This is a genomic window from Rugamonas brunnea, assembly GCF_014042345.1.
Taxonomy (GTDB): Bacteria; Pseudomonadota; Gammaproteobacteria; order Burkholderiales; family Burkholderiaceae_D; genus Rugamonas; species Rugamonas brunnea.
The window spans coordinates 1-47,931 of sequence record NZ_JACEZT010000025.1 but is presented as its reverse complement, the minus strand read 5'-3'; the positions used below and the strand labels follow the sequence as shown (position 1 = coordinate 47,931).

General features: G+C 67.4%; 43 protein-coding genes. 18 read left to right on the top strand and 25 right to left on the bottom strand.

What is annotated here, in order from left to right:
• Together H3H37_RS24030 and H3H37_RS24025 are read right to left on the bottom strand one after the other, a co-directional pair.
• A partial coding sequence (locus tag H3H37_RS24030) for an Hpt domain-containing protein (protein ID WP_182167278.1) occupies window positions 1-528 on the bottom strand: 528 nt, incomplete at its 3' end.
• Complete coding sequence (locus tag H3H37_RS24025; RefSeq protein WP_182167276.1) at window positions 528-1,361, bottom strand: protein phosphatase CheZ; 834 nt, start codon at window positions 1,359-1,361, stop codon at window positions 528-530. The genes H3H37_RS24030 and H3H37_RS24025, both read right to left, overlap by 1 nt.
• 463 nt (window positions 1,362-1,824) lie before the next feature.
• Between H3H37_RS24025 and H3H37_RS24020 the strand changes: the two genes are divergently transcribed.
• The 5 genes from H3H37_RS24020 to H3H37_RS24000 all read left to right on the top strand — a co-directional run bounded on the left by H3H37_RS24020 (window position 1,825) and on the right by H3H37_RS24000 (window position 5,156).
• On the top strand, window positions 1,825-2,298 hold the full coding sequence (locus tag H3H37_RS24020) for a universal stress protein (RefSeq protein WP_182167274.1): 474 nt from the start codon (window positions 1,825-1,827) through the stop codon (window positions 2,296-2,298).
• Between the two features lie 173 nt (window positions 2,299-2,471).
• On the top strand, window positions 2,472-3,116 hold the full coding sequence (locus H3H37_RS24015; RefSeq protein WP_182167271.1) for a response regulator: 645 nt from the start codon (window positions 2,472-2,474) through the stop codon (window positions 3,114-3,116).
• A gap of 398 nt (window positions 3,117-3,514) precedes the next feature.
• A complete protein-coding gene (locus H3H37_RS24010) occupies window positions 3,515-4,315 on the top strand; it encodes a Crp/Fnr family transcriptional regulator (RefSeq protein WP_182167293.1) in 801 nt (266 codons plus the stop codon).
• A gap of 171 nt (window positions 4,316-4,486) precedes the next feature.
• On the top strand, window positions 4,487-4,870 hold the full coding sequence (locus H3H37_RS24005) for a type II toxin-antitoxin system RelE/ParE family toxin (RefSeq protein WP_182167286.1): 384 nt from the start codon (window positions 4,487-4,489) through the stop codon (window positions 4,868-4,870).
• Window positions 4,854-5,156: a helix-turn-helix domain-containing protein gene (locus tag H3H37_RS24000; RefSeq protein ID WP_182167269.1), complete on the top strand. Its 303-nt coding sequence runs from the start codon at window positions 4,854-4,856 to the stop codon at window positions 5,154-5,156. The genes H3H37_RS24005 and H3H37_RS24000 overlap by 17 nt, the downstream gene beginning before the upstream one ends.
• A 62-nt stretch (window positions 5,157-5,218) precedes the next feature.
• Here the strand turns inward: H3H37_RS24000 and H3H37_RS25670 are convergent, their stop codons facing one another.
• From H3H37_RS25670 to H3H37_RS23980, 4 genes are all read right to left on the bottom strand, one after another.
• Complete coding sequence (locus H3H37_RS25670; RefSeq protein WP_220456550.1) at window positions 5,219-8,416, bottom strand: patatin-like phospholipase family protein; 3,198 nt, start codon at window positions 8,414-8,416, stop codon at window positions 5,219-5,221.
• Between the two features lie 246 nt (window positions 8,417-8,662).
• The gene (locus tag H3H37_RS23990) at window positions 8,663-9,025 is read right to left on the bottom strand and encodes a KGG domain-containing protein (protein ID WP_182167267.1); all 363 of its coding nucleotides are present in this window, start codon (window positions 9,023-9,025) and stop codon (window positions 8,663-8,665) included.
• A 215-nt stretch (window positions 9,026-9,240) separates the two neighbouring features.
• Complete coding sequence (locus H3H37_RS23985; RefSeq protein WP_182167265.1) at window positions 9,241-10,026, bottom strand: helicase-related protein; 786 nt, start codon at window positions 10,024-10,026, stop codon at window positions 9,241-9,243.
• Between the two features lie 157 nt (window positions 10,027-10,183).
• Window positions 10,184-11,161, bottom strand: a complete 978-nt coding sequence (locus tag H3H37_RS23980; protein WP_182167263.1) for an aldo/keto reductase — start codon at window positions 11,159-11,161, stop codon at window positions 10,184-10,186.
• 111 nt (window positions 11,162-11,272) lie between these two features.
• Here H3H37_RS23980 and H3H37_RS23975 point away from each other — a divergent pair, with 111 nt between their 5' ends.
• Window positions 11,273-12,151 carry a LysR family transcriptional regulator gene (locus H3H37_RS23975; protein WP_182167261.1) on the top strand — a complete coding sequence of 293 codons (879 nt, stop codon included), beginning with the start codon at window positions 11,273-11,275 and terminating at the stop codon, window positions 12,149-12,151.
• 188 nt (window positions 12,152-12,339) lie between these two features.
• Here H3H37_RS23975 and H3H37_RS23970 read toward each other — a convergent pair whose 3' ends face one another.
• From H3H37_RS23970 to pal, 8 genes are all read right to left on the bottom strand, one after another.
• On the bottom strand, window positions 12,340-13,623 hold the full coding sequence (locus H3H37_RS23970; protein WP_182167259.1) for an RNA polymerase sigma factor: 1,284 nt from the start codon (window positions 13,621-13,623) through the stop codon (window positions 12,340-12,342).
• Window positions 13,623-14,354 carry a YciI family protein gene (locus tag H3H37_RS23965; RefSeq protein WP_182167257.1) on the bottom strand — a complete coding sequence of 244 codons (732 nt, stop codon included), beginning with the start codon at window positions 14,352-14,354 and terminating at the stop codon, window positions 13,623-13,625. Before H3H37_RS23965 ends, H3H37_RS23970 begins: the two co-directional genes overlap by 1 nt.
• A gap of 15 nt (window positions 14,355-14,369) precedes the next feature.
• On the bottom strand, window positions 14,370-14,792 hold the full coding sequence (locus H3H37_RS23960; protein WP_182167255.1) for a YciI family protein: 423 nt from the start codon (window positions 14,790-14,792) through the stop codon (window positions 14,370-14,372).
• A gap of 15 nt (window positions 14,793-14,807) precedes the next feature.
• Window positions 14,808-15,281: a VOC family protein gene (locus tag H3H37_RS23955; protein ID WP_182167253.1), complete on the bottom strand. Its 474-nt coding sequence runs from the start codon at window positions 15,279-15,281 to the stop codon at window positions 14,808-14,810.
• Window positions 15,282-15,470: 189 nt separating this feature from the next.
• Window positions 15,471-17,180, bottom strand: coding sequence for a ClcB-like voltage-gated chloride channel protein (locus tag H3H37_RS23950; protein WP_182167251.1), 1,710 nt, complete (start codon window positions 17,178-17,180; stop codon window positions 15,471-15,473).
• Complete coding sequence (locus H3H37_RS23945; RefSeq protein WP_182167249.1) at window positions 17,177-18,484, bottom strand: ATP-binding protein; 1,308 nt, start codon at window positions 18,482-18,484, stop codon at window positions 17,177-17,179. The genes H3H37_RS23950 and H3H37_RS23945 overlap by 4 nt, the downstream gene beginning before the upstream one ends.
• The gene (locus H3H37_RS23940) at window positions 18,481-19,143 is read right to left on the bottom strand and encodes a response regulator (protein WP_182167247.1); all 663 of its coding nucleotides are present in this window, start codon (window positions 19,141-19,143) and stop codon (window positions 18,481-18,483) included. Before H3H37_RS23940 ends, H3H37_RS23945 begins: the two co-directional genes overlap by 4 nt.
• 169 nt (window positions 19,144-19,312) lie before the next feature.
• Window positions 19,313-19,837 carry a peptidoglycan-associated lipoprotein Pal gene (gene pal, locus H3H37_RS23935; RefSeq protein WP_229219016.1) on the bottom strand — a complete coding sequence of 175 codons (525 nt, stop codon included), beginning with the start codon at window positions 19,835-19,837 and terminating at the stop codon, window positions 19,313-19,315.
• Window positions 19,838-20,125: 288 nt separating this feature from the next.
• On the opposite strand from pal, the gene pstS reads away from it, so the two are divergent.
• Complete coding sequence (pstS, locus tag H3H37_RS23930) at window positions 20,126-21,169, top strand: phosphate ABC transporter substrate-binding protein PstS (RefSeq protein WP_182167246.1); 1,044 nt, start codon at window positions 20,126-20,128, stop codon at window positions 21,167-21,169.
• A gap of 45 nt (window positions 21,170-21,214) precedes the next feature.
• On the opposite strand, the gene H3H37_RS23925 is transcribed toward pstS, so the two are convergent.
• Window positions 21,215-22,576, bottom strand: a complete 1,362-nt coding sequence (locus H3H37_RS23925; protein ID WP_220456553.1) for a sigma-54 interaction domain-containing protein — start codon at window positions 22,574-22,576, stop codon at window positions 21,215-21,217.
• A 306-nt stretch (window positions 22,577-22,882) separates the two neighbouring features.
• Between H3H37_RS23925 and H3H37_RS23920 the strand changes: the two genes are divergently transcribed.
• From H3H37_RS23920 to H3H37_RS23910, 3 genes are all read left to right on the top strand, one after another.
• Window positions 22,883-23,767 carry an MBL fold metallo-hydrolase gene (locus H3H37_RS23920; RefSeq protein ID WP_182167242.1) on the top strand — a complete coding sequence of 295 codons (885 nt, stop codon included), beginning with the start codon at window positions 22,883-22,885 and terminating at the stop codon, window positions 23,765-23,767.
• A 37-nt stretch (window positions 23,768-23,804) separates the two neighbouring features.
• The gene (locus H3H37_RS23915; protein ID WP_182167240.1) at window positions 23,805-25,475 is read left to right on the top strand and encodes a bifunctional protein tyrosine phosphatase family protein/NAD(P)/FAD-dependent oxidoreductase; all 1,671 of its coding nucleotides are present in this window, start codon (window positions 23,805-23,807) and stop codon (window positions 25,473-25,475) included.
• 112 nt (window positions 25,476-25,587) lie between these two features.
• Window positions 25,588-26,385: a sulfite exporter TauE/SafE family protein gene (locus tag H3H37_RS23910; RefSeq protein WP_182167238.1), complete on the top strand. Its 798-nt coding sequence runs from the start codon at window positions 25,588-25,590 to the stop codon at window positions 26,383-26,385.
• Window positions 26,386-26,398: 13 nt separating this feature from the next.
• Here the strand turns inward: H3H37_RS23910 and H3H37_RS23905 are convergent, their stop codons facing one another.
• The 9 genes from H3H37_RS23905 to speB all read right to left on the bottom strand — a co-directional run bounded on the left by H3H37_RS23905 (window position 26,399) and on the right by speB (window position 37,609).
• Window positions 26,399-27,409: an aldose epimerase family protein gene (locus H3H37_RS23905; RefSeq protein WP_182167236.1), complete on the bottom strand. Its 1,011-nt coding sequence runs from the start codon at window positions 27,407-27,409 to the stop codon at window positions 26,399-26,401.
• A gap of 9 nt (window positions 27,410-27,418) precedes the next feature.
• Window positions 27,419-28,636: a XylR family transcriptional regulator gene (locus H3H37_RS23900; protein WP_182167282.1), complete on the bottom strand. Its 1,218-nt coding sequence runs from the start codon at window positions 28,634-28,636 to the stop codon at window positions 27,419-27,421.
• A 32-nt stretch (window positions 28,637-28,668) separates the two neighbouring features.
• Window positions 28,669-29,811, bottom strand: coding sequence for a sugar ABC transporter permease (locus tag H3H37_RS23895; protein ID WP_182167234.1), 1,143 nt, complete (start codon window positions 29,809-29,811; stop codon window positions 28,669-28,671).
• Window positions 29,808-31,361: a D-xylose ABC transporter ATP-binding protein gene (gene xylG / locus H3H37_RS23890; protein ID WP_182167232.1), complete on the bottom strand. Its 1,554-nt coding sequence runs from the start codon at window positions 31,359-31,361 to the stop codon at window positions 29,808-29,810. The genes H3H37_RS23895 and xylG overlap by 4 nt, the downstream gene beginning before the upstream one ends.
• Window positions 31,362-31,437: 76 nt before the next feature.
• Complete coding sequence (gene xylF, locus H3H37_RS23885) at window positions 31,438-32,424, bottom strand: D-xylose ABC transporter substrate-binding protein (protein ID WP_375540030.1); 987 nt, start codon at window positions 32,422-32,424, stop codon at window positions 31,438-31,440.
• Window positions 32,425-32,553: 129 nt separating this feature from the next.
• Window positions 32,554-34,368: an IlvD/Edd family dehydratase gene (locus tag H3H37_RS23880; protein WP_182167280.1), complete on the bottom strand. Its 1,815-nt coding sequence runs from the start codon at window positions 34,366-34,368 to the stop codon at window positions 32,554-32,556.
• Between the two features lie 33 nt (window positions 34,369-34,401).
• Window positions 34,402-35,169, bottom strand: coding sequence for a D-xylose 1-dehydrogenase (xylB, locus tag H3H37_RS23875; RefSeq protein WP_182167228.1), 768 nt, complete (start codon window positions 35,167-35,169; stop codon window positions 34,402-34,404).
• Between the two features lie 89 nt (window positions 35,170-35,258).
• The gene (locus H3H37_RS23870; protein WP_182167227.1) at window positions 35,259-36,452 is read right to left on the bottom strand and encodes a fumarylacetoacetate hydrolase family protein; all 1,194 of its coding nucleotides are present in this window, start codon (window positions 36,450-36,452) and stop codon (window positions 35,259-35,261) included.
• 191 nt (window positions 36,453-36,643) lie between these two features.
• Entirely contained in the window at window positions 36,644-37,609 is a 966-nt protein-coding gene (gene speB / locus H3H37_RS23865) for an agmatinase (protein WP_182167226.1), read from the bottom strand.
• A gap of 127 nt (window positions 37,610-37,736) precedes the next feature.
• Between speB and H3H37_RS23860 the strand changes: the two genes are divergently transcribed.
• From H3H37_RS23860 to H3H37_RS23840, 5 genes are all read left to right on the top strand, one after another.
• A complete protein-coding gene (locus H3H37_RS23860) occupies window positions 37,737-38,618 on the top strand; it encodes a LysR substrate-binding domain-containing protein (protein WP_182167225.1) in 882 nt (293 codons plus the stop codon).
• Between the two features lie 108 nt (window positions 38,619-38,726).
• Complete coding sequence (locus tag H3H37_RS23855; RefSeq protein WP_182167224.1) at window positions 38,727-39,935, top strand: MFS transporter; 1,209 nt, start codon at window positions 38,727-38,729, stop codon at window positions 39,933-39,935.
• Between the two features lie 180 nt (window positions 39,936-40,115).
• Window positions 40,116-40,823, top strand: coding sequence for a DUF4386 domain-containing protein (locus H3H37_RS23850; RefSeq protein ID WP_182167223.1), 708 nt, complete (start codon window positions 40,116-40,118; stop codon window positions 40,821-40,823).
• A gap of 234 nt (window positions 40,824-41,057) precedes the next feature.
• Window positions 41,058-43,739 carry a DNA mismatch repair protein MutS gene (mutS, locus tag H3H37_RS23845; RefSeq protein ID WP_182167222.1) on the top strand — a complete coding sequence of 894 codons (2,682 nt, stop codon included), beginning with the start codon at window positions 41,058-41,060 and terminating at the stop codon, window positions 43,737-43,739.
• A gap of 44 nt (window positions 43,740-43,783) precedes the next feature.
• The gene (locus H3H37_RS23840; protein ID WP_182167220.1) at window positions 43,784-44,764 is read left to right on the top strand and encodes a hypothetical protein; all 981 of its coding nucleotides are present in this window, start codon (window positions 43,784-43,786) and stop codon (window positions 44,762-44,764) included.
• 53 nt (window positions 44,765-44,817) lie between these two features.
• Here the strand turns inward: H3H37_RS23840 and H3H37_RS23835 are convergent, their stop codons facing one another.
• The gene (locus H3H37_RS23835; RefSeq protein ID WP_182167218.1) at window positions 44,818-45,357 is read right to left on the bottom strand and encodes an FKBP-type peptidyl-prolyl cis-trans isomerase; all 540 of its coding nucleotides are present in this window, start codon (window positions 45,355-45,357) and stop codon (window positions 44,818-44,820) included.
• Window positions 45,358-45,470: 113 nt separating this feature from the next.
• Between H3H37_RS23835 and H3H37_RS23830 the strand changes: the two genes are divergently transcribed.
• From H3H37_RS23830 to H3H37_RS23820, 3 genes are all read left to right on the top strand, one after another.
• Window positions 45,471-46,592, top strand: a complete 1,122-nt coding sequence (locus tag H3H37_RS23830) for a cupin domain-containing protein (RefSeq protein ID WP_182167216.1) — start codon at window positions 45,471-45,473, stop codon at window positions 46,590-46,592.
• Window positions 46,593-46,616: 24 nt separating this feature from the next.
• Window positions 46,617-47,093 carry a DUF7931 domain-containing protein gene (locus H3H37_RS23825; RefSeq protein WP_182167214.1) on the top strand — a complete coding sequence of 159 codons (477 nt, stop codon included), beginning with the start codon at window positions 46,617-46,619 and terminating at the stop codon, window positions 47,091-47,093.
• Between the two features lie 299 nt (window positions 47,094-47,392).
• Complete coding sequence (locus H3H37_RS23820; protein ID WP_182167212.1) at window positions 47,393-47,641, top strand: hypothetical protein; 249 nt, start codon at window positions 47,393-47,395, stop codon at window positions 47,639-47,641.
• The last annotated feature ends 290 nt before the right edge of the window (window positions 47,642-47,931 follow it).

Below are 47,931 nucleotides of genomic sequence, written 5' to 3'. Positions count from 1 at the left end.
CGACATATACATGCCTTCCCAGTCCAGGCCATCGTCGGAGACGGCGGCCGGCGCGGCGGCCGGCGCTGCTACTGCGGCGGCGGGGGCTGCGGCGGCAGGCGCTGGCGCGGCGGCCGGCTTGGCGGCGGCCTTGGGCGCGTCGCCCTTGCCTTCGATGGCATCCTTGAGGATGGCTTCCAGGTCGCCCGGCATGGCCGGCAGCGTGTCCGGTTCGGCCCCGTTCGACAATTCGGCCAGCTGGTCGGCCACAAAGCCGGACGCCTGCAGCGCGGCCTCGATGGCCAGCGGCGTGACGGGCGCGGCGCCGGTGCGCAGCGCGTCAAACAGGTTTTCCGTCAGGTGGCAGGCCGCCACCAGCGCCGGCAGGTTCATGAAGCCGGCCCCACCCTTGATGGTGTGGAACGAGCGGAACACCGCGTTCAGGGTTTCCTTGTTTTCCGGGTCGCGTTCGAGGCGCAACAGATGTTCTTCCACATTGACAGCCAGATCCATCGCCTCGACGACGAAATCCTTGAGCATATCGTCCATTAGAATCCCAGGTCAGCAAGCAGGTCGTCGACACTATCCTGATTCAGCGCCACCGACGGAGCCGATGGGCCTTGCATCAGAGACACTTCTTTTTGCGCCAGTTTCTCGCGCACGTCGGCCGGCGCGTTGTCGCGCAGCAGCTGCGCCAACTCGTTCTCCACCGTTTTGGTGATGGTCACCACCTTCTTGATCAGCTGGCCCGTGATGTCCTGGAAGTCCTGGGCCATCATGATTTCCAGCAGGCGGGCTTTTTCCGCCTCGGTGGCTTCCGATACGGCTTGCGCGAAGGCCTTGGAGTCGCCGGCCAGCACCTTGAACTGGTCCAGGCTGAGCTTGCCCGCGAACAGATCGTTCCAGCGGTTCTCCATGTCCTTCGATTGCTTGGACAGCACGTCCTGGGCCGGCATGCCCTCGTCCAGCGTGTTGAGCACCTTGTTGGCGGCCTGCTCGGTCAGCGAGGCCACGTATTCGAGTCGGTCCTGGGCGTCGACGATCTGCGACGAGGCCTCCGTCAGCGCCTTGTCATAACCCAGTTCGCGCAACGAATCGTGCAGCAGGCGTACGATGCCGCCCAGGCGTTCGAACATGGCCGGCTTGTCGCCATCGGGAACCTCGGCCACCGCTGCCGCGGCAGCGGCCAGGGCCGGCGTCGGGGCTGGCGCTTCGGCCACCACATCGGGCGGACGGGCCGCCGCTACCTGCTCGAACAGGCTTTCCAGGTCATCTTCGGCCGCGGCCGGCGCTGGAGCGGGCGCTGGGGCAGGCGCCGCACTCTTGCTTTGGGCAGACACTTCATCAAATAGTGCGTCGAAATCATCAGCGGCGTTGGTCATAATCCCTGCTTCTCCATAATTTGTAAAATTGCTGCCCTTCACTTGCTTGTTCACCCCGCGCGCCGCCCCATCCGCAGGCAGGCTCGAGAGTGATGACGCCCGGCAATATAACGCGCTTACGCGAGTGTAGCAGGGCGACGCCGGATTATTCAATCTCCGGGGCCGGAAAGCCAGCCGGCTCACCCGCCGCGCACGGTCATCGGCCACGTTTACTGTTGTATTTGCAGATACTAACATTGGAAAGTTCGCCCCGGTATGGCGGCGACCATAAAACAAGTGCCCACGTGCAAAAAATGCCGGCTTCACCTTGCATTAACAGCAAGCACCAGTGTACTTATTGATACATATCAAGACTTTCCATGCTAACAATAATGTGAATCAGGACTACAATTAAACTGGCGCGCTGGGCAGTTGCAGTTTGCCAGTGGCGCGGCCGGCATTGCGCACCGAGAGGAGGACTGCCATGTACCGCAAGATCTTGATTACGACCGACGGTTCCACCGTGTCGAGTAAGACGGCCTGCGCCGGGGTCGATTTCGCCGAGCAGATGGGCGCCGACATCCTGGCCCTGTTCGTGGCGCCCGAATACCAGTATCCGATCTACGTGGAGATCATCCCCCCCAGCTATCCCAGCGAGGAGGAATACATGGCGGCCATGCAGCGCGCCGGCCAGCAGCACGTGCAGCCCATCGTCGACGCGGCCGCGCGGCGCGGCCTGCGCTGCCAGGGCCTGACCGTGTTCGCGGAAAGCCCGGCGCTGAAAATCGTCGAGGTGGCCGCGCGCGAGGGCTGCGACCTGATCTTCATGGGCTCGCACGGGCGCAGCGGCTGGGGCCAGTTACTGCTGGGCAGCGTCACCAACAAGGTGCTGTCGCACTCGCGCATCCCGGTGCTGGTGCACCGCCTGATCAAGGAACCGGCGCCCAGCACGGCCTGAACCGGCCCCGGCCACGGGGCGGCCACCTGGATGGCAACCGCGTGACAACATTAAGTAAAAAGCATGGCTGCCTGATTTGGGGTAGTATGACCGGCGCGCCGCAAGCGCCAGGGCATGCTTTTTCCCATTAAGAACAATAAACCCATGCCGACAGGCATCATCCAGACCGACCTATGATACGAATTGTCATTGCTGACGACCACACCATCATGCGCGAGGGTCTCAAGCGCATCCTCGACGGTGCGCCGGACATCGACATCGTGGGCGAGGCGATCGACGGCTTCGAAGTGCTCAACCACGTGCGCCAGGGCGGCTTCGATTTGCTGCTGCTGGATTTGTCCATGCCCGGTCGCAGTGGCGTGGACCTGATCCGCCAGATCCGCAGCGAAGCGCCCAAGGTGGCGATCCTGATCCTCACCATGCACGAGGAGGAGCAATACGCGGTGCGCGCCATCCGCGCCGGCGCCCAGGGCTACCTGACCAAGGAAAGCGCCGGCACCCAGCTGGTGGGCGCGATCCGCAAGGTGGCCTCGGGCCGGCCCTACATCAGCACCGAAGTGGCCGAGCAACTGGCGCTCAACATCATGATGCCCAGCGAGACGCTGCTGCACAAACAACTGTCGGACCGCGAATTCGAAGTGTTCTCGCTGCTGGTGGCCGGCAAATCGATCACGGAGATCGCCAACGGCCTGCACCTGAGCGTCAAGACCGTCAGCACCCACAAGACCCGCATCATGCAGAAGATGGGCATGAATTCGCTGTCGGAAATGGTGCAATATGCCGTGGCGCACCGCCTGTTATCGCCGTTCAAGACCTGACCGCTCACCTCGCCCCATCGCCCGGCGCCGCAGCGGCGACCGGGGCCATTAGGAAGACTCCTACATTCTCGCGCCGCCTCCTACGCGCATATTCAGCACTTACCGATATTCATCACCGTCCCCCGTTGGCATACTGAAACCATACGATTGTTTTGCTTCGCGGCCATTTCGGTTCTCCGGACACCACGGCGCGCCAGGCAGGACAAGCCAGAACAAGATCAGCCGGCTTCGGGCGCGCCTCATCCCTGCGCGCGTGGCAGACGGCCCGGAGCCGCGCCGTATGCGCGGCGCTTCCAGCGCCACCGAACCGCCTTTTCAGAAACCAGGAGATGAACATGCTGTCCACGCAAGCGTCCGTAACCCGTCCGGCCACCACCGCGACCGTCCCCTCCCCGTCCATGGAGGCAGGACGGCAACGCCAGGGGCGGCTCTGGTCGAACCTCAAGGAAGTATGCGACCTGCTCCATATTCCGGCTGCCTGCACCATCGCCACCGAGGAATTGCTGTTCCAGCACGTGCAGTTCAAGACTGGCCAGCGCATCCACACCATCGGCCAGCCCTTCGACACGCTCTACATCGTCAATTCCGGCTTCCTCAAGACGGTGCTGATCGACGAATTCGGCAATGAGCAAGTGCTGAGCTTCCCCATGAAGGGCGACATGCTGGGCGTGGACGGCATCCACACGCGCCACTACTCGTCCGAGGCAGTGGCCCTGTCCGACTGCGACCTGATCCTGCTGCCGTTCAAGAAGCTGACGGCGCTGGGCCGCATCCACCTGGAGCTGGAAAACATGATGTACGGCGTGATGAGCCGCGAACTGGTGCGCGAGCAAGCCATGATCGGCATGCTGGGCGCCCTGTCGGCCGAAGCGCGCGTGGCCCGCTTCCTCGTCTCGCTGGCCGAGCGCTTCGCCCAGATGGGCTATTCCAGCAAACTGTTCAACCTGCGCATGACGCGCCACGAGATCGGCAGCTACCTGGGCCTGACGCTGGAAACGGTAAGCCGCACCTTGTCGGCCTTCAACGAGATCGGCCTGATCAGCGTCGACCAGCGCACCATCGGCATCAAGGACGCGGAAGCGCTGAAGACCTTGCGCCGCCTGCCGCCGTCGCGCGCGCGGGCCCGCCAGCAGTCCACGGCCAAGAGCAAGGCCGGCGCCGAGCCAGCCGCCCCCGCGCAGCTGGTGGCGTCCGTCTGAACACTGCTTGCTGAGCACCCTTGCTGCACCCAGCTTGGCCCGGCCCGCGCCGGGCCTTTTTTGTTTTTGCCATGATGCCGACCCGGCAGTTCGCGGGACGGGGCCTAGATGCATGTGTCGGGCCAGGCACTGGCAAAACATACCCGTTTCGGGTATATTTTTAAAATCAGAATGACACGCGTCCTCAAGCGGGCGGGCTTCGCACGATGGCAGGCCGGCGAAAGGCTGGCCGATGCTGCCTTGTGCAAGGCGGTTCAAGAGATGGAAAGCGGTCTGATCGACGCGGACCTGGGCGGATTTCTCTACAAGAAGCGGGTTGCGCGCCCCGGCAGCGGCAAAAGCGGTGGTTACCGCACGCTGCTGGCGGCCCGGATTGGTCGCCGCTACGTGTTCCTGCATGGGTTCCCCAAGAGCCACAAGGCAAACATCACGCAGGACGAAAGAAAGGCGTTGCAATTCGCCGGGAAAGTGTTTCTGGAATTGTCCAGCGAGGATTTGTCGAAGGCGCTGCAATCGGGCGTGTTATTGGAGGTGCATTGTGAGCAAGATCATTGAATCCCTGCGCGGCGACCTGGCAGCACTCCGCGCAACAGGAGCGATCAGCAAGGTGACGATGCGCGAATTCGACACAATCTGCCCGCCGCCGGTGCGGGCGTTCAGCGCGGCCGACATCAAACGCCTGCGCGAAGCCTTGAAATTCAGCCAGCCAGTGTTCGCGCTGCATTTGCACACGTCGGCCTCGACCGTGCGCAAATGGGAGCAAGGCGACACCCAACCCACGGGGCCGGCACTCAAACTGTTAAACATCATCGCCGACAAAGGCCTGCAGGCCATCATTTGACGGGCTCGCCCCGGCTCCACAAGCCTCCTGGCTTAACTGCCGACATTTCCCATTCCCGACGCTCAATGCAGCACCGGCGGCGCAGGCTGTCGGCGCCGCACCCTTACCCCGGCCGCCGGCGGCATGCGCAAGCGCCGCACCATGGCCGGCAACGCCTGCGGCGCGCCACGGGCCGTGCCATGTTGCGAACGGCGCCGCTCGATGAACGGGCGGCGCGGCTGGTCCGGCTGCGACGGCGCCGGCGCGGCCGGCTTGCCCTGGCGCGACAGCAACAGCGCCAGCCGGCCGATCCGGTGCCCCAGCACGGCGCCATCGGCATCGCGCACGGCGGCGCCCTCGGCCGCTGCCGCCAGCGCGCCGCGCGCGATCTGGCAACCGAGCGTGCGGTAGCTTTCGAACTGGTCCTCGTCGAACCACTGGTCGGCCGTGGACTGGTGGGGAAACTCGGGATGGGTCTTGCTGTAGTTGAGCACATCCGCGTTCTCGGCGCCCGTGATGGCCGGCTTGATGTACAGGAGCACCCCATCCTGGCCCCGGCCATCGGCAGCCCGGTACTGGATGTGGCCCGTCACGAAGCTGGCGCCGCCCAGCGCCCCGCCGCCCGCCTGCGGCACGATGCGGCGCGCGTCGAGCACGATGGGCACGTGCAGGTCCGTGTAGCACTTGCGAATCGCGTTGCCCAGGTCCTCGAACACAAATTTCTCATCGCAGCTGGCGTCCACGGCCACCACCAGACGGCAGCGCCGCCGCACCAGCTCGTACAGCCCCAGGTTCTCGAAATGGCCGCCGTCGGACAGGTAGAGGAAATCGGCATTGGTGTCGGTCAGGCCGAACAGCTCGGCCAGGATGCTGAACAGGCCGATGCGCGGCGAGGCGCTTTGCCAGTGCTTTTCCTTGATGGGGTTGGGCGACCAGCGCCCCAGCCGCAGGTTGAACAGCGTCATCAGGAAGGTCAGCGGCGGCGACGAGTGATAGCCCATGTTGGGGCTGGCCGCCGCGCCCGACACGGCCACCGCCATACCCAGCTTGACGATGGCGTCGTCGTCGCGGAATAGCGACGGGCGCGCCGCATAGTCGGCGCTGGGCCGGTAGCAGCCCCGGTGCGCGCCCGGCGTGCGCCGGTCCGGCGAGGGCATGGCCGGCATGTCGTAGCCGCAATAGGCCGGCGACAGGCAGAACGCGGCCGCCTTGCGCGTCTGCCAGGCCAGCTCCTGGCCGTTGACCATGTTGAGCGCCGCGTTGATCAGGTGGTAGGGCCGTTGCAGCGGCGCCGGCGCGGCCGGGTCGGCCTTGCGCAACAAGGTGTGCAGCGGCGGATCGTCGGCCGGGTCGAAACCGGTGAACGGATGGGGACTGCGGCGCGGATTGCTGGCCCCGAAATAGGCGCGCACCAGCCGCATGCGGTACATCATGTACAGCGAAAACTTGTTGATATCGACCCGCCAGCCCAGCACCAACGCCACCACGGTGAAGGTGGCCAGCAGCGCCAGCACATGGCCTTCGTCGGCGCCTGTGGTGGCGGCGAAATAGGCGTTGTAATAAGCCCACAGCGGCGCGCTGGCGGCCCGCTGCACCTGGGCCGGCGCCACCAGGTATTGCAGCCACGTGGTCAGCACGCCCACGATCACCAGCGTGAACGCATACGGCGCCACCTTGGCCACCAGTTCCAGCCGGGTGGGCGCGCCGGGCTTGCCCGTGGCCCCGCCGCTGCTGGACTTGAGCCCGACCAGCGTGACCAGCGTGGTCAGCGCCGCGCCCGCGCTGCTGGTGCGCCAATACTGGGTGAAGCCCCAGTCCAGCAGCGGCGGCAGGTAGAACGCGAACAGGAACAGGGCCAGCCAGGCCAGGCAGAAGATGAAGGTCCACGCGCCCTGGCGTGCCCACCACTCGCGGCTGGGGTCGCGGTACATGCGGCCGATCAGGCCTATCATCAGCGTGATGGTCACGCCGAACAGGGCCAGCAGCAGCGGCAGGCCCAGGCTGGTCAGTTGCACGGCGTCCACCGGCAACGGCCCGGCCCGATGCGCCATCGACAGCGTCTTCAGCAGCAGCATGGTGGCCACGCCCAGCGCACCGATGGCGCACAGCAGGTGGCCCAGTCCTTCCAGCAGCACCTTGGCCACCGGTTCCGTCTCGCCGTAGGGTTCCAGCTGCGCGGCCCGGTAGTTCAGCCATTGGGCCGTGCCCCAGCCGGCCACCCACACCAGGAAATACACCACGCCGGGCAACAGCAGCCAGGTGTAAGGCGTATGCGCCAGCCCGGCCGGCAAGTCGTCCCAGAACGCGATCAGCCGCGCATGGTACTGCCACACGGCCAGGCTGCCCAGCAAGGCCGACACCATCAGTGGCAGGCAGATGCAGATCAGCACATCGCCCTGATTCTGCGGCAGCCAGCTGCCCGGCGGCGGCCGGCCCTTGCGCGAAATGCTGAGCGCCATGAAATACACGGCCAGCAGGAACAGGCCGACGGCGCACGGCGCCGTCGTGCGGCCCGGCGCCACCATCTCGTGCGCCACCACGGCCGTCAACAGGCGCGGCAGCAGGAACAGGGCCGCCAGCCACGCCGTCAGCAGACCCAGGTTGAGCAGCGTGTTGCGCGCGTAGGTGCAGATCAGGGTCCAGGTGTCGGCGCTGAACATGCCGCTGGACGGCGTCAGGTAGTGGCTGTACTGGCGCAGGAACTGCACCGGGATCGGTTCGCTGCGGGGTGCGCCGGGTGCGCCGGGCGCGCCCGGTGGTGCGCCGGCGACAGCGGCGCCGGACGGCGCCAGCGCCTCCTCCACGGCCGCCACGTTGCCGCCCAGCTCCTTGATCCAGCGCGACAGCCAGCCGCCGATGTAGCCGCCGCCGGAAACGGTGGACAGGTAATCAAAGTCGCGCAGCAACCGCAGCTCGGCCAGCGCCTGCAGCACGCCCAGGTTGAAGGTGGCGCTGCGGATGCCGCCGCCGGAAAAGGCCAACCCGGCCAGCTTGCGGCGCTGGGCGCGCCGGTAGACCTCGGACAGCCGGGCCGGACGCGCGCCGCCAAGGTCGCCGTCCCGCGCATCAAGCTCGAACTGGAACACTTCGCTGAACACGGTGCCGGCGCGCGCGTTCAGGCGCGGCCACGGATCGTCGGTCTGTTGCAGATGTTCATCGCGGCGAAAGCGCGCCATTGCCTGCGCGAAATCGTCGCTGGCGCCATAGCCGAGGCTATCGAGCTTGCGGATCAGGTTCTGCCGCAACTCGTCTGGCGGCGCGGCGGAGGCTACAGGCGGCATGGCATACTCCCTCGGCGCGGCGGCACGCGCGACCGGCCTGGCGGTGGAGGTGCCCCTCCTTGCACTATAGGCCGTGAGGCGGCAAGGAAATACACACAATCTCACTGGCGCCGCCGTCGCCGCGCCGAGCCCGCAAACAAGCAAGCGCACAAGCAGGCCGGCATGCAAAAAAGGAATCCACAAGCACGCTTGCGGATTCCTTTTTTTCACTAGGCCGGGTCAGCGTTCAGCCGGCCCGTGGACGGCTCAGGTCTTGCTGCCGGTGCTGCCGCCACTACGGCTGCCGCTACGCTCGTTGCGCTCGTTCTCGTCGCGCGAGCCCTGGTTGCTGCTGCCGCTGGTGCCGCTGCGCGAGCCGCTGCCGGTGGTGCTGCTTTGCTTGCTGCCCTGGTCATTCTTGTGGCTCATGCTGCCAGCCCGGCGTGCCTCTTCCGAGGTGAATTCGTGTGCCGTGCCTTTTTCATGGGCCGCCCGACCGCCTTCGCTGGCGATTTCGCGCTGCTGATCCGGGTCCATCGAGGCGAAACCACGCTTGCTGGTATCGCTTTGTTTGCTACCGCCCTGACTGCCTTGTTTGCTGCCTGGGTTATCCTGATTTGAGGTGGCCATAATCTTCTCCTGATGTCGTGCATCCTTTCAGATGAGTGGAAATCCAACCTCCCCACGGAGACCGGGCCTGCGCTGTGACTGGCTGGCCCGGCGGCCGGTGAGAGGAGCATTCATGGTAGTGCAAGGCCCAGCGGGCGGGCATAGGACATGCTCAAGTGTGAATGTAGGAGAAATCCGGCGGCCGGTATCTGTGTTGTCGAGAGCATCTCTTAGCCTCAGCGCGCCTGCACAAATTCCGCCATGAAAGTCTTGCTGCTGTCGTCGGTAAATTCGAACAGCACGCGCTCCCCCGCCACCGTCAGCAGCGCAGCCAGATCCAGTCGCGGGTGGACCGGCACCGGCGCCGGTGCGCCGCCGCCGCAATGGTCGCATTGGCCGCAGCCATCCCACTCGTCGCCGTCCGCGCCCAAGCCGGCCAGCAGCAGCCGCCAGCGGCAGGCGCCCCCGCGCAGATAGGCGGCCAGCGACGCGGCCTCGCCCAGGCCGCCCTGCGGCGGCGCCAGCAGCGTGCACTGCGCCGGCAGCCCGTCACGGCCGGCCCGGCACGAATCGCGGTAATAGGCTTGCAAGGTGGCGGGCACGCGCAGGTGGATCACGAAGCGGATATCGCGGCGGTCCATGCCGCCGCCAAAGGCCGGCGTGGCCACCATCACGCGCCGCGCGCCCTGGCGGAACTGGTGCAGCCGCAAGCGGCGCGTGGCCGGGGGCAGCTTGCCGTGGTAACTGCAGGCGCTGTCGCCGGCGTCGCGCAACTGGCGGCACAGGCGTTCGGCCGTGGCCATGCTGTCGACGTGGATGATGCCGGCGCCGGGCGTGTCGCGGGCCAGCCGCAACGCGGTCGCATAACGGGCTTCCGGCCCCGCAAAGCGCAGCACCCGGTAGCGCAGGTTCGGCCGGTACAGGCCGCCATCGGACGCTGGCTCGCGCACCTGCGCCAGCGGCCCGCCTTGCGCGGCGCTGGTATCACCCTGGCCGCTGGCCCGTCTTTTTCTGCGCCCCATACGCCCCCCGATGTGTGATCCGCGACCGACCGCGCCCTGCATGGGGCGAAGTTCAGCCCACAGGGTAAACGGCTCGCTTGTGACACGCTATCGGATACGACCCCGGTGTGGGATCAGATCATCACCGGGGTGGCTAGGAATACGCCGAGCACCGGACTCAGGCATCCAGCCCGGCCATGCCGGCCTCGCTGTAACGCGCCCCGCTGGCTATGCCAGGCGGCAATGCCGCCGCAATGCGGGCGCAGTCCGCCGCATCCAGTTGCACGTCCAGCGCGCCCAGGTTGTCGCGCAGGTAGGCGATACGCTTGGTGCCGGGTATGGGCACAATGTGGTCGCCCTGCGCCAGCAGCCAGGCCAGCGCCAGCTGGGCCGGGGTGCAGCCCTTGCCGGCCGCCAGTTCCCGCACGCAATCCACGATGCGCTGGTTGCTACGCAGATTGTCTGCGGCGAAGCGCGGATTGAAACTGCGGAAATCGGCGCCGTCATGCGTGCCGGCGAACGCGCCCGTCAGGAAGCCCCGGCCCAGCGGGCTGTAGGCGCAGAACGCCGCCCCCACAGCGCGGCAGGCATCCAGCACGCCCTGCTCCGGGTCGCGCGTCCACAGCGAGTACTCGCTCTGCACGGCCGCCACCGGATGCAGGGCCGCCGCGCGGCGCAAGGTGGCGGCCGACACTTCGCACAGGCCGACGGCGCCGATCTTGCCGGCCCGCGCCAGTTCGGCCAGCGCACCCATCGATTCCTCCAGCGGCGTCTGCGCCAGATCGAGCCGGTGCAGATAGTAAAGGTCGATATGCTCGACGCCCAGCCGCGCCAGCGACGCCTCGCAGGCTTGTCGGATGTAGGCGGCCGAGTTGTCGATCCGGCGCGCGTACTGGCCCGGCGCGCGCACCAGGCCGCACTTGGTGGCCACATGGGCGCGCCCGTGCTTGCCGCGCAGGAAGCGACCCAGCAATTGTTCGTTGTGGCCGAAGCCATAGGCGTCGGCCGTGTCGTACAGCGTCACGCCGGCCTCCCAGGCCGCCTCCAGCGTGGCCAGCGACTGCGCGTCGTCCGTGGCGCCGTAGAACTCGGACATGCCCATGCAGCCCAGGCCCAGCGCCGATACCGTCAATTCACCGATCTTACGTTGTTGCATGTCGCTCTCCTCCCGTGGTTGATGCAGGCCAGTCTAGCCGCCGCCCCGGGCTGGAGGAATGTCCAAATTAGTGATACCTTTTGGGTATCAATGCCGAGACCGGAAACCGACATGAGAAAACTCGACAGCCATGCCCTGGAAGTGTTCGTCGCCGTCGCCACCTGCCTGAACTTCCGCCAGGCGGCCGAGCAACTGCACATGACCCAGCCGCCACTGAGCCGCGCCATCCGCCAACTGGAATCGCGGCTGGCCACGCAACTGTTCGAGCGCGACACCCGGCACGTGACCCTCACCCCGGCCGGCCGCCAGTTGCTGCCCATGGCCCAGCGCATCCTGGCCATGCTGGACGCGGCCGAACTGGCCATGCGCGACCATCCCGCCCCCATGCGGGTGCGGCTGGGCCTGACATCATCGATGGAAGCGGACCTGTTCCGGCCGTTCACGGAGGCACTTGCGGCCGCGCAGGGCGGGCCGCTGGATCCAGTGTTCGCCACCTCGCCGCAACTGGTGGCCGGCGTGCGCGCCGGCCGGCTGGACGCGGCCGTGATCGCGCTGCCCACGGCCACCCGCGAACTGGCCGTGCTGACGCTGGGACGGCAGCCAATGCTGGCCGCCCTGTCCAGCGCCCACCCGCTGGCGCGGCGCCGCAGCGTGACGCTGGCGGATCTGGCCAGCGAGCCCGTGTACTGGTTCGAGCGAGCGCGCCAGCCCGCCTTCTTCGACCACTGCCACGCCGTGTTCAAACGCCACCAGTTCGCACCGCCGTTCGTGCGCGAGCCGCACGACCACCACGTGCTGCTCAGCGACGTGGCGGCCGGCAAAGGCATTGCCCTGCTGCCCGCCTCGTTCGCGGCCTTGCGCCGGCGCGGGGTGGCATACCGAAAGCTGGCCGAGGGCGAGGAACTGGCGGCAGGGCTGGGCCTGGTGACGGCGCCCGGCCACCCCGCCGCCGATATGCTGGCCGACCTAGCGCGCCGCACATTAGCCTAAGAGGTCGCTGTCAGGCGCACATTCTGGCGCGCCGTTACCGCCCTTGAACGCCGTTGCACGCCCTTGCCGCACTTGCCGCCCTCACCTGCCGCCCGCCATTGCCGCCATTGCCGCGCTTGCAGCCCGTGCACGCCCCTGCCCTCTCCCGCGTCCCGGCCCACGCCGCGCGCGTCCCAACGGCGGCACAATCAACGCAGCGACGCGGCGCCGGCCGCAGCGGCCCGCGCCAGCAGCAGATCGCGTTCGCGCGTATTCTGCGCCAGCGCGGCGGCCCGCTCGAATTCCTCGCGTGCTTCGGCATGGCGCCCCAGCTTGCCCAGCAGATCGCCGCGCACGCTGGGCAGCAGGTGGTAGTGGCGCAGCGCCGGTTCGTCGAGCAGACCATCGACCACCTCCAGCCCCAGCGCCGGCCCGAACGCCATGCTCAGCGCCACCGCCCGGTTCAGCTCCACGACCGGCGACGGCGCCAGTTGCGACAGCGCGTCGTACAACGCGGCGATGCGGCCCCAATCCGTATCGGCCGCCGTGCGCGCCCGCGCGTGGCAGGCGGCGATGGCGGCCTGTACGCCGTACGGCCCCAATCCCTGCCCGGTGGCGCCGGCCCGCTCCAGCGCCGCCAGCCCGCGCCGGATCAGCAACTGGTCCCAGCGCGCGCGATCCTGTTCCAGCAGCAGCACGGGCGCGCCGTCCGGCCCCACCCGGGCGCGGGCGCGCGAGGACTGGATTTCCATCAGCGCCACCAGCCCGTGCACTTCCGCCTCACGCGGCACCAGTTCGGCCAGGATGCGGCCCAGCCGCAGCGCCTCGTCGCACAGGGCCGGCCGCATCCAGTCGGCGCCGGCGCTGGCCGTGTAGCCTTCGTTGTAGATCAGGTAGAGCACTTGCAGCACGGCCGCCAGCCGCGCCACCAGTTCGTGCGCGCGCGGCACCTCGAACGGCACGCGCGCCTCGGCCAACGTGCGCTTGGCGCGCACGATGCGCTGCGCCACCGTCGCCTCGGGCACCAGGAAAGCACGCGCTATCTCGCCCGTGCCCAGGCCACCGAGCATGCGCAGCGTGAGCGCCACCCGGCCATCCATGGGCAGCACCGGATGGCAGGCCACGAACACCAGCCGCAGCACGTCGTCGCCGATATCGTCCTCCAGCGCACGCGCCACGTCCGCCTCCAAGTCGGGCGCGGCGTCCTGCAGCACGCCTTCGATTTCGTAGCTGATCTGGTTTTGTTTGGTCTGATGCAGCTGGCGCTGGCGCAGCACGTCCAGCGCGCGGTGCCTGGCCACCGTCATCAGCCACGCGGCCGGATTGTCGGGGATCCCCGTTTCGGGCCACCGTTCCAGCGCGCTCACCAGGGCATCCTGGGCCAGCTCCTCGGCCGTGCCCACATCGCGCAGCATGCGGGCGACGGCGGCGATGATGCGGGCCGATTCGATCCGCCACACCGCCTCCACCACCCGCGCCACCGCCGCCGTCATCAGCGCTCCGGCGGCCCGCCCGGCGCCGCCGCTGGCTCGCGCACCCGGTGCATTTCCAGCGTCACGTCGCCGTCGCCAGGGTAGGGATAGCGGCGCATGCAATCGAGCGCCGCCTCCGGCGAGCCGGCCTGCAGCATCCAGTAGCCGGCGATCAGCTCCTTCACTTCCGTGAACGGGCCGTCGACCACCGTGCTGGCGCCGGCGGCCAGCCGCACCCGCGCGCCGCGTGCGCTGGACTTCAAACCCTCGCCGGCCAGCAGCACGCCGTCGCGCACACCCTGCTCGTTGTGCCGGTTCATCGCGGCGATGACCTCGGGCGGCGGCACCAGGTCCTGCTCCAGCACATCATCGGCGCGGATGAAGAACACATAACGGGTCAGCGCCGGATCGCGGCGCGGCACGTTGCCGCCCACCGTGCCGCGCTCGTCGAAGCCCGCGCAACCGCCGGCGCAGCCGGCTTCGCGCAGCTCGTAGACGGTCGCGTCGTCACCGCCCGGCCACGCCCGCACCTGGGCGATGGCCTCCGGCAGCGAGGCCGCCTCCAGCAGCGCGAACGCGTCCACCAGTTCGGCCGGCGGGAACGGGCCCGCTTCCACCCGCCACTGGCCGTTGCGGCGCAGCAGGCGCACCGCATCGGCGCCGTCGCGCAGCGTGATGCCGGGCACCGGCAACGGCGCGCCCGACGGCGTCGCGCCGTCGCCGCCGCAGCGGCGCATCACCATGTAAGCCATGATGGCGCCGTCCCGTCAGGCCTGCGCCAGCTGGGCGCGCATGCGTTCCTCCTGCGCGCACAGTTCCGGCGTGGCCGCGTCACCGAAATCCTCCATCTCGAACACCTGGCGGATTTCGATCTCGGAATCGCACTCGAACGGATTGGGACAGCGCCGCACCCATTCGATGGCCTCCTCTTTGGACTTAACCTGGATCAGCCAGAAGCCGGCGATCAGCTCCTTGGTCTCCGCGAACGGCCCGTCGACCACGGTGCGCTTGCTGCCTTCGAACTTCACGCGCGCGCCGCGCGCGCTCGGGTGCAGCCCTTCGCCCGCCAGCAGCACGCCGGCGTTAATCAGCTGTTCGTTGTACTTGCCCATCTCGGTCAGCAGTTCCCGGCTGGGCATCTTGCCGGCTTCGGAATCGGCCGTCGCTTTGACGATGATCATGAATCGCATGTCGCACTCCTCCGCTCAGGATGCCTGTTGCATCATCTTGGCCATGCCATCCTTGATCTGCTCCGAACTCAGCTCCTGCTTGTGGGTGGCGACCGACCAGTGGTGGCCGAACGGATCGGTCAGCGCGCCGTAGCGGTCGCCCCAGAACATGTCGGCCACCGGCATCCGGACCGTGGCGCCGGCCTTCACGGCCTGGGCGAAGGTGGCGTCGACGTCGTTCACGTACAGGTGGATGGTGACGGGCGAACCTTTCAGCGCCAGCGGGCCGAAGCCGCCGCACTGGGGCGCCGCGTCGCACAGCATCAGCGGCGAATCGCCGATGCGCAACTGGGCGTGCACAATCTTGCCGTCCGGGCCGTCCAGGCGGCCCAGTTCGACGGCATTGAACGCCTGCTTGTAGAAGGCGATGGCCTCGGCCGCGCCTTCGCAGAACAGGTGGGGGGTGATGGTGTGCATTCCTTCGGGAATGGGACGTACTGGTGCAGTCATGATGTTCTCCTTGATGGTCGGTTGGGGAGCAGAACAATCCGGAGTCCGGTCCAGGCACGCGCCGGAAGATTCGTACTCTACCCCCACGACGGGCGAACACACTTCAAATCGACATGATTTTTTTGATTTTTTAAGAATATTTTTTGACAGGCTTGTTTGTCATGGACAAACAGCATTCCAGGCACCGGATCAGCCGCCGGCCACCGGGTCGCGGAACAGCAACACCAGGTCGGTCTTGGTCAGGTAACCGAGCAGATGGCCAGCCCCATCGAGCACCGGCAGGCGTTCGCCGGCGTGGGTGGCGAAGGTCTCCATCACCTGCCAGGCCGGCGCCGTGTCGCGCACACGCGGGTAGTCCACGCGCAGCAGCGCGGCCGGCCACGGCGCGGCCAGCGCGGCGCCGGCCGCCAGCAGCGGCGCGAAGTCGTGCAGCGACACGGCCCCCGCGAACACGCCCTCGCCGTCGACCACGTACACGTGCTGCCAGCGGCGGCGCTGGAACAGGGCCGCCAGTTCGCCGGTGCTGCTGCCAAGGCCGATCACGGGCGGATCGAGGCACAGCAGATCGGACGCCATGGCCAGCATGGGCGCATGCTGGCCATGGCCGGCGCCGGTGGCGTAGATGGAGCGCGCGTGCAGCACGCGCGAAATGGTGTAGGCCAGCACGCAGGCCGCCATCAGCGGCACCACCACGCTGTAGCTCTCGGTCATCTCAAACAGCATCAGCACCGACATCAGCGGCGCATGGGTGCAGGCGGCCAGGAAGGCGCCCATGCCCACCACCACAGCGGCCGGCACCGGGATCAGGCCGGGCCACAAGGCGTGCAGCGCGCCACCGCACAGCGCGCCCAGCACGGCGCCGGTGAACAGCGTGGGCGTGAAGATGCCGCCCACGGCGCCCGAGCCGGTGGTGGCGGCCACCGCCAGCAGCTTGAACGCGACCACCGCCAGCAACGCCTGCCACACCCAGCCCCCTTGCAAGATGGCGTTGACGACACTGTAGCCGTTGCCCCACACGGCCGGCTGGGCCAGCGACAGCAGCCCCACCAGCAGGCCGCCCACGCCCAGCTTGCACCACAACGGGCCTTGCCAGCGGCCAAACAGGCCGCGCGCGCCGTCCAGCAGCGCCAGGTAGGGCGGCGCCAGCAGGCCGGCCAGCACGCCCACGGCGGCCAGCGCCAGCGTCGCGCCCCCGTGGCCGAGCAGCAGGGCCGGCATGTGGTAGGCCGGGCCGAAATCGGTCAGCGAGCCGACCACCACGTTGGCCGCCACGGCCGCCACGATCAGCGGCCCCAGGCTCTCGATGGCCAGCGAGCGCAGCACGATCTCGGCCACGAACATGGCGCCGGCGATGGGCGCGTTGTAGGCGGTGGCGATGCCGGCCGCCGCGCCGCAGGCCACGTACAGGCGCCGGCGCGGCACCGGCACGTTGCGCCAGCGCCCGATCAGCGCGCCGCACAGGGCGGCCAGCTGCACCATCGGTCCTTCGCGGCCGATGGCGCCGCCGCTGGCCACGGTGGCGGCCGACGACAGGGCCCGCAGCAGCGAGGCGCGCGCGCCCAGGTCGCCGCTGCCCAGCGCCACCGCCTCCATGTAATCGCCGCCCTTGTCACGCTCGGGCTGGCGCCGGGCCCACGCCAGCAACAGCCCGGCCAGCACCCCGCCCACGGCCGGCGCCAGCACCCGTTGCCAGCCCGGCAAGCCGGTGGCGATGTGCACCAGGCTGCCGCTGCGGTCGCCGTACACCAGCCACTCCACCAGCACGATGGCGCTGCGAAAGCCGATGGTGGCCAGCGCACCCAGCACGCCAATGACGCCGGCCACGGCCAGCGTGCGCTGCGCGGCCAGCGGCCGCAGGCGTTCCAGCCAGCCATCGCGCCAGCGCGCCGGGCCGTTCATGGCGGCGCCGGGCGGAACAGCACTTTCACCACCAGGCCACCGTGCGCGGAATTGCGCAGCTCCAGCGCCGCGCCCAGGTGGGTCACCACGGCCTGCACGATGGCCAGCCCCAGGCCGCTGCCGTTCTCGGTCGTGCCGGGCACGCGGTAGAAGCGGTCCGTCACGCGCGCCAGGTCGGCCGGCGGGATGCCGGGGCCGGAATCGGCGATGGTCAGCACGCCCTGCGTGCCGCGCCGCTCCACGCCGATGGTGACGGCGCCGTGGGGCGGCGTGTAACGCACCGCGTTGTCGAGCAGGTTGCGCAGCAGGATCATCAGGCTGTCGGCGTCGGCCCGCACGGCCACCGGCGAGGCGTCGAGGAAGCTCAGCTCCACCCCCTTGCCGCTGGCGAACGGCGCCACCTCGGCGATGGCGGCGCTGGCGTACTGCACCAGGTCCACGCTGGCCTCGCCGGCGTTGGCCTGGCTCAGCGCGTCCTGGCGGGCCAGTCCCAGCAACTGTTCCACCATGCGGCTGCTGCGCGCGATGGCGCCGCCCAGCGCCGCCAGCGAGGCCTTGCGGGCCGCCTCGGGCTGGCTGCGGCCCAGCATCTGGATCTGCACCTGCAGCACCGTCAGCGGCGAACGCAATTCGTGGGCCGCGTCGGCCACGAACTGGCGCTGCGAGGCGATGGCGTCGCGCACCTTGCGCAGCAATTCGTTGATGGCGTCGATCAGCGGCATGATCTCGCGCGGCGCGCGCGAGCAATCCACCTGCTCCAGCGCGTTGGCGTCGCGCTGGGCGATCTGCTGCTGCACGGCGGCCAGCGGGCGCAGCGCCACCGACACCAGCCACCACATGGCGGCCGGCAGCACCACGGCCGTCAACAGGATAGGCCACAAGGTATTGATGGCCAGCGCGATCGCTTCCTGGCGCCGCGCCGACATTTTCTGCGCCACCTGCACCAGCCCGCCCTCGAAGGCGGCCGCGTAGATGCGCCATTCGCCGTTGGCCATGGAGACGGTGGAATAGCCGAGCGCCGCCCGGCGCGGCAGTTCGCGGTGTTCGCGCTGCTGGTAGACGGTCATCTCGTCGTGCCGCCAGCGCTGGATCACGAGGTCGTATTCGAGCGGGTATTCGCGGTAGGCTTCCGGCACCTGGCCCTGCATCTGGCCCAGCGTGACGGCGATGCGCAGCAGTTGGGCGTCGAACAGGCGGTTGGTCTGCGCCAGCGAGGCGCTGAAGGTGGCGGCGAACTGGATGCCGCTGGCGGCCACGATCAGCACGCCCAGCAACAACAGCAACCGGCTGCGGATGCCGTTCATGTGGATTTCGGCACCATGTAGCCGAGGCCGCGCACGTTGATGATGGCGTCCGTCCCCAACTTGCGGCGCAGGCTGTGGATGTGCACTTCCACCACGTTGCTGTCGACGTCGGCCACGCTGCCGTACAGCGCCAGCTCGATCTTGGCACGCGAGTAGATCATGCCGGGGCGCGACACCAGCAGGTCAATGATGGCCCATTCCTTGGCCGACAGCGCCACGCTCTGGCCGTCCAGCGTGGCCTGGCGCGCATCGGTGTCCAGCGCCAGCCCGTTGTGCTGGTAGGCCAGTTGCTGGCGGCCGCGCGCGCGCCGCACCAGGGCCCGCACGCGCGCCAGCAATTCGTCGCAGTCGAATGGCTTGACCAGGTAATCGTCGGCGCCCGCGTTCAGGCCCTGCACGCGGTCGGCGACGGTGTCGCGCGCGGTCAGGATCAGCACTGGCACGTCGTGGCGCGCCGCGCGCAGCGCCTGCAGCACGTCCAGGCCGTCGCGGCTGGGCAGAGACAGGTCGAGCAGCACGGCGTCGTAGGCGCCGCTGTCGAGCAGTTGTTCCGCCCCGGCGCCGTCGCGCCGCCATTCGACGTCGATATCCTCGCTCACGAGCGCCTGGCGCACGCTTTCGCCGATCAGGGCATCGTCTTCAATCAACAGCACTTGCATGGCCGGCCGGCTCCTTCGACATGAAAAAAGCCGGGTCCACGCCGTTCCCGGCACGCGCGCGCGTGCCGGGGGCGGGAACCCGGCGGTGTGGCAGGGAGGCCCAGTCAGGCTGTGACCTCACTGTGACTTCCTAGCGCGCGCCCGTTGGCGGCCGCGCGCTACTGCGACATCAAGGATACACGATGTCGGCGCGGCGGTTCTGCGACCAGGCGGCTTCGTTGTGGCCTTCGGCCTTGGGCTTTTCCTTGCCGAAGCTGACCGCCTCGACCTGGGCTTCCTTGGCGCCCTGCACCACCAGCACCTTCTTCACGGCTTCAGCGCGCTTCTGGCCCAGGGCCAGGTTGTATTCGGCGCTGCCGCGTTCGTCAGAATTGCCTTCCACGCGCACCTTGATGTCGGCGGCGGTGGACAGGAACTTGCCGTGCGCGGTCAGGGCCGTGTTGTAGACAGGCTTGACGGTGTAGTTGTCGAAGTCGAAGAACACGCTGCGTTCCTTGTACAGGATGTTGCTAGGGTCCTTGTACGGTGGCAGCACGGGCGCTGGCGCGACCACGGCGGCCACTGGCTTGGCAGGCGCCGGCTGCGCTGCGGCCACGGGAGCGGCCGGTGCGGCTGGAGGAGGAGTGGTGGCGCAAGCGCCGAGCAGCGCGGCGGCAGCGGCGCACGTCAGGATATTTTTCATGGGAGTGGTCATCTAGTTTTGCTTGGTGTTGGATTACGTCCGATACGCCTCAAAGCATGGCCTTGTGGGCTTCTATTGTGCCGCCGGCGACTTGCAGCCCGCAATGTGGCTATACCACGGCGCCGTCATTATGCCCAGCCCAACTTAACTCCCACTTAATTTTCTTGCCGCAGAGCACGATTTCTCCACAGACCGTGTTTTTTTTCATGCACCGGGGTCGCCATGGCCGATTGTCATGCCTTTGTCACAAACGTTGCCTAGAATTCGGCGCTTTCCACCCCGTTCCGTAGAGGACTTACCATGCACATCAACACCGTACTGAAGACCATGACCGCCATCATCGGCGCGACCGTTGCCCTGTCCTCCGCTTCGGCCGCCGACATGACCGGCGCCGGCTCGACCTTCGTGTACCCGATCGCGGCCAAATGGGCCGAAGCGTACAAGCAAATCAGCGGCAATGGCCTGAACTACCAGTCCATCGGTTCGGGCGCCGGCATCAAGCAGATCAAGGCCAAGACCGTCGACTTCGGCGCCTCCGACATGCCGCTGTCGGCCGAAGAACTGGACAAGGAAGGCCTGATCCAGTTCCCCGTCATCATGGGCGGCGTGGTGGCCGTGGTCAACCTGGAAGGCGTGGCCCCGGGCCAGCTGAAACTGAACGGCCAGGTGCTGGCCAATATCTACCTGGGCAAGATCACCAAGTGGAATGACAGCCAGATCGCCGGCCTGAACCCGGGCGTCAAGCTGCCAGCCGACGACATCACCGTGGTGCACCGCGCTGACGGTTCGGGCACCTCCTTCCTGTTCACCGACTACCTGTCCAAGGTCGACGCTGAATTCAAGTCCACCGTGGGCGCCGGCACGGCAGTCAAGTGGCCAGTGGGCGTGGGCGGCAAGGGCAACGAAGGCGTGGCCGCCAACGTGCAGCGCATCAAGGGTTCGATCGGCTACGTGGAATTCGCCTACGCCAAGAAGAACAAGATGGGCTACACCCAGCTCAAGAACAAGGATGGCCAGTTCGTGCAGCCGACCGATGAGACCTTCAAGGCCGCCGCCTCGGGCGCCGACTGGGCCAAGACCCCCGGCTTCGCCGTGGTCGTGACCAACCAGCCAGGTAAGGCCGCCTGGCCGATCACGGGCGCCACCTTCGTGCTGATGCACAAGACCCAGGCCGACGCGGCCAAGGGCAAGGAAGTGCTGAAGTTCATCGACTGGGCCTACAACAACGGCGCCGGCATGGCCACCGAACTCGATTACATCCCCATGCCAGCACCGGTCGTGAAGCTGATCGAAGGCGCATGGAAGTTGCAGATCAAGGACAGCACCGCCAAGGCCATCTGGTAATCGACATCGCGCAGTAACGCCGGCAAGGGCTGGCCTGGACTTGGTTCAGGCCAGCCCTTGCGCTTTCAGGCGCCGGTACAAGGTGCGCTCGCTCAGGCCCAGGTGGGCCGCCAGTTCGGCGCGCGTGCCGCGAAAAGCCGCCACGGCGCGCGCAAATGCCGCAGCATCATCGACGTCGGCAATGGCAGTGGCGCCGGCCGGGGACGGCAGTGCCAGCGCCGGCTGCGCTGGCGCGCCGCTGGCCGCCGGCAGCATCGCCAGCTCCGTCGCCGGTTCGTCCCAGTGCGGCAGATGGGCCGCCCGGATCTTGCCGTCGTCCGCGAACAGGCGCGCCCGCTCCAGCACGTTGCGCAGCTCGCGGATATTGCCCGGCCAGTCGTGCCGTTGCAGCGCTTCCAGCGCATCGGGCTCGATCGTCAGGCGCGGCTGGCCCGGCACGGCGCGCTGCAGGAAGGAATGCACCAGCAGCGGAATGTCGTCGCGCCGCTCGCGCAGCGCCGGCAAGCGGATCGGGAAGGCGCTGATGCGGTAATACAGGTCGGGGCGGAACAGCCCTTGCGCCATCATCTGCCGCAACGGCTTGTGGGTGGCCGCCACCAGCCGGAAATTGGCGTGCTGGGTGTCGATGCCGCCCACCCGGCGGTAGGTGCCCGATTCGATCAGCCGCAACAGCTTGACCTGCATGGCCAGCGGCACATCGCCTATCTCGTCGAGGAACAGCGTGCCGCCCTGCGCCGTTTCCACCAGCCCCTGCTTGCGGGCGGTGGCGCCCGTGAACGCACCCTTCTCGTGGCCAAACAATTCGCTCTCGAACAGCGTCTCCGTCAGGCCCGAGCAATCGACCACCACGAACGGCCCGCTGGCGCGGTCGCTGGCCTCGTGCACGGCGCGCGCGAACAACTCCTTGCCGGTGCCCGACTCGCCCAGCAGCAGCACCGGCAGCATGGACGGCGCCACCCGCTGCAGCGCCGCCAGCGCCGCGTTGAATGCGGCCGAGCGCCCCACCAGCCCCGCGCCGCTGGGACGGGCCGAGGCGCTGCGCACCAGGGTCAGGCGCTCCACGTAGGCAGCGATCTCGCCATGCGCATCGAGGATGGGGCGCAGCTCCACTTCCACGTGTTCCGGCCCGCGCGGCGTGTGGTGGATGTGCAGCACGCGGTCCGGCCCGCGCGACAGGCGCGCTTGGCGCATCGGGCAATGTTCGCCAGCCTGGTCGCACGGCACATCGTAGTGGTGCGAGATGCGGTAGCACTTCTGGCCCAGGTAGGGCGCGTCCACGCTGCCGAACTGGCGCTGGTAGGCGATGTTGGCGGCCAGGATGTTGTAGTCGGGGTCGAGCACGATCATGGGCTGGGCCTCGTGCTGGAGGAACGACACCAGGGCCTGCACCTGGGGCACGTTGGGCATGTGGTCGGCGAGGACGGGGATGGTCGGGACGATGGGATGCATGGCAACTCCTGGCAATGACGCTACTGTGCCACAGAAAGTCAAACACTGCCACGCCACCGCCGAATCACTGCCAAATCTCTGCCATTTACTGCCAAAAGGACTGCCAATCACGTTCCAGGCAGCGCCAGGCAGGGCGCCGGGCCGTCATCGTGCATCATGTTTTCCTTGATTTGAATCAATGACTTATCGCCCGCACTTGCACTAAATAAACGCTTGGCATGCAAATTGCCCTTAGTTCCGTATCATTTAACAAGGAGACCGGCCATGTCCACCACCGCCCAGTTGCAAGTCGAAGGCTTTTTCGACCCCGCCACCTCGACTGTCAGCTACCTGCTGCTCGACAGCGCCAGCAAGCAATGCGCGCTGGTCGACAGCGTGCTCGATTATGACCATAAGTCCGGGCGCACCTCGACCCACTCGGCCGACCGCCTGATCGAACGCGTGCGCGAACTGGGCGCAACCGTGCAATGGATACTGGAGACCCACGTGCACGCCGACCACCTGTCGGCCGCGCCCTACCTGCAGCAGCAACTGGGCGGCCAGATCGGCATCGGCAAGCAAGTGACGACGGTGCAGCAAGTGTTCGGCAAACTGTTCAACGCGGGCAGCGACATGCGCCGCGACGGCAGCCAGTTCGACCACCTGTTCGCGGATGGCGACACGTTCGACGTGGGCGGCCTGCAATGCCGCGCCCTGCACACGCCCGGCCACACGCCGGCCTGCATGAGCTACGTGGTCACGGACGGCCGCCAGACCGGCGTGTTCGTGGGCGACACGCTGTTCATGCCCGACTATGGCACGGCCCGTTGCGACTTCCCCGGCGGCGACGCGCGCACCCTGTACCACTCGATCAACCGCGTGCTCAGCATGCCGGCCGACACCCTGCTCTACATGTGCCACGACTACAAGCCGGGCGGCCGTGAAGTGCAGTTCATCAGCACCGTGGCCGACCAGCGCGAACTGAACATCCACGTGCGCAACGGCATCAGCGAGGACGAATTCGTCGCCATGCGCAGCGCGCGCGACGCCACGCTGGACATGCCGGCGCTGCTGCTGCCGTCGGTGCAGGTCAACATGCGGGCCGGCCACTTCCCCGAGCCGGAAGACAACGGCATGCGCTACCTGAAGATTCCCCTGAACGCGCTGTGATGCGCGTCAAGGCCAAGTACAGCACGGAGACAACCCCATGACCAAACAACAGTTGGCGCCCGGCCTTGCCGTCGCGCCCCAGATCCAGCCCGCCGACGTGGCGCAACTGGCGCGCGAAGGCTTCCGCACCATCATCTGCAACCGCCCCGATGGCGAGGCGGGCGACCAGCCCGTGTTCGCCCAGATCGCCCAGGCCGCGCGCGAGCATGGCATCGAAGCCCATTACCTGCCGGCCGAATCGGGCAAGGTGAGCGACGAACAGGGCATCGCCTTCGGCCAGTTGCTGGCCAGCGTGCCCAAGCCGGTGCTGGCCTACTGCCGCACGGGCATGCGCTCGACCACCATGTGGGCGCTGTCGCAATCGGCCAGCCAGCCGCTGCCCCAGTTGCTGGCTGCCGCCGCAGCCGCCGGCTATGACCTGAAAGGCGTGGTGCGCCGCATCGCCAACCATGGCCGCACCCCGGTCGAGGTGGCGGAAGCGGAACACGCCGTGGTCATCATCGGCGGCGGCGCGGCCGGCATCGCCACGGCCGCCAGCCTGCTGGCGCGCGCGCCCGATCTGGACGTGGCCATTATCGACCCGGCCGACGTCCATTACTACCAGCCCGGCTGGACCCTGGTGGGCGCCGGCGTGTTCGACGCCGCCTCCACGGCCCGCACCATGGCCTCCACCATTCCGCGCGGCGTGCACTGGATCAAGGCTGCCGTGGCCGCGTTCGAACCGGAGCGCAACGCGGTGATCCTGGACGGTTGCCGCGTGGTGCGCTACCAGCACCTGGTGGTGTGCCCCGGCCTGAAGCTGAACTGGGCGGGCGTGGACGGCCTGGCCGACACGCTGGGCCGCAACGGCGTCACGTCCAATTACCTGTACCACCTGGCGCCCTACACCTGGCAGCAGATCCAGTTGCTGCGCGGCGGCCGCGCCCTGTTCACCCAGCCGCCCATGCCGATCAAGTGCGCCGGGGCGCCGCAGAAGGCGATGTACCTGGCGGCCGACTACTGGCGCCGCGAGGGCCGTCTGAACAACATCGACATCAACTTCTGCAGCGCCGGCGCGGCCCTGTTCGGCGTGGCCGACTACGTGCCGGCCCTGATGGAATACGTGCAGCAGTACGACATCCACCTGCGCCTGGGCGAAACGCTGACGGCCGTGGACGGGCCGGCCAAGCGCGCCACGTTCACCCGCGTGCGCGCCGACGGCAGCAAGGAAGTCATCACGCGCGAGTTCGACATGCTGCACGCCGTGCCGCCGCAGATCGCGCCCGATTTCGTGCGCGTGAGCCCGCTGGCCGACGCGGCCGGCTGGGTCGAAGTCGATCCCGGCACGCTGCGCCACAAGCGCTACCCCAATGTCTACGGCCTGGGCGACGCGGCCAACACCACCAACGCCAAGACGGCCGCCGCCGCCCGCAAGCAGGCGCCGGTGGTGGCGCACAACCTGCTCAATGCGATGGGCAAGGAAAACGGCGTGGCCCAGTATGACGGCTACGGCTCCTGCCCGCTGACGGTGGAGCGGGGCAAGATCGTGCTGGCCGAGTTCACCTATGGCGGCAAGGTGGCGCCGAGCTTCCCGCGCTGGCTGATCGACGGCACCCGTCCGTCGCGTCTGGCATGGCTGCTCAAGGAACGGATCATGCCGCCGCTGTACTGGAAAGGCATGCTCAAGGGACGCGAGTGGCTGGCCACGCCGGAGTTGACCGACCGATGAGCGCGCACCTCCTGCAATACCTGACTGGTTGCGGCAACCGTACCGCAGGCATCGCGGCGCGCCGCGCCGCCCGCGCGCACGCCCCTGCCCGCCGTGGACGCTGGGAGGCCCCATGCTGACCACCTTGCTGCTGGGCCTGGGCATCGGCATCATCCTGGCGCTGACGGGCGCCGGCGGCGGCATCCTGGCCGTGCCGGCGCTGGTGTTCGGCGCCCACCTGAGCATGGCGCAAGCCGGCCCGGTAGGCCTGCTGGCCGTGGGCCTTGCCGCCGCGCTGGGCGCGGTGCTGGGACTGAAGGCGGGCACCGTGCGCTACCGCGCCGCCACGCTGATGGCCGGCGCCGGCATCGTGTGCGCCCCGGCCGGCCTGTGGCTGGCGCAGCGCAGCCCGAACCGTCCGCTCAGCATCGCGTTCGCGCTGATCCTGCTGTACGTGGCGTGGCGCGGCTACCGCCGCACGCTGCCTTCCGCCGCGTCGCCCGAACACCATACGCTCCCGCCCTCGTGCCAGACGGACGCCATGCGCGGCCGCCTGATCTGGACCGCGCCATGCGCCCGCGCACTGACGATGACAGGCATGGTGGCCGGTACCTTGTCCGGCCTGCTGGGCGTGGGCGGTGGCTTCGTGATGGTGCCGGCGCTGCAGCGCTACACGGACTTGCGCATGCAGTCGGTGGTGGCGACCTCACTGGCCGTGATCGCGCTCGTGTCGATCTCGGGCGTGACCGCCAGCGCCGTGGCTGGCCACCTGCAATGGGCTGTCGCCCTGCCCTTCTCGGCCGGCGCCGTGGTCGGCATGCTGGGCGGCCGCGCCTTGGCCGCGCGCTTAGCCGGCCCGGTGCTGCAACGCGGATTCGCGCTGCTGTCGGCCGCCGTGGCAGTGGCCATGATCGTCAAGGCGGCGGGCTGATCCGTTCGCGTGTTCAGCCTCCCGCCTGCACGCCGATCCGGTACACCGTCGTCTGGCGGTACAACTGCCCCGGCCGCAGCACCACGGCCGCCATGGCCGGGCCGTTGATCTGGTTCGGATAGGCCTGGGCCTCCAGGCAGAAGCCGTCGTGGATGCGGTAGGGCCGCCCCGCCTTGCCCGGCACCCCGGCAAGGAAATTGCCGCTGTAGAACTGCAGCCCCGCCTCGGTGGTGCTGACCGTTAATTCGCGGCCCGACGCAGGGTCCACCACCCAAGCCACCTCGCGCAGCGCGCCGGCCGGGCCCAGGCAATAGCAATGGTCGAAGCCGTGGTATGGCGCCAGTTGCGGCTCCGGCCAGTCCAGCCGCGCACCGATGGGCGCCGCGTGGCGGAAGTCGAAGGCGCTGCCGGCCACCGGCGCCGGCTGGCCCAGCGGTATCAGTTCCTGATCGACCGGCAGATAGTGGTCGGCGGCGATGCGCAGCAAATGGTCGCCGATGCCCGCCACGCCGCCATTTAAGTTGAAATAGCCGTGCGAACTCAGGCTGACCGGCGTCGGCGCGTCCGTGCTGGCCGTGTAGGCGATGGACAGGCTGCCGTCGTCATCGAGACGGTAGCGCACCTGCAGGTCGAGGTTGCCCGGATAGCCGCCCGCGCCGTCCGGCGACAGGTGGCGCAGCAGCAGGCCGCCATCGTCCGGTTCGGCCTGCCAATGGACCAGGTGCAGCCCCACGTGGCCGCCGTGCAAATGGTGGGCGCCGTCGTTGCGCTCAAGCTGGTAACGCTTGCCGTCGAGCGTGAAGGCGGCGCCGGCGATGCGGTTGGCGCAGCGCCCCAGCAGCGCGCCGAAATACGGCTTGTTGGCTACGTATCCGTGCTCATCCGGGAAGCCCAGCAATACATCGGCCAGCCTGCCGTAGCGGTCCGGCGCATGCCAGCTGCGCAGGGTGCCGCCCAGCGCGCTGATGGTCACACGCATGCCGGCCGCGTTGCGCAGGGTGTACAGGTCGGGAGGGATCGTCATGGGCGCTCTTCAGGCGGTGGGAATCAGGGGACTGGGGACGGGCGCAGCGGCGGCGCGCTCCTGGCGCTCTTGATATTCGCGCGGCGTGCAACCGAGTTCGCGCTTGAACACGGCGTGCAGATATTGCACTGTGGTGAAACCGCAGCCGACGGCGATGTCGGCGATATTGGCCCCTTCGCGCCCCAGCATGGCCTTGGCCGCGTCGAGCTTGAAGCGCAGGATCTCGTCGTGCACGCTGCGTCCCAGCTCCTGGCGAAAATGCGACTCCAGCGAGGAGCGCGACACGCCCACGTAATCGGCCACCTGCCCGGTCTTGATGCCCTGGCAGGCGTACTGCCGGATGAAGTGGCGCGCCTGCATCACGTGCGGGTGGTGGCAGGGCTGGTGGTTGCTGGAGGCCAGCACGTTGAGGCCGGCCGGTGGCACCAGGATGCGGGTGCCGTCCAGCCGCGCGCCGTTCAGCATCTGGTGCAGCAGGTGGGCGGCCGTGCGGCCCATCTCGTGGGTGCCCTGGATCACCGAACTGAGCGGGATACGCGACAGCATGCGCGCCATCGGGTCGTTGTCGATGCCGATCACGGCCACCTGCTCGGGCACGGCGATGCCAGCCCGCATGCAGGCCTGCATCAACTGGCGCGCCCGCGCGTCGCTGACGGCGATGATGCCAATCGGCTTGGGCAGGCTGTGCAGCCACGCGATCTGGCCCTCGACCGCCTCGTCCCACGACGGCGCGCTGGTACTCACGCCGCGGTACACGAGCGGCTCGAGGCGGTCGCGCCGCATCAGCGCGCAATACGCCTGCTCACGCTGCTGGGCCCAGCGGTTGACGGCCGCCTCGGGCAGGCTGAAGCAGGCGAAGCGGCTCAGGCCCGCCTCGATCAGGTGCTCGTAGGCCAGCTTGATCAGTTTGTAGTTATCGGTCGCCACATAGGGCACCCGCGCCGGATAGTCGGCCGGGTCCTGGTAGGAGCCGCCCACCGCCACCACGGGCAGCGCCGTGCGTTCGAGCGCCGCGCACACGGCCGGGTCGTCGAAGTCGGCGATGATGCCGTCGCCGCGCCAGCGTTCGATGCCGGGCAGGCGACAGCGGAAATCCTCCTCCAGGTACAAGTCCCACGACACGCGCGTGCTGTTCAGGTAGGCGGCGATGCCGGCGATGATCTCGCGGTCATAGATCTTGTTGCCATTAAACAGCAGCGCGATCGTGTGCGAGGTGGGCATCTTCATGGCGTCTCTCCCGGTGGCGGCCTGGCGGCGGGTCAGCGGCGGGCCGTCCGCGTGCTGACGTCGACCCACACCGCGATCGTGAGAATACTGCCTTTGACGATCATCTGCCAGTACGTATCGACGTCCAGCATCGACATGCCGTTGTCGAGGCTGGCCATGACCAGGGCGCCGATCAGGGCGCCATAGACGGTGCCGGCGCCACCGCGCATCGAGGTGCCGCCGATGAAGCAAGCGGCGATGGCGTCCAGCTCGCTGAACGTGCCGGCCGACGGCGACCCGGCGGCCAGCCGGCCGGTGTTGATCAGCCCGGCCAGCGCGCACATCAGTCCCATGATGCCGAAGATCCACAGCTTGACGGCGCGCACGTCGATGCCCGACAGGCGGGTCGCCTCCATATTGCTGCCGACGGCGTAGATGCGGCGGCCGAACACGGTCTGCGTGGTCATGTAGGTGAAGCCGCCCAGCAGCGCCAGCAGCAACAGCACCGGCAGCGGAATGCCCTCATAACCGTTCAGGGTGCGGATGAAGGCCAGCAGCAGCACGCCCGTCAGCAGCACCGAGGCCGCGTCGCGCCACAGCGGCGCCTGCGCCAATCCGTGCAGGGCGCGGCCGGCGCGCCGGCGCCAGGCCAGCACGGCGGCCAGCGCGAACAAGGCCCAGCCCAGCAACACGCCGGCCGATGCCGGCAGATAGGCCTGGCCCAGTTGCACCAGGCCATTCGAGACGGGCGCCACCGTGATGCCGCCCGTCACGCCCAGCAGCACGCCACGGTAGGTCAGCATGCCGCCCAGGCCGACGATGAAGGACGGGATGCCCCGGTAGGCCGTCAGGTAGCCATTGAACAGGCCCACCAGCAAGCCGCAGGCCAGCACCAGCGCCAGGTTCAAAGCCAGCGGCAGGTGCTGGCCCACGTCGAGCACGGCGGCCACGCCGCCCAGCAGCCCCAGCAACGAGCCCACCGACAGGTCGATCTCGCCGGCGATGATCACCAACACCATGCCGCAGGCCAGGATGCCGGTGACCGACATCTGCCGCAGCAGGTTGGACAGGTTGCGCGGCGAGACGAAGCCGCCCTCCGTCTTGGTGTAGAAAAAGGCCCAGATCACGGCGACGGCGATCCCCAGCGCCAGCATCTTGTACTGGCTGAACAATTGTTTGACGTTGTAGTTTTTCATGCCTTCGTTTCCGTTTCGTCGTTGCCGGCCGCCTGGTCCAGCGCGGCGGCCAGCACCATTTCCTGCGTCAAGCCCTGGTTGACGAAGTCGCCCCGCAGGCGGCCCTCTCCCATCACCAGCACCCGGTCCGACACGCCCAGCACCTCAGCCAGCTCGGACGACACCATGATGATGGCCACCCCCTGCGCCGCCAGTTCCAGCATCAGCTTGTAGATTTCGTACTTGGCGCCCACGTCGACGCCGCGCGTGGGTTCGTCGAGAATCAGCACCCGGGGCCGCGTCAGCAGCATCTTGGACAGCACGGCCTTTTGCTGGTTGCCGCCCGACAGGCTGGTGATCGGCAGCGCCGGACTGGCCGTCTTCAGCGCCAGTTGCGTGATCTGCTCGCGCACCACGCCGCCCTCGGCGTTGGCGTCGATCCGGGTGGCGCGGGCGAAGCGCCCCAGCACCGCCAGCGTGATGTTCTGGCCGACGTCGAGATCGGCCACGATGCCGTGCTGCTTGCGGTCCTCCGGCACCAGCGCCAGGCCGGCGCGAATCGCCTTCATCGGCGTGCTGGTGTCGATCTGCTGGCCGTCCAGCCACACCTGCGCCTCGCAGCGCCCTGGATAGGCGCCGAACAGCGCCGACACCAGCTCGGTGCGGCCGGCGCCCACCAACCCTGCCACGCCGAGGATCTCGCCACGGCGCAGCGAAAACGACACGTCGTCCACACGCTTGCGGCGCGGATTGTCCACGTCGTAGCAGGTCACGTGGCGCGCCTCGAACAGCAATTCGCCCGGCGTGTGGCGCGCGGGCGGATACATCTGGCTCATCTCGCGCCCGACCATCTGGGCGATGATGCGTTCGACGTTCATGTCGCGCATCGGCGTGGTGGCGATGTGCTGGCCATCGCGGATGACGACGATGGTGTCGCAGATGGCCGCCACCTCGTCGAGCTTGTGCGAGATGTAGATACAGGTCACGCCTTTGGCCTTGAGCGCGGCGATCAGTTCCAGCAGCACGGCGATCTCGGACGCGGTGAGCGACGACGATGGCTCGTCCAGGATCAGCAGTCTGGCGTCCTTGTTGAGCGCCTTGGCGATCTCCACCAGTTGCTGGTGGCCGCCGCCGTACTGCATCACCGGCAGCGCCACGTTCATATCGGGGATCTTCAATTCGCGCAGCAGTTCGTCGGCGCGGCGGTACATGGCCGGATAATCCATGCGGCCGCCCGGCAGCGTCAGTTCGCGGCCCATGAAGATGTTCTCGGCCACCGACAACTGCGGCACCAGCATCAGTTCCTGGTGGATGATGACGATGCCGGCCGCCTCGGTGTCGCGGATCGACTGCGCGCGCAGCGGCTGGCCGCGCCACAGGATCTCGCCGTCCCAGCTGCCGTGCGGGTAGACGCCGGACAGCACTTTCATCAGGGTCGACTTGCCGGCGCCGTTCTCGCCGCACAAGCCGATGCACTCGCCGGGCTTGACCTTGATGTCGATCCCGTTGAGCGCGCGGACGCCGCCAAATTGCTTGACGATGCCCTTCATTTCGAGCAAATAATCGGACATGCTGACTCTCGCAGAATAAGTGGACGCGGGGCCGCGGCGGACGGCTTGCCGCCGGCCGCGCCCGCGCCGGGAACGCTTATTGCGCGCTGATCTGAGCCTTGGTGTAGAAGCCGTCATCCACCAGCAGGTTGATGTTGGCCTTGGTCAGCGGGGTCGGTTTGAGCAGCACGGTGCTGACCTGCTTCAGGCCATTGTCGTAGCTCGCGTTGTAGCCCGGCTTTTCGCTGCGCGCCAGTTGCACGGCCAGCTTGGCCGCTTCCGACGCGATGGTCTTCAGCGGCTTGTAGACCGTCATGGCCTGGGTGCCGGCGATGACGCGTTTGACGGCCGCCAGATCCGCGTCCTGGCCCGACACGGGCACCTTGCCGCTCAGCTTCTGGGCGGCCAGCGCCTGGATCGCGCCGCCGGCGGTGCCGTCGTTGGAGGCGACGATGGCGTCGATCTTGTTGTTGTTAGCGGTCAGCGCATTCTCGACGATGGACAAGGCCTCGGTGGCGCTCCAGTCCTTCACCCATTGCTGGCCGACGATCTTGATGTCGCCCTTGTCGATGTAGGGCTTCAGCACCTTCATCTGGCCTTCGCGCAGCATCTTGGCGTTGTTGTCGGTCGGCGATCCACCCAGCAGGTAGTAGTTGCCCTTGGGCTGTACCTTGGTCACGCCCTCGGCCTGCATTTCGCCGACCTTCTCATTGTCGAACGAGATGTAGGCGTCGATGTCGGCGTTCAGGATCAGGCGGTCGTACGACAGCACCTTGATGCCGGCCTTCTTCGCCTCCTTGACCGTGTTGTTGAGCACCGTGGCGTTGAATGGCACGATCACCAGCACGTCCACGCCGCGCGAGATCAGGTTCTCGATCTGCGCGATCTGGCGCTGCTCGCTGGCGTCGGCCGATTGCACGTACACCTTGGCGCCCAGCTTCTCGGCCGAGGCGATGAAGAAATCGCGGTCGCGCGTCCAGCGCTCGACACGCAGATCGTCGATCGAAAATCCGATCTTGGGATGGTTGGCGTCGGCGCTGGCGCCGCCGCTGGCGCAGACCATCAGGGCGGTCATGGCGGACATGATGACGGTGCTGAACATCTTTTTCATTGCTAGTCTCCTGGAGGTTTTTATTGACTACGGGTGCTGCGGGGTACTGCAGATAAAGCGGATGCGAATGTGAATACGGATGCGGCGCGTCTATGGTGATGGTCAGTGGTTGTGGCGCGGCAGGTGCTGTCCCACGGCCCGGTACTGCAAGGCCAGTTCAAGGCAGGCGCCGTTCTCCAGCTGGCCTACCGTGGCGCGGTAGATCTGCTGCCACGGCGTCTGGCTGGGCGGCACCGGCGGCGCCGGCTCGCTGCGGCGGCGCGCCAGTTCAGCGTCGTCGACCAGCATGTCGCAGCGGCCCCGGTTCAGGTCGACCCGGATCATGTCGCCGCTGCGCAGCCAGGCCAGTCCACCGCCGGCGGCACTTTCAGGAGAGGCGTTCAGGATCGAAGGGCTGTCCGAGGTGCCCGACTGGCGGCCGTCGCCCAGCGTGGGCAGGTTCATCACCCCGCGCCGGACCAGCGCGTCCGGCGGCTGCATGTTGACCACCTCGGCGGAACCGGGCCATCCCAGCGGGCCGGCGCCGCGCATCACGAGGATGCAGTGCTCATCGATGGCGAGCGCCGGGTCGTTGATGCGGGCGTGGTAGTCGGCCGAGCCCTCGAACACCACGGCGCGCGCCTCGAACACCCCCTCGCTGCCCGGCGTGCTCAGATAGCGGGCCCGGAACTGGTCGGAGATGACGCTGGTCTTCATGATCGCGAAATCGAACAGGTTGCCGCGCAGCGTCAGGAAGCCGGCCCGCTCCTGCAATGGCGCCGCATAGGGACGCACCATCTCGCGGTCGCCGCTTTCGCGGCCGGCCAGGTTGTCTGCCATGGTTCTGCCGGTGACGGTGGGCCGTGCGGCGCGCAGGCGCCCGGCCTGCAGCAGTTCCCACATCACGGCCGGCACGCCACCAGCGCGGTGGAAACGCTCGCCCAGGTATTTGCCGGCCGGCTGCATGTTCAGCAGCAGCGGCACGTCGTAGCCGTATTCCATCCAGTCGGCCGATTCCAGCGTGACGCCGGCGTGGCGGGCCATCGCCATCAGGTGCGGCTGCGCGTTGGTGGAGCCGCCGATGGCGGCGTTGACGACGATGGCGTCGAGGAAGGCGTCGCGGGTCAGGATGGTGGACGGCCGCAGGTCGCTGCGCGCCATCTCGACGATGCGCCGCCCCGTCTCATAGGCGATCTGGCCCCGTTCGCGGTAGGGCGCGGGGATCGCGGCGCAGCCGGTCAACGACATGCCCAGCGCCTCGGCCAGCGCGTTCATGGTGGAGGCCGTGCCCATGGTGTTGCAGTGGCCGGCCGACGGCGCCGAGGCGGCCGCGATGTCGAGGAACTTCTCGCCGTCGATCTCGCCGGCCGCCATCTGGCGCCGGCCCTTCCAGATCGCGGCGCCGGAGCCGACCAGTTCACCATCCAGCCAGCCGTCGAGCATGGGGCCGCCCGACAGCACGATGGCGGGAATGTCGACCGTGGCGGCGGCCATCAACTGGGCCGGCGTGGTCTTGTCGCAGCCGGTGGTGAGCACCACCGCGTCGATCGGATAGCCATGCAGGATCTCGACCAGGCCCAGATAGGCCAGGTTGCGGTCCAGCGCCGCCGTCGGACGGCGGCAGTTCTCGAAGATCGGGTGAAGCGGGAATTCCATGGGGATGCCGCCTGCGTCGCGGATGCCGTCGCGCACCCGCTTGGCCAGCTCCAGGTGGATGCGGTTGCAGGGACTGAGGTCGCTGCCACTCTGGGCGATGCCGATCACGGGGCGGCCCGAGCGCAGTTCCGCCGCCGTCACGCCGTAGTTCATGAACCGTTCCAGGTACAGCGCGGTCAGGTCGATGTGTTCGGGATTGTCGAACCAGTCCTGCGAGCGGTAGCGCCGCGGCGCCGGCTGGCCGGCGCCCGTGGCCCGATCGCTGTCCTGGCCGGCCGGCATGGTGTGGTTGTGATCCTGCTTCATCGCCGTTCCTTACGCACCGTACCAGCCGGCGTCGACGAAGTAATTGCGGCCGGTGCAGCGGGCGGCGTTGTCCGAGGCGAGGAACAGCGCCAGCGCCGCCACGTCCTCCGGTTCCACGCGCTGCTTCAGGCACTGGCCGGCCAGGATCAATTGCTCCGCTTCCGGCGTGTGCCACAACGCGACCTGGCGTGGCGTGCGCACGGCGCCGGGAATGATGCAGTTGACGCGCACATTGTCCGCACCCAGGTCGCGCGCCAGGCCACAGGTCAGGCCCTCGATACCGGCCTTGGCCGTCATGTACAGCGCCAGCCGCGCCTGCGCCAAATGCCAGGAGATGGAGCCCAGGTTCAGGATCGCGCCGCCGCCGGCCCGCCGCATGCCCGGCGCCACGGCCTGCGCGCAAAAGAACTGGTGGCGCAGGTTGACGGCCATGCGCTCGTCCCAGTAGGCGGGGGTGACGTCGGCGACCTCGTGACGGTCGTCGTTGGCGGCGTTGTTAATCAACACATCGATGGGTCCGATGTCGCGCTCGATGGTGGCGAAGGTGGCGGCCAGCTGGTCGAGGTCCATCAGGTTGCATGGCATGAAGCGCGGCGCGCAGGCAGATTCGGACAGGCGCGCGGCCAGCGCGCGCGAGGGCGCGTCGGCGATGTCGAGGAAGATCACCTCGGCACCCTGCGCGGCGAAGGCTTCGACGATGGCGGCACCGATGCCGGTGCCGCCACCGGTGATGACGACGCGCTTGCGCGCCAGGCTGGGATAACTAGCGTAGATCATTGCTCTCTTTCGTTGCGGGTAATGTACTGAAGGTTGCGGCGGCCTGCGCGCCGCCCCATGTGCGCGCGGCTACGGGCGCGCGAAAGGCGTCAGGCCGCGTCGGGACAGGTCAGGCCGCGCCGGGCCAGGCTGGCGTACAGCGCGCGCACGCCATCGGTCCATGGCACGATGGCGTCGCTGCGCTGCACGTGGTTGACCAGCGCGCCCAGCGTGGCGGTGGCGATGGTGACCCGGTCGCCAAGATGGTGGGTGAAACCGGCGCCGCTGGCATCGCGGTCCTGGATCGGCGAGAACATGGTGCCGAGGAAGAGCATGAAGCCATCGGGATATTGATGGTGGCGCCCCAGCACCTGTCCCACCAGCTCGAGCGGGTCGCGGCTGATCTCGCGCATGTAGCTGGCGCCCTCCAGACGGAAATCATCGTCGGCGCCTTCAATCACCAGCCGCACTTCCGCGGCGCGGATGGAATCGAGCGTGAAACGGTCGTCGAACAGGCGGATAAAGGGGCCGATCGCGCAGGAACCGTTGTTGTCCTTGGCCTTGCCGAGCAACAGCGCGCTGCGGCCCTCGATGTCGCGCAGGTTGACGTCGTTGCCCAGCGTGGCGCCCAGCACGCGGCCGGCGCTGCTCACGGCCAGCACGATCTCCGGCTCCGGGTTGTTCCACTGCGAATCGGGATGCAAGCCGACGTCGGCGCCGCAGCCGACTGCGGACATGGGCTGCGACTTGGTGAACACTTCGGCATCGACGCCGATGCCCACTTCCATGTATTGGGACCAGGCGCCGCGCCGCTGCAGCTCGCGCTTCAATTGCAGCGCAGCGTCCGAGCCGGGCCGCAGCGCCGACAGGTCGGCGCCCAGGGACTGCTGCAGGGCGGCGCGCAGCGCGGCGGCGCGGGCCGCGTCGCCGCCGGCCTGTTCCTCGATGACGCGTTCGAGCAGGCTGACGGCGAAGGTCACGCCGCACGCCTTGATCGCCTGCAGATCGCAAGGCGCCAGCAGGCGCGGCGCGCCGGCTTCGGCCTGTCCCGCCAGGGCGTCGTCGAGCAGCGCCAGCACCGGGCCCAGCGACTCGCCGGCCGCGTCGCGGGCCAGCGCCAGCGGGTCCGGGCTGTCGAGCAGGTCGGACATGGTGGGCGCCGCAGCCGTGATGTCGAACACCTCGCCGCCGCGCACCGCGACCACGCTCGGGCCCTGCACCGTACCGCCGCGCCAGACCCGTCCAACAAGGACGGCGTGATGCGCATCGGTGGGAAGCAAAGCGGCGGCAGAGAGTCTTTTCATCGTCGTTCCGGTAGGCGGGTAAGGGCTGAAGGAGCCGCGCTGTATGCGCAGAGTCGGAACGATTGTGCCCGCCGGGTGGGGGTGCCGCAATTATGAAATTCACCAAGCCCGGTCATGATTATTGCGGCATGCGGGCCGCGCCGGCGTCGGCCGCCAGACCGCCGGCCTGCACCCGCCGCCACGTCATGAACTTACCCCGCCCGTGCCACTTTCTGATTGCGCAGCACGCACAGCATGTCCGCCGCCAGATGCGCGGCGGCCAATGCCGTGATCTCGCTGTGGTCGAACGGCGGCGCCACTTCCACCACGTCCATGCCCACCAGGTTGAGCGGCCCCATGGCGCGCACCAGCGCCAGCGCCTGGGCCGACGTCAGGCCGCCCGGCACCGGCGTGCCCGTGCCGGGCGCGTAGGCCGGATCGAGGCAATCGATATCGAACGTCAGATAGGCCGGGCGCGCGCCGACGATGGACAGGATGCGCTCCATGGTGGCGGCCGTGCCGTTGGCATGCACCCACGGCGCGTCGATCACGTTGAAGCCCATGAAGTCCTCGTTCCAGGTGCGGATGCCCACCTGCACCGAGGTGGCCGGATCGACCAGCCCTTCCTTGACGGCCTTGTAGAACATGGTGCCATGGTTGAGTGAATCGGGATTGTCATCGGCCCAGGTGTCGCAGTGGGCGTCGAAGTGGATCAGCGACAGCGGCTTGCCGTACTTTTCCGCATGGGCCTTGAGCAGCGGATAGGTGATGAAGTGGTCGCCGCCGAAGGTCAGCATCTTCGCGCCGCTGGCCAGGATGGTGCGGGCATGGTCGACGATGGTGGGAGCGATGGTCAGCGGATTGTGCGCGTCGAACCAGCAATCGCCGTAATCGATCACGGCCAGGTCCTCGAACGGATCGAAGCCCCACGGGAACGGCATCAGCTCGGCCAGCTGCACGCTGGCGGCGCGCACGGCGGCCGGCCCCAGGCGCGCGCCGGGACGGAAGGTGGTGGACAGGTCGAGCGGGATGCCGGAAATGGCCACGTCCACCCCGGCGAGCTCGCGCGTATAGTTGCGGCGCATGAAACTGAGCACGCCCGCGTAAGTGTTTTCCGGATTGCTGCCGTACAGCGACTGGCGGCGGATCGCGCCGTCGCCCTTGATTTCTGCGCTCATGAGATTCCTGATATGAATGGTTGACATGGATGGTGATGCGGTGTTGCTCTGACATCCATTCTGCAAGGGATGCAACGCCGTGTAAAATGAACGATATCGTTCAACTCATTAGTTATTTTCATAGCTCATGGAAAAACGCCTGCCCCCGCTGCAAAGCCTGCTGGCCTTTGACGCCACCGCCCGCCTGGGCAGTTTCACCAAGGCGGCGCAGGAACTGGCGCTGACCCAGTCCGCCATCAGCCACCAGATCCAGCACTTGGAGCAATGGGTGGGGCAGGCCCTGTTCAGCCGGCTGGGACGGGGCGTGAAGCTCACGTCGGCGGGCGAACTGTTCAGCCAGACCGTGGCCAGCGCGCTCAACACCTTGCGCGACGGGCGCGAACGCATCGAGCCGTATCGCAATCCCGATTCCGTGCTGCTGGCCTGCAGCGCCGACTTCGCGGCCGGCTGGCTGATGCCGCGCCTGTCCCAACTGCGCGCGCGCTACCCGCGCATGGAAGTGTGGCTGATCACCGAGGACGAGCTGCGCGAAATCGACCGCATCGACGTTGACCTGATCATCTCCACCCAGGAACTGGGCGGCGAACAAATGCGTTCCGTGCCGCTGCTGGACGACCACGCGCTGGCCGTGTGCGGCGCCGGGAGCGCGGCGCGGCTGCTGCCGCTGCCCTTCCCCGACGTGCTGGCGGCGGCGCCGCTGATCATCGACGAGCACTATCCAGAATGGGCGCCGTGGCTGGCCGCGCAAGGCGTGGCGACCACGCGCGCCATCACCATCGACGCGGCGCGGCTGCGGCTGGACGCGGCGCAGGAGGAGCTGGGCATCGCCATGGTCTCGCGCCTGCATGCGGAAGGCGCGCTGCGGCGCGGCCTGGTGCACGCGCTGCCCCAGGTGCCCACGGTGGCGCTGCCGCGCCTGTGGCTGACCCGCTCCACACTCACGCCGCGCACGCCGGCCGTGCAACTGGCGTTCGACTGGCTGTGCGAGGTGGGCGCCGTTGCCGCATAATTTCCCCACCAGGCAGAACCCGCCCACCGATTTTTGAAGGTGAAGGATGTCGACCGCAACCGATCCCCATACCCGCATGAACACCGCCGCCTGCAGGCAGGGGCGTTGATGATCACGCGCCTGCTGCTGCCCACCGGCGCCAGCGCCGCCGCCCTGCCACTGCTGCAAGGCCGGGCGCTGCGCGCGTTCGCCGACGGCTACGTCGCCGTGCTGCTGCCTGCCTACCTGATCGCGCTGGGACTGGACACGTGGACGGTGGGCCTGGTCGCCACCGCCACCCTGCTCGGTTCGGCCCTCGCCACGCTGGCCATTGGCGCGTGGGGGCACCGCGTCCACCACGGCCGCCTGCTGCTGGGCGCAGCCGTGCTGATGTCCGCCACAGGCTTTGCCTTCGCCGCCAGTTCCACGTTCTGGCCACTGCTGCTGGTGGCCTTTGTCGGCACGCTCAATCCCAGCGCAGGCGACGTCAGCCTGTTCCTGCCGCTGGAACACGCACGCATCGCGGAGGCGGCCGACGGTGAGCAACGTACGGCGCTGTTCGCCCGATACAGCTTGCTGGGTTCCCTGCTGTCCGCGTTTGGTGCGCTGGCGGCCGCCCTGCCGGCCCATATCGCCACGTGGAGCGGGCTGTCCCCATTGGCGGCGCTGCGCTGCATGTTCGTGCTCTATGGCCTGATCGGTTGCATGGTGTGGCTGCTGTATCGCAAGCTACCCAGGCCGCATGACGAGGCGCGCAAGCCGCCCGCGCCGCTGGGCCCATCGCGCGCCATCGTGATGCGCCTGGCCGCGCTTTTCTCGGTCGACTCATTCGCCGGGGGATTGGTGGTCAACGCGCTGCTGGCGTACTGGTTGTTCCGGCGTTTCGACCTGTCGCTGGCGGCGGCGGGACAGTTCTTCTTCTGGTCCGGCCTGTGCTCGGCCGCGTCGCAACTGGCCGCGCCGCTGCTGGCCCGGCGCATCGGGCTGCTCAACACCATGGTCTTTACCCACATTCCCGCCAGCGTATGCCTGATCGCGGCCGCTTTTACGCCCGGCCTCGGTGTCACGCTGGGACTGCTGATCGTGCGGTCGCTGCTGTCGCAGATGGATGTGCCAGCGCGCAGCGCCTTCGTGATGGCGGTCGTCACGCCGGAAGAGCGGGCGGCGGCGGCCAGCTTCACGCTGGTGCCCAAGAGCCTCGCCTCGGCCGCCGCGCCTAGCATCGGCGGCGCCTTGTTCGCGGCCGGCCTGCTGGCCGCGCCGCTGGTGGCCTGCGGCGTACTGAAGATCGCCTATGACCTGGCCATCTGGCGCAGTTTTCGCGCGCACGGGCGTTGAACGGCGCTGCGGTGCGCCTTTTCCCCCGATTTGAAATTTTATTGAATTAACATCAAATTCCAGTTGCATATCTATCACGTGTCAGATATTCTTTACACGTGATATGAACGCACGAACACATGGATGGCGGCCATCAACGAAGCGCCATCCAGGTCACCCCACCGCAACTGGAGAATGCGCATGAATACGAAGAACAAGAACGCCCGTATCGCCGGCCTGGTCTACTTGTTGTTGATCCTGATCGCCCCTTTCCGCCTGATCTACATCCCCGGCAAGCTGTTCGTCGACGGCGACGCGGCGGCGACCATCCACAACATCGCCGCCCATGACATGCTGTTCCGCCTGGGCCTGGTGGGCGACCTGGTGACGGCCGTCGTCAGCCTGCTGCTGACCTACACCCTGTACCGCCTGTTCAAAGATACCGACCGCCACCTCGCCTTGCTGATGCTCATGCTGGGCTTCATGGACACGCCGCTGTATTTCTTCAACGCCCTGAACGACATGGCCACGCTGGTGCTGGCGCATGGCGCCGATTTCCTGTCCGGCTTCGACACGGCCCAGCGCGACGGACTGGCCATGCTGTTCCAGCGCATGCACGGCCTGATGACCAATGCCTCGGAAATCTTCTGGGGTCTGTGGCTGTTCCCGCTGGCGCTGCTCGCCCACCGCAGCGGCTTCGTGCCCCGCTTCGTGGCCATCTGGCTGACCGTCAACGGCGTCGCCTACCTGGCGCTCAGCTTCACCGGTTTGCTGCTGCCGCAATATAACGACACGGTGGCCAACATCGCCTTCCCCTTCCAGCTGGGCGAGATCGCGTTCATGCTGTGGATACTGATCAAGGGAGCGCAGCCCCGGCTGGTGGCCGTGCATGGCGCCCGGGCGGCTTGAGGAAAGCAGGTGAAGCTCTCGACCAAGGCACCCGCTCGGTTTTGAACCGCTGTATTGGTGGTGTTCGAATGAATTCAGAGGAAAATTCTTGCATTGCGAAACTGCAAGATTCAGCGGCTTCAGACCTACCATTGAGCGTCATCCCCACCTGAAAGCGGTAAAATGGCGGGTTAAGCGCGCGGGCCCATCGCGCTCGCGCAAAACCAGACTCATCGCACCGCCGAAAAAGAACCAATGACCACCGTTCCCAACGAAATCAACGCCGCCGCCGTCAAGAATAGCCCCACCGAAAAAGTCACGCCAATGATGCAGCAATATTTACGCATCAAGGCCGAGCATCCGACGATGTTGGTGTTCTACCGCATGGGCGACTTCTACGAGCTGTTCCACGAGGACGCCGAGAAGGCGGCGCGCCTGCTGGGCATCACGCTGACGGCGCGCGGTTCGCAGGGCGGCCAACCGATCAAGATGTGCGGCGTGCCGTTCCATTCGCTGGAGGGCTACCTGGCCAAGCTGGTCAAGATCGGCGAGTCGTGCGCCATCTGCGAACAGATCGGCGATCCGGCCACCAGCAAGGGCCCGGTCGAACGCAAGGTGGTGCGGGTGGTCACGCCCGGCACGCTGACGGATGCGGACCTGCTGCCCGAAAAGGCCGAACGCCCGCTGCTGGCCATGTGCCTGATCAGCCAGCGCAAGGTGGTCACGGCCGGCCTGGCCTGGCTGTCGCTGGCCAGCGGCGCGCTCAAACTAATGGAGTTCTCGGGCGACAGCCACACCGTCAACACCCGCATGTTGCAGGAGCTGGAGCGCATCGCGCCGGCCGAGATCCTGCGCGGCGATAACGCGGACCTGTTCGAGGAAACTACGATCTGCCACGTGAACCGCGTCCCCGACTGGCACTTCGACGTGGTTAGCGGCCACAAGGCGCTGCTGGACCAGCTGGGCGTGGCCACGCTGACCGGCTTTGGCGCCGACGGCCTGGGCGCCGCGTTCGGCGCGGCCGGCGCGCTGCTGCGCTATGCCCAGTCGACCCAGGGTCGCGGCCTGCAGCACGTGCGCAGCCTGACCACGGAAACGGAGAACGAATTCATCGGCCTGGACGCGGCCACCCGCCGCAACCTGGAACTGACGGAGACCATCCGTGGCCAGGAATCGCCCACCCTGTTCTCGCTGCTCGACCACTGCCGCACGGCCATGGGCTCGCGCCTGCTGCGCTACTGGCTGCACCACGCGCAGCGCGCGCAAACGGTGGCGCGCGCGCGCCACGAGGCAATCGGCGCTCTGGCTGCCAGTGACGTGACGGGCGCGCTGTCGGCCACGCTGGCGCAGGTGCCCGACATCGAACGCATCACCACCCGCATCGCGCTGCTGTCGGCCCGCCCGCGCGACCTGGCCAGCCTGCGCGACGGCCTGCAGCAGCTGCCGGCCCTGCGCCACGGCATGCAGCGCAGCCTGACCGGCGGCGAAGACAGCCTGCTGGCGCAAACCTGCGCGGCCCTGTCCACGCCGTCCGAGTGCCTGGACCTGCTGGTGCGCGCCGTGGCGCCGGAACCGGCGGCCATGGTGCGCGACGGCGGCGTGTTCGCACGCGGCTTCGACGCGGAACTCGACGAGCTGCGTGCGCTGTCAGAGAACGCGGGCCAGTTCCTGGTCGACCTGGAAACGCGCGAGCGGGCCCGCACCGGCATCGCCAACCTGCGCGTCGAATACAACAAGGTGCACGGCTTCTACATCGAAGTCACGCACGGCCAGACCACCAAGGTGCCGGACGATTACCGCCGCCGCCAGACGCTGAAGAACGCCGAGCGCTACATCACGCCGGAACTGAAGGCCTTCGAAGACAAGGCGCTATCGGCGCAGGACCGCGCGCTGGCGCGCGAGAAGCTGCTGTACGACCAGTTGCTGGCCGACCTGGCGCCGCACATCGGTACGCTGCAAACCATCTCGCAGGCGCTGGCGCGGCTCGACGCGCTGACCGCCCTCACCCAGCACGCGCTGCGCCACAACTGGTGCGCGCCGCAACTGGTGGCCGAGCCATGCATCAACATCGCCGAAGGCCGCCATCCGGTGGTGGAAAACCAGATCGAGCGCTTCATCGCCAACGACTGTCGCTTCGTCAACGAACGCCGGCTGCTGCTGATCACGGGCCCCAACATGGGCGGTAAGTCGACCTTCATGCGCCAGGTGGCGCTGATCACGCTGCTGGCCTACGTGGGCAGCTACGTGCCGGCCACCAGCGCCGTGATCGGCCCGATCGACCGCATCTTCACCCGCATCGGCGCCACCGACGATCTGGCCGGCGGCCGTTCCACGTTCATGGTGGAGATGACCGAGGCGGCCGCCATCCTGAACGGCGCCACCGAACACTCGCTGGTGCTGATGGATGAAGTGGGCCGCGGCACCTCCACCTTCGACGGCCTGGCGCTGGCCTGGGCCATCGCGCGCCACCTGATCGACACCAGCCGCAGCTTCTCGCTGTTCGCCACCCACTACTTCGAACTGACCCAGCTGCCGGAGAGCCATCCGACTGCGGCCAACGTCCACCTGTCGGCGGTGGAACACAAGGACAGCATCGTGTTCCTGCACGCCGTGCAGGACGGCCCGGCCTCGCAGAGCTACGGCTTACAGGTGGCGCAGCTGGCCGGCGTGCCGCAGCCCGTGATCCGGGCCGCCCGCAAGCACCTGGCGCGGCTGGAGGCGCAGGCTTTGGACGCCACGCCGCAGCTGGACCTGTTCGCCGCCCCGGTGGTAGACGCGGACGACGAGGTGGTGACGCCGGCACCGGCAGCAGAGAACCCGGCCGTCCAGACCCTGCTGGATGCGCTCGACGCGCTGGACCCGGACGCGCTGTCGCCGCGCGAAGCGCTGGAGCGCCTGTACGAGATCAAACGCCTGGCGCAACCGGCCCTGGCATGATGTCGCACGCCGGCTCGCCACTCCGTCGCCCGTTGGCAGCGCTGGTGGCGCTGACTTTGGCCTGCGCCGCACCAGGCGCATGGGCTGGTGGACGCGCAACGCCGGCATCCGCCGCCAGTCCGGCGCCCGGCTCGCGCAACGCACCATTCCAGTTCAGCGTGATCGGCCACGTCTGGCGCGACAGCGGCGGTGGTGTTGACAGCGTCGGCGACGAGTCGGCGCTGCGGCGCGCCCTTGCCGACGCGGGCGCCGCCAGTCCCGCGTTCATCGTGGCCACCGGCGTCAAGGCCGGCGCGGAACCGTGCAGCGACAAGCTGTATGGCCAGCGCCGCCAACTGTTCAACGAGGTGGAAGTGCCGCTGATCGTGTCGCTGGCCGGCAGCGACTGGACCGAGTGCCTCAATTCAGCGGGCCGCTCGAACGCCATCGAACGCCTGAACCGGCTGCGCGAATTGCTGTTCACCGACAGCCAGTCGCTGGGCGGACGGCGCCTGACGCTCACGCGCCAATCCGGCACGGCCAAGTTCCGCAGCTACGCGGAGAATGCGCACTGGGAGGTTGGCAACGTGCTGTTCGCCACCATCAACCTGCCCGCCAAGAACAACCACTTCCGCCCCGAGGCCGGCCGCAACAGCGAGTACGAGGACCGGCTGGTGGCCAACCGCGCCTGGCTGCACCGGCTGTTCGCGTTGGCCGAGCACCGCAAGCTCGATGGCCTGGTACTGTTCTCGGACGGCGACGTCGGCCTGCAGGCGGAACGCGGCTTCTCGCTGCTATCGGGCTTCCTGCCCAAACAGGATGGCTACGCCGAGCCGCGGCGGCAAATCCGCAACCTGGCGGAGCAATACAAAGGAACGGTGCTGCTGGTGGACGCCCAGGGGACGGGCAGTGAACCGGCCATCAACTGGCACGGCAAGGTGGGACATCTGAGCCTGGCCGCCGACTGGGCCGAGGTGCGCGTGGCGCCCGGCGCCGCCACCCTGTTTGTCGTCAAGGGCGGCAACGCGGACGCGGCGGCGCAATAAACGCATGCCCGCATGGCCGCGCTTGGCGGCCGATGCGGCTGCGGCGTACTGCCTTAGTGGATCGGGTGGATGGCGACGTGATCGCCTTCTTCGCCTTCGTCACCGTCGTCGCCATGGTGATGGCCGTGGGCGCCGTGCACGTGTTCGTGGGCGATCTCTTCCTCGGTGGCGTGGCGCACTTCGGCTACGCTCAGCGAGAAGCGCAGCGCCATGCCGGCCAGCGGATGGTTACCGTCCAATACCACCTTGTCTTCCGCGATGTCGGTCACGGTGAAGATCATGGCTTCCTCGTCGGCGCCGTCCGGCATGCCTTCGAACTGCATGCCCACTTCCAGCGGCTCGGGCAGGCGGCTGCGGTCTTCCACCTTGACCAGGGCCGGATCGTAATCGCCGAACGCATCTTCCGGCTCGATCTGGATGATGGACGAATAGCCCACTTCCTTGCCGTCCAGTTCTTCCTCGATCTTTGGCAGGGTGTTCTCGTAGCCGCCGTGCAGGTAAACCATGGGCTCGCGGCCGTCTTCGATCAGATTGTCCTGCGCGTCGGACAGTTTGTAGTTCACAGTCACGACCATGTTCTTGGCAATCTTCATTGTTGTATCCTTTCTGTAGTGAGCAGGCAGATTATACAGCCTGGCCTCACGCGCCGCCGGAAAAGCCGCATCGCGAAGCCGCCGCCGGCCGGGCCCGATTGTTATAATGGGGCATGAAAAAATTACCTCTCCTCGGCAACATCACGCCCGCCCAGTTCCTCAGCGAATACTGGCACAAGAAACCCCTGCTGATCCGTCAGGCCATTCCCGGCTTCAAGCCGCTGGTGAGCCTGGACGCGCTGCAAGCGATGGCCACCAAGGACCACGTGGAATCGCGCCTGGTGACCTCCACCGGCGGCCACTGGAACCTGCAGCACGGCCCGCTCGAACACCTGCCGCCGCGCACTCAGAAGGAATGGACCCTGCTGGTACAGGGCGTCAACCTGCACGACGCCAAGGCCGACGCGCTGCTGCGCCAGTTCCGCTTCTTGCCCGACGCGCGCCTGGACGACCTGATGATCAGCTTCGCCACGGACGGCGGCGGCGTCGGTCCCCATTTCGACTCGTACGACGTGTTCCTGCTGCAAGCGCAAGGCCAGCGCCGCTGGCGCATCGGCCCGCAGAAGGACCTGGGCCTGATCGAAGGGCTGCCGCTCAAGATCCTGTCCAAGTTCAAACCCAACGAGGAATACGTGCTGGAGCCGGGCGACATGCTGTACCTGCCGCCGCACTACGCGCACGACGGCGTGGCCATCGGCGACTGCCAGACCTATTCCATCGGTTTCCGTTCGCCGTCCTACCAGGAGCTGGGCGAAGCGTTCCTGCAGTTCATGGCCGATTCGATCGACCTGCCCGGCCGCTACGCCGACCCGGAACTGGAAGCGACCAGCAAGCCGGCCGAGATCCCGCGCGACATGCTGGCCACCATCGCCGACGAACTGAACAAGGTGCGCTTCACCGAGGACGACGTCACCATCTTCCTGGGAGAGCACCTGTCCGAGCCCAAGCACAATGTGTTCTTCACGGGGCCGACCAAGCCGCTCACGGTGGGCAAGTTCGCCGAGGCAGCCGCCAAGAAAGGGCTGGTCCTGTCGCGCAAGACGCAGATGCTGTACCGTGGCAAGCACGTGTTCATCAACGGCGAATCGTTCGCCATCGGCCGCGCCGACAAGGTCACGCTGGAAGCGCTGGCCAACCAGCGCGCGCTGGACGGCGCGGCCATCGCCAGCGCGTCGGACGACGTGATGGATGCGCTCTACACCTGGTACCAGGACGGCTGGATCGAACTGGGCTGATTGGCCCGTCACTCAGGAGGCTCCGTGGACAAGCAAACGCGCGCGTTTTCGACCCGTCTGGAATTCGAGCAGCTGCTGCAGCTGTGCCTGTCCCGGGCCCGGCTCCAGCTGCGCATGTTCGACCCCGACTTCGCGCTCTGGCAACTGGGCAGCAGCGCCACGGACGCCATCCTGCGCCCGTTTCTCAGCGGCGGCGGCACGCTGCAACTGGTCGCCCACAGCAATGCCCGCCTGGAGCGCGACGCGCCCCGCTTCCTGCGTTTGCTCAAGGACTATGGCCACGCCATCGAATGCCGGCTCACCCACAAGAACCTGCGCCAGCTGACCGATTCGTTCTGCATCGGCGACGGCCAGGACCAGGTGCGCCGCTTCCACGCCGACCACCTGCGCGGCGAGGCCGTGTTCGGCTCGCCGCCCGACACGCAAGTCTGCACGGAACGCTTTATTGCCATCTGGCAGGAATCTTCACCCGGTTTACATGCAAGTACGACTGGCTTATGAGCCAGATCAAGGTAAAATGCGGGGTGCGCGTTTGGATACCGGTGATAGGGTGACAATTCCGTTCCACGGGGTTTGAAACGAAATGTTGCGATATCGCAAAATAGTTATAAAAAACGATTGATTGCGCTATTGCGACGCACCAAAAATCGCTATAATATTCGGTTAGGAAGTTTCCGTTGTCTGGCAGGCACCTCTATGGTACGAAAAGCCTTCGAAGACGACCTAATGAGCGATAATTACCGGTAATTATTCATCGCAACAATGTTGTTTTTAATTTTGAATTAATTAAGGAAAACCCCATGAAAAAATCCCTGCTGATCGTCTCCCTGCTGGCTGTTGCTCTGGCTGCTTGCTCGAAAAAAGAAGAAGCTCCTGCCGCTCCTGCTCCAGTAGCCGCTCCTGAAGCCGCTGCTCCTGCTGCTCCTGCCGCTGCTGCTCCTGCCGCTTCGGACGCTGCTGCTCCTGCCGCTGCTGCTCCTGCCGCTTCGGACGCCGCTGCTGCTCCTGCCGCTTCGGCTGCTTCGGCTGCTTCCGCTGCTTCGAAGTAATCAGCTTGTGTAAAGAAGCCGGTCTACGGGCCGGCTTTTTTACGCCTGAACTTCAAGAGACCGGCCATTGGGCCGGTTTTTTTACGCCCCTACAATAGGCGTTGCCACACGTCATGCCTTCAATATAGTTCAGCCAGTTTCATAATCAAGGCATGCGGCGCAAAAAAAATCTATGGTCACCCTCTTTTTTGCAAGCTGATTTTTTGTATGCTGTAAGAAGGCTCGCTTAAATCTATCCGGCGTCTAATTGGAGATGTACTCCGCGCCACGATGAGAGTCGCGCCTGTCGG

Bases quoted from the DNA above. Each gene is read 5' to 3' on its own strand.
- H3H37_RS24005 (WP_182167286.1), top strand. From the start codon at position 4,487: ATGACACGCGTCCTCAAGCGGGCGGGCTTCGCACGATGGCAGGCCGGC.
- H3H37_RS23950 (WP_182167251.1), bottom strand. From the start codon at position 17,180: ATGAACGGCCCGGCGCGCTGGCGCGATGGCTGGCTGGAACGCCTGCGG.
- H3H37_RS23820 (WP_182167212.1), top strand. From the start codon at position 47,393: ATGAAAAAATCCCTGCTGATCGTCTCCCTGCTGGCTGTTGCTCTGGCT.
- H3H37_RS23855 (WP_182167224.1), top strand. From the start codon at position 38,727: ATGATCACGCGCCTGCTGCTGCCCACCGGCGCCAGCGCCGCCGCCCTG.
- H3H37_RS23905 (WP_182167236.1), bottom strand. From the start codon at position 27,409: ATGACGATCCCTCCCGACCTGTACACCCTGCGCAACGCGGCCGGCATG.
- speB (WP_182167226.1), bottom strand. From the start codon at position 37,609: ATGAGCGCAGAAATCAAGGGCGACGGCGCGATCCGCCGCCAGTCGCTG.
- H3H37_RS23920 (WP_182167242.1), top strand. From the start codon at position 22,883: ATGTCCACCACCGCCCAGTTGCAAGTCGAAGGCTTTTTCGACCCCGCC.
- H3H37_RS23830 (WP_182167216.1), top strand. From the start codon at position 45,471: ATGAAAAAATTACCTCTCCTCGGCAACATCACGCCCGCCCAGTTCCTC.
- H3H37_RS23850 (WP_182167223.1), top strand. From the start codon at position 40,116: ATGAATACGAAGAACAAGAACGCCCGTATCGCCGGCCTGGTCTACTTG.
- H3H37_RS23915 (WP_182167240.1), top strand. From the start codon at position 23,805: ATGACCAAACAACAGTTGGCGCCCGGCCTTGCCGTCGCGCCCCAGATC.
- H3H37_RS23970 (WP_182167259.1), bottom strand. From the start codon at position 13,623: ATGACGGCGGCGGTGGCGCGGGTGGTGGAGGCGGTGTGGCGGATCGAA.
- H3H37_RS23900 (WP_182167282.1), bottom strand. From the start codon at position 28,636: ATGAAGATGCCCACCTCGCACACGATCGCGCTGCTGTTTAATGGCAAC.
- H3H37_RS23990 (WP_182167267.1), bottom strand. From the start codon at position 9,025: ATGGCCACCTCAAATCAGGATAACCCAGGCAGCAAACAAGGCAGTCAG.
- H3H37_RS24015 (WP_182167271.1), top strand. From the start codon at position 2,472: ATGATACGAATTGTCATTGCTGACGACCACACCATCATGCGCGAGGGT.
- H3H37_RS23980 (WP_182167263.1), bottom strand. From the start codon at position 11,161: ATGCAACAACGTAAGATCGGTGAATTGACGGTATCGGCGCTGGGCCTG.
- mutS (WP_182167222.1), top strand. From the start codon at position 41,058: ATGACCACCGTTCCCAACGAAATCAACGCCGCCGCCGTCAAGAATAGC.
- H3H37_RS25670 (WP_220456550.1), bottom strand. From the start codon at position 8,416: ATGCCGCCTGTAGCCTCCGCCGCGCCGCCAGACGAGTTGCGGCAGAAC.
- H3H37_RS23960 (WP_182167255.1), bottom strand. From the start codon at position 14,792: ATGCGATTCATGATCATCGTCAAAGCGACGGCCGATTCCGAAGCCGGC.
- H3H37_RS23870 (WP_182167227.1), bottom strand. From the start codon at position 36,452: ATGAAAAGACTCTCTGCCGCCGCTTTGCTTCCCACCGATGCGCATCAC.
- xylB (WP_182167228.1), bottom strand. From the start codon at position 35,169: ATGATCTACGCTAGTTATCCCAGCCTGGCGCGCAAGCGCGTCGTCATC.
- H3H37_RS24010 (WP_182167293.1), top strand. From the start codon at position 3,515: ATGGAGGCAGGACGGCAACGCCAGGGGCGGCTCTGGTCGAACCTCAAG.
- H3H37_RS23880 (WP_182167280.1), bottom strand. From the start codon at position 34,368: ATGCCGGCCGGCCAGGACAGCGATCGGGCCACGGGCGCCGGCCAGCCG.
- xylF (WP_375540030.1), bottom strand. From the start codon at position 32,424: ATGTCCGCCATGACCGCCCTGATGGTCTGCGCCAGCGGCGGCGCCAGC.
- pal (WP_229219016.1), bottom strand. From the start codon at position 19,837: ATGACCACTCCCATGAAAAATATCCTGACGTGCGCCGCTGCCGCCGCG.
- H3H37_RS23910 (WP_182167238.1), top strand. From the start codon at position 25,588: ATGCTGACCACCTTGCTGCTGGGCCTGGGCATCGGCATCATCCTGGCG.
- H3H37_RS23860 (WP_182167225.1), top strand. From the start codon at position 37,737: ATGGAAAAACGCCTGCCCCCGCTGCAAAGCCTGCTGGCCTTTGACGCC.
- H3H37_RS23925 (WP_220456553.1), bottom strand. From the start codon at position 22,576: ATGCCCAACGTGCCCCAGGTGCAGGCCCTGGTGTCGTTCCTCCAGCAC.
- H3H37_RS23985 (WP_182167265.1), bottom strand. From the start codon at position 10,026: ATGGGGCGCAGAAAAAGACGGGCCAGCGGCCAGGGTGATACCAGCGCC.
- H3H37_RS23975 (WP_182167261.1), top strand. From the start codon at position 11,273: ATGAGAAAACTCGACAGCCATGCCCTGGAAGTGTTCGTCGCCGTCGCC.
- H3H37_RS23945 (WP_182167249.1), bottom strand. From the start codon at position 18,484: ATGAACGGCATCCGCAGCCGGTTGCTGTTGTTGCTGGGCGTGCTGATC.
- H3H37_RS23965 (WP_182167257.1), bottom strand. From the start codon at position 14,354: ATGGCTTACATGGTGATGCGCCGCTGCGGCGGCGACGGCGCGACGCCG.
- pstS (WP_182167246.1), top strand. From the start codon at position 20,126: ATGCACATCAACACCGTACTGAAGACCATGACCGCCATCATCGGCGCG.
- H3H37_RS23955 (WP_182167253.1), bottom strand. From the start codon at position 15,281: ATGACTGCACCAGTACGTCCCATTCCCGAAGGAATGCACACCATCACC.
- H3H37_RS23895 (WP_182167234.1), bottom strand. From the start codon at position 29,811: ATGAAAAACTACAACGTCAAACAATTGTTCAGCCAGTACAAGATGCTG.
- H3H37_RS24025 (WP_182167276.1), bottom strand. From the start codon at position 1,361: ATGACCAACGCCGCTGATGATTTCGACGCACTATTTGATGAAGTGTCT.
- H3H37_RS23940 (WP_182167247.1), bottom strand. From the start codon at position 19,143: ATGCAAGTGCTGTTGATTGAAGACGATGCCCTGATCGGCGAAAGCGTG.
- xylG (WP_182167232.1), bottom strand. From the start codon at position 31,361: ATGTCCGATTATTTGCTCGAAATGAAGGGCATCGTCAAGCAATTTGGC.
- H3H37_RS23835 (WP_182167218.1), bottom strand. From the start codon at position 45,357: ATGAAGATTGCCAAGAACATGGTCGTGACTGTGAACTACAAACTGTCC.
- H3H37_RS24020 (WP_182167274.1), top strand. From the start codon at position 1,825: ATGTACCGCAAGATCTTGATTACGACCGACGGTTCCACCGTGTCGAGT.